We start from the raw sequence: 40,513 nt of genomic DNA on the forward strand, positions 1-40,513 counted from the left end.
GCGGTCTTGGTCAGGCTTGGGCCGCCCGGACTCGGGTAGTCCCCGGGGGCGTCGAAGGTGGGGTCGGTGAGGAAGCGCAGGCCGCCGTACTCGAACACCGCGGTGGGGCCGCCCAGGACACGGACGGGGAACGGCTCATGGGACGTCATGGCAGGGGTCATGAAGAAAGCACCTCACGGATGGAGACGGTTTATCCGTGAGAGACCGTAGCTGTTTCTCACGGATGCAGGCAAGCCTTAACATGAGACTCATGGATGCGACCGTGCCCGCCGACCCCGCCGCGCCGCCCGCTCCCGGCGAGGAGCGGTACCTGGCGCTCGCGTTCGCCAACAGCGCCATGGCGTTGCCCGGCGGTCGGTTCACCGACCTCCTCGGCACTCCGGCGCAGGCGAACCAGTGGCTGGCCGAACGGGAACTCGCCCCCTCGGACGCCGGGCTCCGGGAGATGTGCACGGCGCAGCTGCGTTCCCTGCGGGAGCAGATCAGGGCGTTGTTCGCCTCCCGCGTCGACGGGCTGCCGGCCCTGCCCACGGCCCTGTCCGCCGTCAACGACGCGATGAGCAGGGTGCCCACCGCCTCGCTGTTGCAGTGGGACGAGAAGAGCGGGCCGTACCGCGTCCCCCCGCACCCCACCACCGAGATCGTCGACCACGCTCTCGCGACGCTCGCCGCCGACGCGGCCGATCTGCTCACCGGCCCCGACGCCGAACGCCTCACCGCCTGCGGCTCCCCGCCCTGCAACCGCTACCTGCTCCGGCACGGCCGCCGGCACTGGTGCTCGACCCGCTGCGGCGACCGGGCACGCGCGGCCCGCGCCTACGCACGCCGCAGCCGGCCCGGGACGGACTGACGCACGAAGACCCTTCCGACCGGCGGCCGGAGGGCCTCGGCGGGAGGACGTCGCCGCGCTTGCGTCATCTGCCGCGGGCGACGGCCTTCCGTGTGCGGACCCCGCCCGCGGGAGGGGCCGGACCCACCGGCCCGGGGACCGGTCATCGGCCGTCCGGTCACGGGAGAACGGCAGCGGGGCACGGCACGGCCACGCCCGCGGCTGGCCGGGCCCCGGCGGGCCTTGGGAGGAGTACACGGGTTCGGTGCCCGCAGGCGGGGTCGGATCGTCGTAGCACTCGATCGACAAGTCGCCGCGCACGTCGTCGGGTTCGCACCGGGGCTGGCGCGGGAAGGCGGTGGTCCACGCTTCGGGAGACGAGTCCGCCGACCCCGCACCCGGGTACCCGGCTGAACTCCGGTCCGCCCAGCGCCCGACACCCGGCCCACGGCTCACCGGCGGTACGCCTGCACGGGCGGTACCGGTAGGGCGGGTGACACGGCTCCTTCGACGGACCTCTGCTCCCGACGTCACCCGACGAGGCCTCGTGCCCCGTTCTGCCACGGTCGGCGCGACCCCCTCGTCATTCTGCGGGCCACACGACCCACCGGACCGGCGGTCCGGTGCCATGTGAGGCGGGCGACGGCCGAAGCCGGCGCCGCCGTGCCCTGCTCAGCGCGGCAGCGCCCGGCCGTTCCCGCGGTCGTCGCTCCGGCGCAGGGCCACGAGATGCGCCATCCTCCCCGGTGGTTCACGCTTCAAGTGGGACGAACCTGCGCACCGGCACAGGAGTTGACCGACCCCGGCCGGCCGGATCACCCGAGCCGCTCTCTCCGGCACGCCCGGACCGAGGTCCTCCGCCGAGTGGCAGTCAGGTGCTGCCTGGCCCAGACTGGATGGTGCGGGCGGCACAAGATGCCTGACGCACCGGCCGAGCGGGAGGCGCTCCCCCACGCGTCTCCTGACGTGGACAGACGGCACTCCGACGACGTTCCGTCCGTCGGCACGGCACTCCAAGGCCACCTCCGGACCTCGGGGCCCCTCTGATCGGCGTCGCCCGCGGATGCCGTCCACGGCGAGGAAGTGGCCCGCTTTCCGCTCCCCGTCGGCCACGCGGTCGCCGAGGCTGCGGCGGCGGATGCCCCGAGCGGACGCCTCCTCACCGTCGGCCTGCGGGAGGAAGCCGAGCGCTGTGCCGACGACGCCCGAACGGCAACCTCCCGGCTGCCTGGCCTCGAGCCGACCAGCAGGGGTGCTTCAGGAAATACAGCAGCGGCTCCTCGAGCACTTCCGGGCCCCGCGCGGGGGCCCGCTCGGGAGACACCGCCACAGCATGATCGCGCGCCGAGGACGGGCTGCCGGAGCAGGCACCGGACGGTGTGCGCGGCAAGGAGGCGAACCGAGATGACCACCACGGCCCATCGACGCCGGACGGGCGGACTGCAGGAGCAGTTGGAGCGGGCCACCGCCCGCTACGAGGAGCGCGAGACCGCCCGTGAGCGGACCCGGCGCGTGCTCGACGCCCAGGGGGTGTTGCACGCGGACACGCCGGAACGGGTCACCACGCGGCTGGCACGTCTGGGAGCGGACTGGTCACAGGCCACCGCTCTGGAGGGCACACCGCGCCGTCCCACCACCGGGCGCAGCCTGTCCGGGCCGGCCCCGGAGAGCTTCGGGACCGACATGCTGGGTCTGGAACGGCTGATGGGTCGCAACGACCTGATCGATGTCCGGTTCCTCGAAAGCGGTCATCTGGCCGCGCGCTCCGTGGGCCGGGTCGTCGTCCGCGGCCCCGAGTCGCATGTCGGAACCGGTTTCCTGACGTCCCCGTCCCTGATGCTGACCAACAATCACGTCCTGGCCGACCTCCAGGAGGCCGAGCGCGGGGTCATCGAGTTCAACTTCCAGGCCGGCATCGACGGACGCGTGATGACACCCATCGTCGTCGACCTGGAGCCCCACCGTTTCTTCGTCACCGACCCGGACCTGGACTTCACGTTGGTCGCGGTCGCCGACCGGGGCCGCAACGGAGAGAACCTGAAGGACATCCCCTGGCTCCCGCTGGGCGAGGCGCAGGGCAAGGTGATCCTGGGCGAGACGGTCAACATCATCCAGCACCCCAACGGTGAGCCCAAACAACTCGCGCTGCGGGAGAACGAGGTGGTGGACCTCCTGGAGGACTTCGTCCACTACGCCACCGACACCGCGCCGGGTTCCTCCGGCTCCCCCGTCTTCAACGATCAGTGGGAGGTGGTGGCCCTGCACCATGCCGGCGTCCCGCTCAAGGACGCCGACGGCAACTTCCTCTCCGTGGACGGCAGTCGCTGGCGGCCCGACATGGGCGAGGGCCGGCTGGCGTGGAAGGCGAACGAGGGGGTGCGGATCAGCCGTGTGCTGCAAGCGGTGCGGCAGGCCCCCGTGACCGGCCTCGCCGGCGACCTGCGGTCCGGCCTCTTCGAGACCGTCGCCCCGGCTCCGGCGGCGGCCGACGCTCCGGCGCCCCGCGCCGACGCAGGGGTCGGCTCCGCCGCGGTCGTCGCAGCCGGCGCGGCGTCGCAGGTGACGGTGCCGCTCGACGTCGTCGTCACCGTCCAGCCCCGCACCGCCTCGTCGGGGCGTCCTCAGGTGCCGCCTTCGGCCGCCCCCGGGGGTGCCGGCGTCGCCCCCGGCGCTCCGCGGCCGACGGCCCTCACGGCCGTGAACGGTCATGTCTCTCCCGCCGAAGCGGACCTGAAGGCGGGACTGACCAGTCTGGACGTCGGTCGGGAGCGCCCGTACTTCGACGCCGACGCCGACCGCGCCGCCCGGGAGGCCTACTACGCGGGGCTCGACGGTGGTGACCGCGCCGGACTGGGGCCCGCCCTCACCGAGCTGCTCGAACGCACCCACGAGCGCCGGCCCGCCTACAAGCCGATGCGCATGCTGTATCCGTTCGTGGACCTGCACCCCGACCGGCAGTTGCACAGCATCTATTCCGGCCAGGTCTTCACTCCCGAGGAGTTCATACGAGCCGACGCCGCCGTGGAGACCGCCCGTATCCAGCGCTGGCAGGAACTGGCCTTCCGTGAGGCCTTCCTGGGCCCGGAGGCCCTCACCGCGGAGATGGACGCCCTGGAAGCGGCCCTGGCCTTCAACTGCGAGCACGTGGTGCCGCAGTCCTGGTTCGCCAGGCGTGAACCGATGCGGGGAGACCTGCACCACCTCTTCGCCTGCGAGACCACGTGCAACAGCTTCCGCAGCAACATCCCCTACTTCGACTTCACCGACACCGAAGAGATCAGACGAGGCTCCTGCGGACGCCGGGAGCACCGGGGTTTCGAGCCGTCGGCGGGCAAGGGCGCCGTCGCCCGGGCCACCCTGTACTTCATCCTGCGCTACCCGGGACGGGTCGGGGACGCCGGTGGCGAACTGCAGCCGGACCAGCTCGGCACCATGCTGGCCTGGCACGAGTCGGACCCCGTCGGCCTGTACGAACAGCACCGCAACTTCGCGATCGCGGAGATCCAGGGCAACCGCAACCCGCTCGTCGACCATCCCGAGTGGGCCCGCACCATCGACTTCGCCCACGCCTGGTCGTGAACGGCGCCGCACGGCCGGGTCCGGGCGCCGGACCCGGCCGTGCGGGCGGTACGGGGCCGCCCCCGATCCGGGCGGTGCCGGGGCGTCGTCGTGCTCGCGGCGGCGCCCCGGCGCCACGGTGCTCGCCGTCTTGGAGGACCGCTCCCGCCCGGAACGTCGGCAGCCGGTGTCAGGGGGCGGCGCGCCGCCCGGCGGCGCGGGGGCGCATGATCAGGGCGGCGACGTAGTAGGTGCACGGGGTTGCGCCGACGTTGGCGTAGCCGTGGGTGACGTCGGCGGCGAAGTACACCGAGTCCCCTGTACCGAGGTCCACGGCCCGCTGGGCGAGCGTGAGTCGCAGGGTTCCGGACGCGACCGCGACGAACTCGTGAGAGCCCGCTGCGTAGGCGGGGAACTCGCCTGCGTCGCAGCCCGGCGGCAGGGTCGTGCGGATCCACTCGAAGTTCACGCCGGGCACCACGGGCGTCAGGACGGTCCGCCGCCATCCCCCCGGCTCGTCGACGGTGTCCTGGTCGGCGGCGCGACGCACGATGACACGGGTGTCCTCGGGCTCTGCGAGCAGCTCGGCGAGAGGGACGCCGAGGCCGTCGGCGATGCGGTCCAGCACGACCACGGTGGGTGCCTTCTGGCCGCGCTCGACCGACGACAGCATGCTCACGCTCACCTCCGCCGCGTCCGCCAGCTGCTGCAGGGTCATGCCGGCGCCGTGCCGCAGCCCCTTCACGCGCCTGCCCAGCGTCACGAGATCCACCATTCCCCTATAATAGCGATGCTCTTCGCTATAGAGGAATGAGGCCCTGGTGACGACACCGAGGACGACCATCCGCCCGGCAACCCCCGCCGACCTCGCGGCCGTTTCCGACATCTTCACGCACTACGTCCGCCACACCGTGGCCACCTTCGAGGAGACCCCGCCGACCGTCGCCGACTGGCAGCGCCGGCTGCACGACCTCACCGAGCGGAAGCTGCCGTTCCTTGTCGCCGAGTCGGCCGGCGCGGTGGCCGGCTTCGCCTACGCGGCACCCTGGCGCCCCAAGCCGGCGTACCGGTACACGGTGGAGGACACCGTCTACCTCGCGCCCGGCGCCACCGGCCTGGGGCTGGGATCGGCCCTGCTCGACGCGGTCGTCACCGAGTCCGCGCGGGCGGGCATGCGGCGCATGATCGCCGTCATCGCCGACACCGGAAGCGACGCCTCCCTCTCGCTGCACCGCCGATTCGGCTTCACCGACGCCGGCCGTCTGCCCGAGTCCGGCTATAAGCACGGCCGTTGGATCGACACCTTCCTGCTGCAACGGGCCCTGACCCCGGGACGGCCGGAGTGAACTGATCAACCGGCCGGCACGACCTGTCCCCCGGAAGTCGACGGCGGCCACACGGTGTTGGGCCCCCAGACCCTTCGGCCGCCTTCTCGCGGTCACGACGGATCGGTGGGTCGAGCGGGACCGCCCGGTGGCGACGGACCGAACCGTGAGGTGAGGGAGAAGCGACGCCGAAACGCCCGGGACCACGTCGGGCGCCGAGCTCAGGGTGGGTCCGGCCTGCGCGCGCCGGTGCCAGGCCGCGTGAGTCACGGGGGCGCACCCTCCGCTGCAAACCCGGCCGGCTCACCGCGCGGGCGGCTGCGGCAACGGATGCCGGGCCGGTTCGAGGGCCTCGCGTCCGTGCGCGGATCCCTCGTACGCCAGCGGGTCAGGCGGCCTTGCTCGCGTGGGAACACCTGTCGTCGGCACCCGCTTCCGGGATGCGCATCCGGTGCAGCAGGTCACGTGTGACGCGATGGTCGTCGGTGGTGCGCCAGGTGAGGCCGGGATGCCGGGACCGCAGGTGCGACAGCGCCCTGGTGCCCAGCCCGCTGTCGCGCAGGGGTTCGTCGATGACCACATCGATGATCACGCCCCGGGCACACTCGTCGCAGGTCCGGTAGATCACCTGGCCGACCACTTTGCGGATGTGCACCAGCAGCAGACACTCCTCGCCTGCGGCACCGGGCGCGGGAGACTGCAGCAGGTCGACCGCACGGTAGGCCAGGATCCTGCGCCGCCACCGGCCCCTGCGCCGCCCGGGGCGCCGGTGCCTGCCCTCGGTCCGGTGTGCCGGCACGCCGGGCCGGGGGCCCGGCGGCCGGACCTGGGTGACGGTCTCGGCAGCCCTCTGGTCCTCATGCATGCGTGTGCCAGTGCCCCGTTGCGGGGCCGGCAATCCCCTGCCTCACCGATGTGTCCGGACCTCGGATCAGCGGATCTCGGTGATGTCCGCCCCCGGCGGGGGCCGTCGCGGACGCGGCACGCCCCGGCCGCCACCGCAGCGCGCCCCGCCCCCACCGCGGCCCGCCCCCGGCGTCACCGCAGCGCGCTCTTCTGCTTCCACTCGGGCCAGGACAGGTTCCACGCGCCGAAGCCGTTGCCCGGCGCGACGACCCCCTTGGTGTGCCTGCCCGTGATCTCGAACGGGTCTCCCGGCCGCACCTGCTCGTAGAACCATGCCGCGTCCGCGTCGCTCATCCCGATGCAGCCCGAACTGCGGTTGGCGTTGCCGAAGTGGCGGGCGTTCCACGGAGCGGCGTGCGCGTACATGCCGGACCAGGTCAGTCGCATCGAGTGGTCGACCATCTTGTCGTAGGCATCGCCGAGGCCGACGGTTTCGGAGTTCATGTTGATCGTGCCCTCCTTGGCCATGAGGACAGCGGTTCCGCGCCACGAACGCTTGTCGCCGCCGGGAGTGCCGCCGGAGACCGGTATGCGCCGGACGGCCTCGCCGTCGCGCACGAGCGTGAGGTGGTGGCTGTCGAGGTCGACCTTGACGATCTGCTGCGCGCCGATGCCGAAGGTGCTCGTGTAGTCGCGTACGAACCAGCCGCCGGTGCCCGAGTCGGTGCCGTTCAGGTCGGCGTTCAAGGTGACCTTCGTGCCGGGCTTCCAGTACGTCTTCGGACGCCAGTCCACCCGGTCGCGTCCCGACCAGTCGCGTATCCACCCCCATGAACCCTCGGTGCGGTTCGACGTGGTGATCCTGAGCTGCCTCTCGACCTCCGCCTTGTTCTGGACGGGGTTGTCGAAGACGAGCGAGATCGGCTGGGCGATGCCGACGGTGGTGCCGGTGCCCGGTCGCCAGTCGACCTTGTTGACCTTGTCGGCCGGAGCGGTGGCGAAGGAGGTGCTGCTCCGGCCCGCTTCACCGCCGTCGGTCCGGGTGACCGTCCTGACCGTGTACGCCGTGCCGGGTGCGGCCTTGCGGTCCGAGGTCCAGGTCCTGCCGTCGGAGGCGATCTTGCCGACGAGTGCGCGGCCCTTGGCGTCGGTGACGGTGACCGCGGTGAGCGTGCCGCTCTGCGCGGTGACCTTCACGGGCGCGCCGGCCGCGGCCTGGCGTCCCGTGGGGGTGACGGTGACGTTGACCGGGCGCTCATCGCCGCCCTTGGCCGCGCCGGTGTCGGCCGTGCCGGACGAGGAACCGGAGGAGCAGGCGGCGAGCGGCGTCAACAGGGCCGCCACCACGGCGGCGCGGACCCGAACGGGACGTACTCGTGTGCGGTGCAACAGGACCTCCGTGGCGGAAGGCGGAAAGGCAGGCCAACAAGGGGCCGACCGGACGACGTTGTGACTGTAGAGCCGGGAAACCGCTGGTCAGCGCCTTCAGGTCGATGTGACGGCGACTGGTGAGGAACGGTCATGGTCCGGTCACATTCGCAGCGCGGGACGGTCACGGGCGGCTGTGAGCATCCTCGGCGTCCCCGCGACAGCCCGGGGAGAAGGAGAGGCTCAGACCGTGTCAGCGCTGCTCGTGCCGCCCGGCCGCAATCGCGACGACCACCGGCGAAGCGTCAGGCTGGGTCCCGTGACCGCGGAGACCTACCGTGCCTTCCTCGCCTCCCCTGAGGGCGCGGCGCTCGGCGCCGGCTTCCTCCAGTGCCCGTCCTGGGCCGGCGTCAAGGAGGGCTGGCGTGCCCTATTGCTCGGCTGGGGGCCCGACCCGGCGGCGGGCGCCCTGACCGGGGTGGCCTTGGTGCTGCTGCGTCAGTTCCCCGGCACGCGCAAGTACTTCGCCTACCTTCCCGAGGGGCCCGTCGCCGACTGGGCGGACGCGGACCTCGACGGCTGGCTCGCCGCGCTGCTGGAGCATCTGCGCAGCGCCGGTGCCTTCGCCGTACGCATCGGCCCCTCGCCCGCGTACCGGCGCTGGGACGCCGCCGTGCTCAAGTCGTCCACCGGCCCCGGCAGACGGCTGGGCGACGTCCTCGACTGCGAGGTCGACCCGCTCGGCACCGCCGTCGCCGAGCGGCTGCGGGCGCGCGGATGGCGCCGCTGCGGCGGCGAGGGGGTGGCGGACGACGGGGACGCACAGCCCCGCCATGTCTTCCAGGTGGGGCTCACCGGACGCACCGCGGAGGATGTGTGGCGCGGGCTCAACCAGGAGTGGCGGCGCAATGTCCGCCGCGCCCAGAAGGAGGGCGTGGAGGTGGTGGTGGGCAGCGCGGCCGAACTGCCCGAGTTCTACCGGCTGCTCCGCGTCACGGAGGAGCGCGACGGTTTCCGGCTCGGCCGCTCGCTCTCCTACTACGAGCGTCAGTACGCGGCCCTCAACGCCGAGGAGCCGGGCCGGATGAAGCTGTACCTCGCCCGGCACGGCGGGGAGATCCTCGCCGCCCACACGATGATCACCGTGGGCCGCAGGGTCTGGTACCAGACCGGCGCCTCGGCCGACCACCTCCCTGAGGTCCGGCCCTCCAACGCCCTGCAGTGGCGCATGCTGTTGGACGCCCACGCAGTGGGCGCTGACGTCTACGACATGCGCGGGGTACCCTCCACTCTCGACCCTGACGAACGTGCGTACGGACTGCTGCGGTGGAAGCTGGGCACCGGCGGACAGGTCGTCGAGACGTTGGGGGAATGGGAGAGACCCTTGGGCGGCACCGCCAACCAGACGCTGTACCGCGCCTTCCAGGCGTACCTGGCCCGCCGATGAGGTCGACGACAGGACCGAGCACGGCCGATGGCGGCTCCAGCGCAGACACGGACGCGGGCACGGGCACGGGCGTAAGCGCAGACGCAGGCAGAGGCACAAGCACCGGCACCGGCACCGGCACCGGCGGGGACGCCGCTCATGACGGGGCGGGCGTCACCGTGCCCGCGGCTCGGCGCGGCCAAGACACCGCCGACCGGGACGAATGCCCCGACCAGGCCGACGGCAGCGGCAGCGGCAGCGGCAGCGGCAGCGGCAGCGGCAGCGGCAGCGGAATGAAGCCCGTGTCCGCGACGCGCAGCAGTGCCGTCATGGCCGCCGGGTCGCTCGTGTCCCGCGGCACCGGTTTCGCCCGCTCGGCCGTGGTCGCCGCCGCGCTGGGCACCATCGGGCCGACCGCGGACGGATACGCGGTCGGCAACTCCCTGCCCACCATCGTGTACATGTTGCTGCTCGGCGGGGCGTTGAACGCGGTCTTCGTCCCCGAGCTGGTCAAGGCCGCCAAGGAGCACGACGACGGCGGCGCCGCCTACACCGACCGGCTCGTCACCGTCTGCGTCGTCGCCCTGCTGGCGATCACCGCGACCGCGGTGTGGGCGGCGCCCGCGATCGTCGACGCGTACACCGACTACAGCGGCGCACAGGCGACCATGACGATCGCGTTCGCCCGTTACTGCCTGCCCCAGATCTTCTTCCTGGGGCTGTTCACCCTGCTCGGGCAGGTGCTCAACGCACGCGGCCGGTTCGGCGCGATGATGTGGGCGCCGGTTCTCAACAACGTCGTCGTCATGGCCGTCTTCGGCGTGTACCTGACCCTGGCCCTGGGCGGCGGGGAGACGCTGACCGCGACCGAGACCGCGGTGCTCGGCTGGGGCACGACCGCCGGGATCGCCGTCCAGGCGCTCGCCCTCGTCCCCGCCCTGCGCGCGGCCCGCTTCCGCTGGCGGCCCCGCTTCGACTGGCGCGGCAGCGGACTGTCCCGTCCGCTGCGGTCGGCGGGCTGGCTGGTGCTGCTGGTCCTGGCCAACCAGGCCGCCTACTGGGTCACGACCCGGCTGGCGACTACCGCGGGCCTGGACGGGGGCCCCGGCTTCAGCGCCTACAACAACGCCTACGTGCTGTGGGTGGTACCGCACGGCATCATCACGGTCTCCGTGATGACCGCGCTGATGCCGCGGATGAGCGCGGCCGCGGCCGACGCGGACCTCGCGGCCGTACGGTCCGACGTCTCCCACGGCCTGCGCACCGCCGCCGCAGCCGTCGTCCCCGCGGCCTGCGCGCTCCTCGCCCTGGCCCAGCCGGTGACGTCGCTGGTCTTCGGGTACGGCAGGACCAGCGCCCAGGACACGGCGGCGATGGCCTCGATCCTGATGGCCTTCGCGCCCGGACTGGTCGCCCTGTCGGGCCAGTACGTCCTCTCCCGCACTTTCTACGCGCTCTCCGACACCCGTACGCCCTTCCTGCTCAACCTGGTGATCGTGGCCCTGAACGCGGGGCTGTCCGTGGCCGCCGCCCAACTGCTGCCGGCCCGCTGGGCCGTGACCGGGATGGCCGCGGCCTACTCACTGGCGCTGTGCGCGGGCTGGGCGCTGACCGGCCGGGTGCTCGGTCGCCGGCTGGCCGTCGCCCGGCCACTGCGGTCGACCGCCGTCGCGGCGCACGCACGGCTGCTGCTCGCCGCCGTGCCCGCCACCGTGCTGGGCCACCTCGCGGCGTCCGGCGCCGAACCGGCGGGGGCGCCGGCCGCGGCGGTCTCCGGTGCGGCCGTCATCGTCCTCACCTTCGCCCTGCTCGCCCGCCCGCTGCGGCTGACCGAACTGGACGCGCTGATCTCCGGCGCACGTCGGCGAGCGGCTCGACGCCGACATCACTGAGGGAGACTGTTGATGCCCCGCGTACTCCTCATCGAGGACGACCCTTCCGTGCGCGAAGGAGTCGAACTCGGTCTGCGCCGTCGCGGCCATGAGGTGCGGTCGGCCGCGACCGGCGAGGCCGGGCTCGCCGCGCTGAGCGAGTTCCGGCCCGACCTGCTGCTGCTGGATCTGATGCTGCCCGGGATGAACGGCGTCCAGGTCTGCTCGCGGGTCCGCGAGAACAGCCAGCTGCCGATCATCATGCTCACCGCGCGCGGTGACGACTTCGACATGATCGTGGGTCTGGAGGCCGGCGCCGACGACTACATCGTCAAGCCCGCCCGGCCCGAGGTGATCGAGGCCCGGATCCGCGCCGTGCTGCGGCGCACCGAGGACACCGGCCCGGACCGGCCCGCCACCGAGGTGCACGGCGACCTCGTCGTCGACCGGTCCGGGCTGACCGTCACCAAGGCCGGCAGGCGGCTGGCGCTCGCTCCCTCCGAGTTGCGACTCCTGCTCCACCTCTGCGCCGCCCCGGAGCAGGTGTTCAGCCGGCAGCAACTGCTGGAGCACGTCTGGGAGCACAGCTACCACGCCGACGCGCGCCTGGTCGACGCATGCGTGCGCCGCCTCCGCAACAAGATCGAGGACGAGGCCGGCGCACCGCGTTACGTCCAGACGCTGCGGGGCTTCGGCTACCGCTTCGGGCCCCTGTGAGCACCGGGACGAACCCCGGCAGACTGCGCCGAGGCAGGGAACGGAACCGCGGCGGGGGGCTCCCGGGCGCGAGCCCGGCGGGCGGGGCACGGGAGCCTGCGGCCGAGATCGGCGGTGACCCGGCGCGCGGCCACAGGTCGGAGGACACCGTCGTGAAGCCCCCCGGCACCCGACGGGGACGCCGCAGCCGAGCTGCGGGCGTCGACCGCGATGCGGGCATCGACGCGCCGGACGCGCCGCGCCCTGCGCGCCGGGCACGCACCACGGCGTTCGGACTGCGCACCCGGCTGGTGCTGGCGTTCCTGCTGGTCGCCGTCGTCAGCGCCGGCACCACCGCCGCGCTGACCTACCGCGAGGCCCGCAACGCGCTGCTGGAGACGGCACAGAACACGGCGGTCTCGTCCTTCCGCGACGAGGTCCAGCGCATCGGGATCTCGCTGCCCGTGGAGACCAGGGGCCTGCAGGAGGTCCTGCGCGACATCGCCCGCAAGGGCAGGCCGCGCCCCTGGGTGGTCTTCGCCGAGTACGGTTCGATCAGGGCCTCCTCCGGCACCAGCCCTGTCTCCACCGTCATCACTCCCGAACTGCGCCGCGCCGCCCGGGCCGACCCCAACGGCAGCTTCGAACGCGTCGTCAAGGACGGCGTCCCCTACCTGACCATCGCGATGCCCACGGTCTTCAAGACCGGACCCGACGGCGTGCTCGCCACCGGTCTGGTCCTGTACGCCGTCATGCCGATGCGTGACGAGCAGGTCAACGTCGACGCGCTCCTGACGGCCGCCCGCGACGGGGCGCTGCCCGGCCTGGTGATCGCCCTGATCCCCGGCCTGCTCGCCGCGCGCAGCGTGCTGCGTCCGGTGCGCGAACTGCGCCGGGCGGCGCAGAGCATGGGCAGCGGACGGCTCGACGCCCGCATCCGGGTACGAGGCAGCGACGAGCTGGCCGAGCTGGCCCACACGTTCAACGAGTCCGCCGGCATGCTCGAGCACTCGGTGCAGGAGCTGCGCGACGCCGAGGCCCGTGCCCGCCGCTTCGCCTCCGACGTCAGTCACGAACTGCGCACACCGCTGGCCGGCATGCTCGCCGTGACCGAGGTCCTCGACGAGGACGCGGACCGACTGGACCCCGACACCGCCCGCGCCGTCCGGCTGATCAGCACCGAGACCGGAAAGCTCGCCGTACTGGTCGAGGACCTGATGGAGATCTCCCGGTTCGACGCCCGCGCGGCCGAGCTGAACGCCGACGAGGTCGACGTGGCGGAGGCCATCCGCAAGACCCTGCAGAACCGGCACTGGACCGACGGCCGGGTCCGCGCCGAGCTGCCCGACGGCATTCGCGCCCGCCTCGATCCGCGCCGCTTCGACGTCGTCGTCGCCAACCTCGTCGGCAACGCGCTGCGGCACGGCAGCGCGCCGGTCACCGTGCGCCTGCGCCGCGAGGCCCGCTCCCCCGGTGTGCCCGTCCTGGTCACCGAGATCGTCGACAGCGGACCCGGCATCCGGCCGGAGGTGCTCCCGCACATCTTCGACCGTTTCTACAAGGCCGAGGCGGCCCGTACCCGCTCGTCGGGCAGCGGGCTGGGACTGGCGATCACCCGGGAGAACGTCAGGCTGCACGGCGGAACCATCCGCGCGGGGAACCTGCCCACCGGCGGCGCCGTCTTCACCGTCGAGATACCCGTACACGCGGAGGAAGCCGGGGCATGAGACGTGGACGCCTGTGCCGCCGCGCGGCTGCTGCCGCCGGACCGGCGGCCGCCCTCCTGCTGGGTGGTTGCGGTGTCCACGAGACCGACGCCATCGCCGCGGGCGCTCCCGCCACCGTCCAGGCCTTCCCGGACCCCGGCTCCGAGGTGCTGCTCTTCTTCCGTTCCCCCGACGGCGCGGTGACGCCCGTGATCCGCGAGTCCGCGACCGGGGACGGATTCGGCGACGGATACGAGGAGGCCGCCGATGCCGAGGGTCGGCCCGGTCCGACGGCCAAGGCGATCTTCATGCTGCTGAACGGCCCGGACGCCCGGGACCGGGCCGCCGGACTCGGCACCTCGCTTCCCCCGGCCGCCCCCGGCGCGCCCGTGCGGGCCACGCCGCTCACGAGCGGGCAGGTCGTGGTCGGGCTCCCCCTCGCCCTGGGCGGCCTGGACCGGACCGCCCTGCGCCAGTTGGTCTGCACGATCGCCTACAACGCCAGCGCGGACGGCCGGGCCGCGGTGCGGATGACCGGACGGGACGGCGTGTCGACGTCGGGGACGTGCGGCCTCGACGTCTCCACCGGGGCCGGACCGCTGGACGTCACCACCGGGGCCGAACCATCGGACGTCGGCTCCGGGGGCGGGGCGACGCCGCCCGCCTAGACCGGCTCGGCGAAAAGCCGTTCACGGGAGCCGGCCCGGACCGGCTCGTCGGCCTCCCCGCCTCCGGCGAGGTCACCCCGGCGGCCCGGCCGGGTCCGATCGAGGCCCACCCCTTCGTCCCGCGCACCGCGGACCGGGGGAACCGGCTCCGCAAGGCGGCGCCGGGAACGTCCCACGAAAGGCGTGCCGTCGCTCCGCCCCGGTGACCGCGGACCTGCCCGGTCGGGGATGCGGTGGTGCCGAGACGTGCGGGGAACTCCCGGCCGGCGCAGCCGAGAGTCCGTGCGGAGGGCGGGACCCGCACCGTGGCCCGGCCCGGGCCGGTGCGGGGAGTGAGGAGGTGACTGCCGGGCAGTTGCTTCCACGGGCTCGTCCGCGGGCCCCAACGACCTGTCCTCATCCGTACGACGGGAGACTCGGCGTGATCCTCGACGGCATACCGGCATCCTCGGCTCGTGCCGCCGCCCCTGACGCGCAGGCCCGCGTAAAGCGCCTGCGCCGCCGCCTGGAGCGGCTGCTCGGAGTGGCCGCCACCGAAGGCAACGAGCTGGTGCCCCTGCGCAACGGTGACGAGATCTTCCCCGCGATGCTCACGGCGATCCGCTCGGCCCGGCACACCATCGACATGATGACGTTCGTGTACTGGCGCGGTCAGATCGCCCACGACTTCGCCGGCGCCCTCGCCGAACGGGCCCGCGCGGGCGTACGGGTGCGGCTGCTGCTCGACGGCTTCGGCGCCAGGGAGATCGAACAGCGGCTGCTGGACCTGATGGACGCGGCGGGCGTGCAGGTGGCCTGGTTCCGCAAGCCCGTATGGCTGTCGCCGTTCAAGCAGAACCACCGCTGCCACCGCAAGGCCCTCGTCGTCGACGAACACACCGCGTTCACCGGCGGAGTCGGGATCGCCGAGGAATGGTGCGGCGACGCCCGCGACCCGGGCGAGTGGCGGGACACCCACGTCCAGGTGCGGGGCCCGGCCGTGGACGGCATCGCGGCGGCGTTCGCGCAGAACTGGGCCGAGTGCCACGACGAACTCTTCGACGAGCGGGACCGCTTCACCGAGCACCGCCAGGCCGGCACCTCGATCGTCCAGGTGGTGCGCGGCTCCGCCGGCGTCGGCTGGCAGGACATGCAGACCCTCATCCGGGTCCTGCTCACCTCCGCCGAGGAGCGGTTCCGTCTCGCCACCGCCTACTTCGCCCCCGACACCTGCTTCGTCGACCTGTTGTGCCGGACCGCCCGTCGGGGCGTGCGCGTCGAGATCCTGCTTCCCGGGCCCCACACCGACCAGCGCGCGTGCCGGCTGGCCGGCCAGCACCACTACACACGCCTGCTGACGGCGGGCGTCCACATCCGGCAGTACCAGCCGACCATGATGCACGCCAAGGTCATCACCGTGGACTCGGTCGCATCCCTCATCGGATCCACCAACTTCAACCGCCGGTCCATGGAGCACGACGAGGAGGTCGTGCTCGCGGTCCTGGACGAGGCGTTCACCGCCGCACTCGACGGCGACTTCGAGGAAGACCTCGAGCGCAGTGTGGACATCGACCTGTCCCGGTGGAGACGACGAGCCGTGGTGCAGCGTGCCAAGGAGGCGGCCGTGACCCCGATCCGGCGCTTCCTGTGACCGGACCGGTGCCCTGAACATGTTCCTGGTGAAGCTCGGGCCATCCGGCCATCCGGCCATCCGGCCATGCGGCCCCCTCCGGCCCGTGCGATCCGTCGCAGCCGTCCGCGCCCCGCTGGCGCCGGTACGACCACTGCGCCCGGCGGGACGACCTGCGCCGCCGGCGGGCTCGTGGAGCGACTCGGCGGCGCTGCTGGACCTGATGGAGGCGTGTCGGCTCCGGGGGTCAGGCGGCCGCTGATCCTCTGCGGGGGGCGATGCCTCCGGTCACCGGGCGCCGGTGGTCGGGGCGCCAGGTGGCGATCAGGGCGGCGGCGACCAGGAGTTCGGCGATGTCACCGCCGTAGTACATGATCTGTGCGCCTCCCTGGACCTGGTCGACGGGCGCGTGGACGTCCACCCAGAAGCCGCCGTACATCAGCTGCGAGATCACCGCGTGCGTCGCGACGGCGACACCGAGGCAGACCAGCCGTGTGCGTACTCCGGGGCGGGCGGGGGCGGGGTCGGGGCCGGCGATGACGTGGGCGAACAGGCATCCGGACAGGAGGAAGTGGGCGTGCAGCGGCCAGTGTGCCGCGGGGTGGTTCGTGATCGCGTTGTAGAGGGGGGTGAAGTAGAGCACCGCCAGGCTGCCCGTGGACAGTGCGAGCGCCACCGGCGCACGGCCGGCCAGACGGGCGGGTGGGCTGTGCAGCACGGCGGTCAGTCGGCGTGCGCTCGCGACGGGCAGCGTGCGCAGGAGGAGGGTGACGGGAGCGGCGAGAACGAGCGCGAGCGGCGCGTACATGCCGATGAGCATGTGCTGGACCATGTGGCCGCGGAAGTCGTGGTGCGCGAACGGGGCCACGGGTGGCAGCAGCGCGACGCCGAGCAGCAGGGTGCCGGTGAGGAACCATGCCGTCCGCCAGGGGCTCCAACCCAGGGCGGGGTTTCGGCGGCGTGCCCGGCGAGCCAGCATCAGGTAGGCGGCAGCGGCAGCCAGCAGGGCGACGGTGGTCAGCAGCGCCGGCAGGACGTGGCCGGTGTGGGCGTGAGCGGGCAGGTCGTGGTCCATCAGGCCCTCCGGCCCGCATGTCGGCCGGCCGGGGCGTCGGGGTCGAAGGGCCGGCCGCTGCGCTGGAGCAGGTAGCCGCCGGCGACCAGCAGGGCGCCCAGTACGAGGAAGCCGATGTCCCACCCCAGCTGGTTCTCTCCGGCGTACACGTGGTGGATGGCGAGGATGTGGTGGTCCATGACGCCCTCGACGAGGTTGAACAGGCCCCAGCCGACGAGCATCCAGCCCCACAGCACCCGGGAGGTCCACACCCGGAGCCGGTCGTGGGTGACCCGCGAGTACAGGACGGCGAGTCCGAGCAGCACCGAGAGCCAGCACACCGTGTGGAAGACGCCGTCCCACAGGGTGTTCATCTCCAGACCGGAGACCGTGTCGGGGTCGTAGTACTTCACGCCGATGTGGTCCTGGTCGGTGCTGCTGAGCATGTGGTGCCACCGCAGCAGCTGGTGCAGCAGGATGCCGTCGGCGAACCCGCCCATCCCCACGCCGAGCACGACGCCCGGCAACTGGATGCTCCTCGGTCGTGCGATGCCGGACAGGGTCTCACCCGACGTACTGGCCATCACTCGTCTCCGCTCCCGCACCCGCGTGCCCAGGGGAATACCTCGACAGCAGGTTCCCCTCCCCCACGCCGCTCACCCCGCCTCACCGTTCATCGGCCGGTTCAACTGCCACTATCAGGTCATCCCCACCGCCACATGGCCGACCAACCGGCACATCCCCCTCAGCAGCAACCGACGAGCGGACAGGCCGCCTCACCGGAACCCGCCAAAGCCGGGCACTCCCACTCGACGGCGAAGCCGGACCGTCCGTCGACCGAGGCGCCGGAGCGGACGCGGAGGACCGCCGGCCGGGGCACCGGGCCCGGCGGACGACACCCGGCTCCGGGGCGGCGGACCAGGTGCCGTCCAGCGGGTCAGCCGGTACGGCGGGAAGGGTGGTCTGTGCGCCGGCGGCGTCACTGCTTGACGCCGCCGGTGGCCAGACCGCCGCGTCGGCTCGGCGTGCCGGTGGGCATCGGAGCGATAGAAGCCCCCCGCGCTCGACGACGCGATCCGGCCGACGGCCGCCGATGACGAATGGTTCGCCGCGTTCGGCCGGCACAACGGCTGGGCAAGGTCCAGGCCCGGCACCCGGGTGGAGCCCCTCCTCGAGGAGTTGCGCGGGCCCTTCGGTGCGCAGCGTGAGGGCTGGGCAGGACGCCCGGACACGTTCGAGGCCTTCACCGCGCTCCTCGGCGAACGGGCCCCGCGTGGCACGGGAGACGGCCCGCCGCGGCTGGGGCCTGGTGGGGGTGCCGTAGGCGACGCCGGGGTCAGCGCTGCGCCCCGTCGGTGTTCCCGGGGTGGTGGCCGGGGCGGTGGTCGTAGCCGGCCAACGGGGTGGGGGAAAGGTCGGTGGGTTCCTCACCGGCCTCCAGCAGGGTGTTCGCGGCGCCCACGATGAGCGGGTCGGGCTTGCCCACGGCCTCGTGGTCCTTGGCGGGATAGTCGCAGCGGTCCAGGAGACTGCGCATGGCCTCGAGCCGGCCGCGGCGTTTGTCGTTGTTCTTCACCACCGTCCAAGGGGCGTGCGGCGTGTCCGTGGCCCGGAACATGTCGACCTTGGCGGTGGTGTAGTCGTCCCACAGGTCGAGCGAGGCGAGGTCGGTGGGCGAGAGCTTCCAACGGCGCACGGGGTCCACCTGGCGGATGGCGAAGCGGGTGCGCTGTTCGGCCTGGGACACCGAGAACCAGAACTTCGCCATCAGGATGCCGTCCTTGGTCAGCATCTCCTCGAACAGCGGAGCCTGTTCCAGGAAGGTGCGGTACTCGACCTCGGTGCAGAAGCCCATGACACGTTCGACACCGGCCCGGTTGTACCAGGAACGGTCGAAGAAGACGATCTCACCGCGGGACGGCAGATGGGGCACATAGCGCTGGAAGTACCACTGGCCCATTTCCCGCTCCGTCGGTTTCTGCAGTGCCACGACCCGAGCGCCTCGCGGGTTGAGCCGCTCGGTGAACCGCTGAATCGTTCCGCCCTTGCCGGCCGCGTCGCGGCCCTCGCAGAGCACCACGATCCGCTGACCGGTCTCCTTCACCCAGCGCTGCATCTTCAGCAGCTCGATCTGCAGCACGCGCTTGGTCCGCTCGTACTCGGCCCGCTTGATCTTCCGGTCGTACGGATAGTTCTCCCGCCAGGTGTCCAGGGGACTTCCGTCGGCGTCGAGGAGGATCGGTTTCTCCGGCCGGCGTTCGTCCACGCTCATGCCGTCGAGCAGGTCCTCCTCGACTCTCGCTTCGTCGTCCTCGTACGAACGGACCTCATCGTCGTGCTGTGACATCACAAAACTCCTGGGTGTGCCTCGGTGCCGACAGGGTCGACGCCCTTCTGAGGCGCCGGCGACGCAGCGCGCGCCGGCCGTCGACCGCCCACCGCCGACCGCGGCGGACGGTGCTCAGAACGGCAGGCGGCCGCGGGCGCGACGCCCGGCGGAGCCACTGCGGCCGACCGCGCGGGAACTGGAGCTGAAGGGCTTGCTCAGCAGTCGCCCCAACCGTCCGGGAGCCTTGGCGCCGGCCCGTGAGCCGGCTCCGAGGCCGCGCTGGGCGCCGTTCTGCGGATGCCTGGACAGACGAGGCAGGAAGAAGGCCAGCACGGCCAGGACGACGCAGGCGGCAATGACAACGGCGATGACCATCACAAACTCCCTGGGGCTCACTTGTCGGTCGCTTCCGCTGCACCGCGTGCCCCTTCCCCTCACAATCACTCCCGGCCGAGCGATCCTGCCTGGCCCGACCGCACCGGCCGCACCCCACCGGGGCACCGCCCGCACCGCCCGCACCGCCCGCACCGGCTGCCCCAGGACGGGATCACCGGCAGGCGCCGCCGCGCGGACGTCGCCCTGTCCGGGAACTCACCCCCGACCACCCGTCCCGGCAGCCGTCGACCGTCGTTCCATGAGACCAGCCGGTCCCGCTGGTCCCACGGCGGGACGACCGTGAACCCGAACCGCTCGTACAGACCGATCGCGCCGGTCCGCCACTCCCACACCGACAGCCGCACGGCACTGACGCCGCTGCCCTCAGCATGCTCGATTGCCGCTCTGATCAGGCGGGACGCGACACCCTGACCCCGGAAGGCCGGGTCCGTCCAGAGTCGCTTGAGCTCGCACCGCCCGTCGACAGGCCTGGTCGCCACGAGACATCCCACCGCGCTGTCCCCGCTCCACGCGAGCAGCACGGCATCGTCGACGAACACGGCCTGCGGGTCCACGATCTCCATCCGGTAGCGGTCGGGCAACGCATCCACACCGCCGACGGCCTCACCCTTCTCGGCCTGCGTCTGTAGATGGTAGGCCGTCAGCAGCCGGCCCAGCGCGGAAGCGTCCTGACCGGGTCGGCGAGCGGTGACCAGCTCGGTTCGGTGCGTCATGACGTGAGCATCGCATGAGCGGTCGTCCGTGCTCCCATGCTGCGCCGGCGCGCGCCCTGCGAAGCCGTCCTGCTCACAGTCGGGTCAGTACCACCTCGACCGAACCGTCCGGCCCGACCCTGCGCCACGGGTACTCGCACACCAGACGGTCGACCGGCGCTGTCTCGATGACGGGGCGGTCGGGGAAGTCCCTGCAGGTGTGGTGGTCGGCGTACTTCGAGCACGTCCCGTCCGGCTTGCGGAACTGGTGGGACTCCCAGGCCATCGATCCCACGAGATGCTCCTGGGGCGCCGTGGGCAGGTACTGGTTGGTGAAGAACGAGCCGATCATGCCGCCGGCCAGAGCCATGGCGAGGAGCACTCCGGCGGCGGTGAACTGCCGGGGGGACGTGGTGGGCGCCGCCGCCCGTCGGACGAGCGGTGCCAGTTTCCTGGTCAGCAGGATGCACGACAGCACGGCGAGCGCCGTCAGCGTGACCTGGATCTGCATCATCGTGCGCGGGAAGAGCTGCACCTGCTGGTCCGCCTCCATGTGGCCGGCCAGCCAGAAGCGGATGAGCCACGCGCTGGCGAAACAGGCGAGCGGGGCGACGACGACGGCCTTGCGCAGGCCGAACGCGACGGCGATGCCGAGCCCGATCAGCATCACGACGGCGTACACGTGCAGCCCGGAGAAGTCGCCCATGCCCGGGTACTCCCCCGGCTCGTCCCACGCCCGGCTGCTCAGCGGGGGCGTGCCGATGTAGGCCGGTTCGGTCAGCGCGTACCCGGAGCACCACTGGTCGCGGGTGCCGGTGGCACCGAGCAGAACCTGCAGGTACACGCCGGCCACGAGCAGGAACGCGGCCAGGCAACTGCCGAGGAAGAGCAGGCCGCGCAAGGGGGCCGTCCGCCACGGGTAGAAGAAGAGGACGGCGATGATCACGCCGGGCAGCGACCAGAGGTGCCAGCCCGCGTAGATGAGGAAGAGCAGGCCGAGCAGGGCCCCGAGGAGGCCGCCGCGCAGCGCCGTGCCTCGGGTGGTGAAGCGGGGTGAGGCCTTCAGCCACAGCAGCAGCTTCGCGATCAGCGGCAGGAGCACCACGAGGACGAACGGGCTGTAGGGCTTGAGGGGCAGCGTCTGCTGGAGCGCGGGCAGCAGGCCGACGGCGAGCGCCGCCAGCGGCGTCAGGCACATGCGCCAGGCCAGGTAGGCGGCCGGGCCGGTCAGTGCGAGGAAGGCGATGAACAACCACTTCAGAGCGAAGGCGGGCTGCCCGTCGAAGAAGCCGGCCTTGGCCGTGTACCCGAGCAGGTACGGGACCGCCGGCGGATAGAAGGCGTCCATGGAGCCGGTGTGCAGCACCTGCTCCGCCCAGCCGAGAATGCGGTTGTTGTCGGCATAGGGTCCGTTCAGCGGCCAGGGTGTGCCCCGCAGGGCGAAGACCTGGCCGGCGCCGAGGTAACCGGTGCTCAGCCCGGCAACGGCCGCGGCGGCCAGCCGTACGGTCAGGGCGCGGACGCGTCCGCTCGCCCGCACGGTCGCCCAGACCACGACACCCACGATCACCAGCACGAGCAGCGCCAGGCGGAACTGAAGGTTCGACAGTCCGCTGACCTGGCCGATGCGGGTGATCGGGTTGTTGTCGATCGACCGCCCCCAGGCGGTGAACCCCAACGCCGCCACCACGGCGACCACGCTCTCACCGGCAGCGGGCCCCCAGCGGCGGGCGACGGTCCTGGCCGGACCCTTGCGAGCCGGCGGGGCGGGCACGCTCGTCCCGCCCGGGTCCGACGTGACGGGCTGAAGGGGTGGAGCTGTGGTCAACTGAGTCTCCAGGATGCACGGCGGGCCGGGTGGGGCCTGCCGCCGTGAGTGAGTGGTGAGCGGTGCTGGCGGACCCTGTGTGATGGTTGTGCACCCTGGTGACGACAGCATGGCGGACGGCTGCACACCGCGTGTCCATCAGCTCGCCCGTACCTGACATGTGCGGGTCCGACGGAGGTGCCCTGCGGCGTGTCAGGGGATGCGACAGGACTATGTGCGCCCGGGCCGTGCGGCTCAGGCGGACATAGTGCAAGGACCCCTGAGACTTTTGAACGAAAGGGGAGGCCGATCAGCTCGCGGCGTCCGGTGCGTCGCAAGGCAGGTGCAGCCTGACACGCAGGTCCGGTAGCGGGCTGCGCCGACGCTGAGGCACGATCGCCTGCATGGTTTCGGTGATACAGAACGTGGCGATTGACTGTTCGGACGCCTATGAGCTGGCTCGGTTCTGGAGTGAGGTGACCGGCTGTCCCCTGGACCCGCAGGCCAGAAGGGGCGACCGGGAGACTCAGGTGATGCTCGCGGAAGGCCCGGTGCTGTACTTCAACCAGGTGCCGGAGCCGAAGACGATCAAGAACCGGATCCATCTGTGCCTGCGTCCGACGACATCGCGCGAGGAGGAGATCGAGCGGCTGTTGAGTCTCGGAGCCACCCTGCTCACTGATCACCGGAAGCCCGACGGCGCGGGCTGGGCCGTCCTGGCCGATCCTGAAGGCAACGAATTCTGTGTCCTCCGTAGCGAGTCCGATCGCGCTGCGACGCCCTCCTGAGGCCCGGGCGCTCGGACCGGGAGTCCCATGACGGCGGGTCACCAGCACTCGTTGGGCGCGGCGACCAGCACGGTCGCCTCATCGCGACGACAGGCTCGTCGTGCCCTGCGGCGGCAACGGCTCCGGCCGGCCCGCGGTCTGTTCGAGTCGCTCGTCACGGCGATCGTCAGCCCGGTAACCGCTCGGCGCCTGCGCCGCCGTCCCCTCGCCTGAACGGTGTCCCTGCTGTCGGGGGACGATGTCTGTCGGAACACGCCTAGGATCTTGGGAAACCGCCGCGTTACGGGTGCGGAGACGCCCGGGGTCCCAAGAACCTCGGGCACACGGGGTGGAGCAGGGGGAACAGATGGCGCGATGGCAGCCTCCGGAGCCGTTGGCCCAGGGTGTCGAGTCGGCTGCGGAGGCCGGCGACGTGACTGCGATGCGACAACTCGGGACTTATCTGTACGAATCACGCCACCCGGACGAGGCCGAGAAGTGGCTCCTGGCCGCGGCTGAGGCGGGCGACCCCGAGGCGATGTACACCCTGTCGGGACTCCATCACGACCGAGCGTCGAGGGAGACACCGTACGGCAGGGCTCACGATGTCACAGCCGCGTCCTGGTGCAGGCGCGCCGCGGAAGCGGGCTCGGTCGCGGCGATCCGCAGCATGCGCGCGTGGGCGGACCCGGGTGAGTGCGAGTTCTGGACCCGCAAGGCCATCGACACCGGTGATCCGCACGCGCCCTCGGCACTTGCCCATCTGCTCGACGAAGAGGGACGTCCGTCCGAAGCCGAGCACTGGTACCGCCACGACCTTCATCGACCCGACTACCTCGGCTTCCACGCACGTGACGACCTGGCTGCCTTCCTCACGAGGCAGGGGCGCCCGGAGGAAGCGGTGCCGTACCTGGCGCAGAACGCGGAAGCGGGATCCTCGGCAGCCGCGCGCCGACTGGCCGACGTCCTGGAGAGGCTGGGCAGGCAGGAGGAGGCTCTCGTGTGGCGCCGGCAGGTCGACACGCTGCGCGCCCGCGAGCGCGAGGAAGAAGAGCCTCCGTGCTGAACCGGAGCCGGCCGGCATCCCTGACGTGCTGGAACTCGTCCGCCGTGCTGTAAGGGGTCCTGAGGCTCCCTCGGGTGCATCCGGCGATCTCGGGTGGCGGAACCGCTGCCCCTGACCGCTGGCGTCCCGACCTGAGAAGGCCGGTGACGGAGACGGTGAGGTTCCTCCCTGTCCCGTCCCGGCTTGTCCAGGGCAGCGGCGGTCAGGTGGCGGCCCGGATCCGGAAGTGCAGGTCGGCCGCCCGGCGAGGACGGGCTCGCCGTGCGGATCGGTGACCGCGGTCACGGCCGGCCCGGCGGTCGTGACCAGTTCCTCTCACCGGTCACGCGTGTACCAGTGCATGACCCAGGGGCGCTCCACCACGCTGCCGGGTCAAACCCCTGGCGGATTTCCGAGAACTCCCCACTCCGGGCACCCCTCGGAAACGGCAGGGCGGAAGACGTCGACGAGAACCGCACGCTCAGACGGCCCCCGATTCATCACTGGAAAGATGGCCGGCATCAAGAGGAAGTCGGGATCAACGCCATAGGCTCGTGCCCATGGATGCGCTCTTACCGTTCCTGATCTTGGTGGGATCCCTTGCCGCGGTCCTTGGCTTCTTCACCTGGCTGGCGGCGCGTATCCGCCGACGGGGTCTCGCCGGCGGCGCCATGAGTGCGGCCCTGGCCTCGTACGAGGAGGCGTTCCGCATCACGGCTCACGAAGCCCACATCGAGATTCGGGCCCAGGCGGAACGAAAGGCGCCGCTGCTCTCGCCTGACGACCACTGGGGCCCTGGCGGTGCGGGCCGTGCGAGGGCGGTAAAGCGTCGATCCCCGCAGTCGCGCCCACGCCGCTCACGACGAGGGCTCGGCCGCTGGACCGACCGGCTCAGGCGCGGTCGCTAGTCCTCTGAGTCAAGAATTCTTGTCACGCCGGCCGGCACCCGAAAGCTGCCGGTTCGGCTGCCCGGACCTGCGGGCGCGGGACGGCGCGCCGTTGGAGCCCGCATGACAAAGGCAAGGAGATCGGACTCCTTGCCACTCTCAACTTATAGCGCAATGGGGGGCTTGCGGCAAGGCCCCCGTCGTACCGCAGAATCGGCGGCCGAAAGCCAGAACCTGCCAAAAATGGGAGTGACGCAGTGCGAGTGTTATTGACGTCATGGGGATCGCGCGGAGATGTCGAACCGCTCGCGGGACTGGCGGTGGAGTTGCGGGAACTCGGTGCGGAGGCGCGGGTGTGCGCGCCTCCGGACGAGGAGTTCGCGGCGCTGCTGGCGCGGGTCGGCGTGCCGCTGGTGCCCCTCGGTCCGACGGTGCGCTCGGTGGTCGCCGGCCCGAAACCACCGACGGCGAGCGACGCGTTCCGGCTCGCCCCCGAGTTGGTCGCCGCGCGGTTCGACACGCTCACCACGGCGGCCGAGGGCTGTGACGCGGTGCTGGCGACCGGCCTGATGCCGGTCGGCGCACGGGACGTGGCCGAGAAACTGGGCCTTCCCTACGTGTTGGCGTGCTTCCACACCTTGGGACTGCCGTCGCGGCACTTCCCTCCGGGACCGCGGCCGGGCAAGCCGTCCCCGCGGGGCGAGACCGACAACCGGGTGCTATGGGAGCAGGACGCCCAGCGGGTGAACGCGTTGTACGGCGAGGCGCTCAACAGGCACCGGGCCGCGATCGGCCTGCCGCCGGTGGACAACGTCCGCGACCACGTCCTCACCGACCGGCCGTGGCTGGCGGCGGACGCGACGCTGTGGCCGTCGCAGGGGAGGACGGACCTCGACATCGTCCAGACCGGAGCGTGGATCCTCCCCGACGACCGTCCACTTCCCGAGGAGTTGGCGGTGTTCCTGGAGGCCGGCCCGCCGCCGGTGTACGTGGGCTTCGGCAGCATGGCCGCGCACGCCCCGAAGGACATCGCACGGGTGGCCATCGAAGCGTGCCGTGCGCAAGGCCGCCGCATGGTCCTCGCCCGTGGCTGGGCGGGCCTGGGCCCGATCGACGACGCCGGCGACTGCTTCGTGGTCGGCGAGGTCAACCAGCAGGAGCTGTTCCGCCGGGTGGCCGCCGTCGTGCACCACGGCGGCGCGGGCACCACGACGACGGCGGCCCGGGCCGGCGCGCCCCAGGTGGTGGTCCCCCGGATCGCGGACCAGCCGTACTGGGCCGCCCGAGTGCCCGAGCTGGGCATCGGAGCGGCTCACCTCGACCCGACGCCCACCGTCGAGTCCTTGTCCGCCGCGCTCGCCACAGCCCTGACTCCGGAAACCCGGGCGCGGGCGCGGGCCGTGGCTGGCACGATCCGCACCGACGGGGCGTCGGTGGCCGCGAAACTGCTGCTCGAGGCAGCCGGTCGACGAGGGTCGTCCGTGGCCGTGTGACCACACGGGCTCGTCAGGCCGAGCCACCGATCCCTCTCCCTGGATGAGGAGTTCGTGGCGGAGGGCCCCGCTGGCCGCGCCGTCGGGGCAACGGGGCCCTGCCCACGAGCGTTGTCGAGGAACAGCGGTCAGTCGGGCAGTCCTCGAACGAACCCCGCGACCAGTTGGGCCACCGCTTCCGGCGTCTCCAGGGTCATGGGGTGGGTGGCGTCGATCCGGTCGACGCTGATCGTCGGCCGGGTGCGGGAGAGCACGGCCAGTTCGTCGGCGACCTTTCGCGCGAACCGGGCGCTGACATCGTCGAACCACTCCATGCCGGGGGTGGACGGTAGGCGTCGGCCGGCCTGTACCAGCAACAGCGGGCAGTCGACGCCGTCCAGCCGGCCGGCGATGCCGAGCGCGCCGATCCTGAGGAGTTCGTCGTGGATCTCCAGCGCCTCCGCCCGCTCCGGCAGCGTCTGCCACCTGCCGTCGGGCAGCGGGCGCGCGGCCGCCCGGGTGGCGGCCTCCGCGCGATCGGCGGGAATTCCGAACCGGGCGGCGTTGACCACCCGCTCCTCGACGTACTCGGGTGGCGCGATGGCTCCGGCCGACGCCAGCAGCCCCGCCCCGACCCGTTCGGCGCCGGGGTAGTCGCGTCCCCACCAGAAGCCGTCGAGATTGACGGCGGCACGGGTGCGGTCCGGGTATGTGCGGGCGTACTCGACCGCGACCAGCCCGCCGAGGGAATGGCCCACGACCACGGCTTCCGGCACGTTGTGCGCGTCGAGCGTGTCCGCGATGTGCCGTACTGCCGCGGGGATGGTCCAAGGGGAGATGCCGGGTGAGCGGCCGTGCCCCGGAAGGGTGACGGCGAGGACCCGGTGCTCGGCGGTGAGCAGGGCGGCCGAGGCGTCCCAGTCGGCGAACGACCGTCCGAAGCCGTGAAGAAGAACGAGTTGCGGGCCATCGCCCCCGTAGTCATGAGCATGTAGGAGTGTCATCGGGCTTCACAGTACGGCGCACGCCATGGTCCGAACACCGAATTGGAGGACGTCTGCGCACGCACGGACGCGGGCCGTGGTGCGCCGGGTTCGTCACCCGGGCGGTCGCCGCGCAGTGCCCCGGGGCGGCCGCCGCCCGGGGCTGGGTGTGAGGCCGGAGGTGGGTGCCATCAGGTGCGGCCGGCCATGACACCGCCGCCGACGTCCCGGACGGCCGGTGACCCGCTCGGTCCGGGCCGGCAGCAGGAAGGCGACGGTGGCGGGCACGTCGTCGGGCGGGGCGGCCCCGCCCGTGTTCGCTGCGGCACCGCCGGTGGGCAGACATGCCACTGTCGACGAACGAACGGAGGAGCCGGGGTGACGAGGAGAACCGCTGACGCGGTGGAATCGATGGAGCAGCTCGCCATGGTCTGGCGTGCCATGGTGTCCGACCGGGATCCCGGCGCGGACGTGCGGGACCTGCCGGGCATCGCGGTGCGGTGGGCGGACTGCCGGTTCGCCTTTTGGAACTGCGTCACGCTGACCGACGTCGGGGCGGACGCGAGTCTCATGGAGGAGCGGCTGGGGCGGGCGGCGGACATCATGCGGTCGAAGGCGCACGCGGGCTTCTTATGGGTCTTCGAAGACCTCCTCGACCCCGAGGCGCGCGCGACTCTGACGGAGGCGGTCGGGCGTGCCGGTCTGGCGCACGCCTTCTCGGGCACCGGCATGGCCGGTGACCTGCTGCCCGTCCCGGAGCCGACACACCCCGACCTGACGTTCGTGCGGGTCGGCACGGACGAGCATCTGCGGGCCTACGCGGACCTCAACTCCCGCGCCTACGGCATGCCGCTGGAGGACGGCCGGGACGGTCTCGAAGGCTCAGCGCTGTGGAAGAAGGAGGTACACGCCTACCTGGGGATGCGCGGCGACGTCCCCGTGACGTGCGCCGGGACGGTGGAAGCGGACGGCCGCCTCTTCGTCGTCCTGGTGGCCACGGACCCACGGTGGGAGCGCAGGGGTTACGGGGAGGCGGTGACCCGCAAGGCACTGTACGAAGGGGGCCGGGCGACCGGTGCGACCCGGGCCACCCTGCACGCCACCGCCGCCGGCGCGCCCGTGTACCCACGGATCGGCTTCCGGCCCAACTCTCCTCTGCACTTCTTCACCCTGGGCAGTTGACACGCGCGAACCTGCCCGAGCCCGGGCGGGCCGCTGCCTCGCGGTGACGTCGGCCGAATGACGCGAGGAGTGCGGAGAGGCCGTCGGCAGGCCGTCCGGGCTGCTCGGGCCGGCCGACGACACCTGTCGTCGCAGAACGCGAGATGGCTCACAGCGCGCCCCGCAGGGCATCCCTCCGGGGCGCGCCTGCGTGCGCGGCATTAAGGTGCAGTGAGCAACGAAGTGCATACGGCACGTAAAGGGGCAGATCCCGCTATCGTCGCTGTCCTGGCCTGCCGCCGGCGCCGTCGAGCAGACCCGTTCCTGCCCCCGACGAAAGTAGGCGAGCGACGTTTTGCCCACTGCCACACCCACTACCCCCCGCACGACTCCCCCGGCCACCCCGGGGAACGCCACCGTCACCGACCCGGCACTCGTGAAGCGCGCCGTGAAGGCCGCGGCGCTGGGCAACGCGATGGAATGGTTCGACTTCGGCGTCTACAGCTACATCGCGGTCACCCTGGGCAAGGTCTTCTTCCCCTCCGGGAACCCGACCGCCCAGTTGCTCTCCACCTTCGGCGCCTTCGCCGCCGCCTTCCTGGTCCGCCCCCTCGGCGGCATGGTCTTCGGGCCGCTCGGCGACCGCGTCGGCCGCCAGAAGGTGCTGGCCCTCACCATGATCATGATGGCGGCGGGCACCTTCGCCATCGGCCTCATCCCGTCGTACGCCTCGATCGGCGTCGGCGCCCCGCTGCTCCTCCTGGCCGCCCGTCTGGTGCAGGGCTTCTCCACCGGCGGCGAGTACGCGGGGGCCTCCACCTTCATCGCCGAGTACGCGCCCGACAAGCGGCGCGGTTTCCTCGGCAGTTGGCTGGAGTTCGGCACGCTCGCCGGGTACATCGGCGGCGCCGGGCTGGTCACGGTGATGACCGCCCTGCTGTCCCCCGAGGACCTGCTGAGCTGGGGCTGGCGGATCCCGTTCCTGATCGCGGGCCCGATGGGCGTCATCGGCCTCTACCTGCGGATGCGCCTGGAGGAGACCCCTGCGTTCGCGGCCGAGGTCGAGAAGGCCGAGTCCAGCCGCCCCAAGGTCCCGCTGCGACGGATGATCACGGGCCAGTGGCGGGCGCTGCTGCTCTGCGTCGGCCTGGTGCTGGTGTTCAACGTCACCGACTACATGCTGCTGTCGTACATGCCGAGCTATCTGACCAGCGAGCTCGAGTACGACGATACGCACGGCCTGCTCGTCGTCCTCGGTGTGATGGCCCTGATGATGGTCGTCCAGCCCTTCGCGGGCGCCCTGACCGACCGTGTGGGCCGTCGGCCGGTGATCGCCGTGGGCTGTGCGGGCTTCCTGCTGCTGTCCGTCCCGGCCCTGCTGCTGATCCGCCAGGGCGGTCTGTTCGCGATCGCGCTCGGCATGGGCGCCCTGGGCCTGCTGCTGGTCTGCTTCACGGCGGCGATGCCCGCCGCGTTGCCGGCGCTGTTCCCGACGAACGTCCGCTACGGATCGCTGTCGATCGGCTTCAACGTCTCCGTCTCGCTCTTCGGCGGCACCACCCCGCTGGTGGTGACGGCCCTGATCGGCGCGACGGGGAACATGATGATGCCCGCGTACTACATGATGGCCGCCGCCGTGATCGGCGGTGTGGCCGTGTGGTTCATGGCGGAGTCGGCGGGGCGCCCGCTGCCGGGCTCGGCACCTTCGCTGGAAGGCTGAGACGTCCCGGACGAGGGGGCGGCCGCAGGCACGGGCGAGGGGGCGGCCGCAGGCACGGGCCGCAAGGCGCAGGGGCGCGAACCCGCAGGGCACGGGGCAGGAGCCACGGAGCGCGGGGCCGGAGCCCGCGGGGCGCGGGCCCACGGGTCACGAGGCGCAGGGCGCGAACCCGCAGGGGCCGTGACAGTCCGCCCCTCGGCGGGTTCGCCCGCCTCGCCTCAGGCGCGAGCCTGGCTTCCGCCCTCGGCAGCGGATCCCCGTCTCGGGCCCGGCCCGGAAGCCGTCGTCGAGGGCGGCGCGGGCCGGTCGGGCCGGGGCCGGTGGAAGCGGGCCAGTTCCCAGGGGTCGTGGGCGGAGAAGACCGTGACCCGGTCGCCGTGGTCGCGGACCAGCTCGCGCAGCCTCGCCTGGGTGCCCAGCCGGAGGTCGCGGTGGACCTGCGAGGTGGTCTGGACGACGTCCAGCAGCGGATGCGGTTCCTTCAGGTCCTCGACCTCGCGGTGGTAGTAGTACGCGTCGCCGCAGTGCAGCAGCCACCGGTCGTCCTGCAGCACGGCGACCCCGCTGTGGCCCGCGGTGTGCCCACCGAGCGGAACGAGCAGGATCTCCGGCGGCAGCACCTTCGGCCGCAGCGCTGTGAAACCGAACCAGTCCTCGCCCGGCTCGTCGTGGGCGACCCAGCGGGGGCCGTGGGCCCAGCGGGCCGGGCGGTAGCGGCCGCTCGGGGCTCCGGTGAGGGCCGCGTCGAGTTCGGCGGCCGTCACATGGACCTGTGCGTCCGGGAAGTCGGGCAGGCCGCCGCAGTGGTCCACGTCCAGGTGGGTCACGACGACGTGCCGCACGTCGGACGGCGCGTGGCCGAGCCGCTCGATCTGCCGGACGGCCGTCTCCTCCTCGTCGAGCACGGGCTCGGCCATCGCCACCCACTCCGCGCCGAGCGCGCCGTCCGGGTCCCGGACGTCACCGAGACCCAGCCCGGTCTCGACCAGGACCAATCCGTCGGCATCGGTCTCCAGCAGCAGGCAGTGGTTGACCGCCGGGGCGGGCGGCGGGCCGTCGTAGGTGGCCTCGATCGTGCGGACGGAGCCGCAGTTCAGGTGATGGATCTTCATGGCGACTAGGCTGCGACTTCAACCGCGGTTCAAGTCAAGGTGGTGCGATGGGCGAGGAACTGGTCGACATCGGTGAGGTCGCGCGGCTGTCCGGGCTAACTCCCTCGGCGCTGCGCTTCTACGAGCGCAAGGGCCTGATCGCCCCCGCCGGACGTAACGGCCTGCGCCGCACCTACGCGCCGGACGTGTTGGACCGCCTGGCACTGATCACCTGCGCGCGCGGCGCCGGCCTCTCGGTCGCCGAGATCAGCCGGTTCCTGGCGGCGCGGCCGTCAGACGCGGAGCTGCGGGTGCGCATGGACGCCAGGGCCCGCGACCTCGACGCCCAGATCGGGCGGCTGACGCGGCTGCGCGACAGCCTCCGGCACGCCGTCGTCTGCGACCACGAGCCGATCGTCGACTGCCCCGACTTCAAGCGGGCCGTCGGCGGGGTGGCCGCCGCGGAACAGGGCTGAGGCAGGCCCCGGGGCCCTGGAGGCATGCCACGTCGGTGACCCCGAGGACTGCGACCCGCCGTGCGGGCACCGGTGCCCGCACGGCTGTCCCGAGGGAGAACTCGGTGGCCGGCCGCCTCGTTCCGTGCGCCGTCCGCGTCCGGGGCTGCCACGACGGCCAGGCCTCGGCCGGCGGCACCGGAGCAGCCATGTCCGCCCGGCCGGTGACGTCGGAGTCAGGGCAGGGGCGGAGTGTCCGCCGGTCCGGGCCGGTCGGCAACAGCAGCAGCGCCCCGAGCGGCGCGCGCGTCTCCTCGTGCGTCCGCGGGTTCAGAAGGGGAGCACGGGGCGGCGGAGATCTCCCGGAGCCGTGTGGAGGCCTCCGGGAGGTCCGGGGCGGCGGCGGTCCCGCTGCCCCCGCCACCCCGGCCGATCACCCGCCCCGCGTCACCCACTCGTCGCCCCGGCCGATCGCCCGCCCCGCGTCGCCCTCTCCCGGCGTGCGTCATCTCCCGGTGGCCGGCAGCCCGTGGCCGCCCCGGCCGGCGTAGACGCTGTCGTAGACCGGCCGTTCGACTCGTTCGGGTCGGAGAGCGCGTTCTTGACCTGGCCGTCGACGACGAACGGGGTGGAGCCGCTCCCGGGCGCCGAAGGCGCCGACCGTGATCCCTCGACGACCGGTTCGGAGTGGCGGCGGAGCGCTATCTCAAGTACGCGGCGAGCGGGAGGTTCTGACGGCGTACGTCCCCGGCGACGAGGCCCGCGATCCGCTGCGCGCCGTAGGTGTCGAAGTGGGTGCGGTCGTCGCAGAAGAACGCTCCCACGGGGCCCGACCCCCAGTCGCCGTTGTGCGGGCAGAAGCGCAGGCTGTTGTAGAGCGAGACGCTCAATGTCTGGAGGTCCACGACCGGCGCCCCGGTGGCGCTCCCCGCAGCGAAGGTCTGGGTGACGAAACCGCGGTTCTTGGTCGCCGTGGCGCCGGAGCAGGTGAGCGCGGCCACCGGGGTCAGCAGCACCGGGTGCGCGCCGCGGGCCAGGGCCGCCCGCGCCATCATGGTCAGCAGTTGCTGGTACCGGGTCGGGCCGACGTGGCGCGGGCAGGTGGAGGAGGAGTCGTTGATGCCGAACTGGATGAACAGGTAGTCGCCGGCCTTCATCCCGGTGCTCGCGTTCAGCATCGCCTGCCAGCGTGACGAGTACGCGGCGGACGTGAGACGGCACTCGCCGTCGGCGCCCATGGTTGCGCTCACGTTCGACTCGTACAGCCAGGTCTGGACGCTGCGGCCTCCCACGGCATGGTTCCTGACGGTCACGTCGCTGTTGAACAGGGCGTCGAACTGGCTGCCCCAGCCGACCGGGCAGCGCGCGCCGGGATTGGCCATGGTGGAGTCACCGGCCAGCCAGACGGTGACCGGGGCGGCCGCCGTACGTGCGGCCGGGGTCGCGGCGCGGGAGGCGCCGGCGCACTGCGCCGAGGTCCTCTCGGCCGCCGTGGCGGGGTGACCGCCGAGGCTCGACAGGGCGATCACCAGCGCGGCCGTGATCAGTACGCGGAGGTTCTTCATCGGGTCCCTTCCGTAGGCGGGCGCCGTCGCGCCTCGTCAGCGCAGATGGGTGGCCAGGGGCAGGCGCTGCTCCCGGATGCTCTGCAGGACCAGCCCGCCGATCTGGGTGGCGCCGTACTGCGAGAAGTGGGTGTTGTCCGTGACGCCGTCGACGGAGGAGCGCAGGAAGAGCTGCGCGGAGGCGGACGGGCCGAGTGACTCGACCAGCGCCTTGCTCTTGGCGGTCAGATCGATGACCGGAACTTTCTGCGCCGCACCGACCGCGCGCATCTCGGCGGGCAGGTTCGCACCGACGCCGTTGACGTGCAGCGCCGTGGACGTGAGCCTGGTGCCGTCGAACAGCCGGCGGACGGGCGGGGTCACCAGGACCGGGACACCGCCCTTGGCGCGGACCCGCGTGATCATGGAGGTGAGGTTGTTCCGGTAGGCGGAGGCGCTGGTCTGCTTGTCGTTGTGGCCGAACTGGATGAACACCGCGTCGTTCGCCCTGACCCTCGACAGCAGTGCCGGGAAGAGCGCCGAGTTGGCCAGGAAGCTGCTCGAACTCTCCCCGGAGTCGCCGTAGTTGGCGATGACGGCGCCCGCCTTCACCGAGGGGGTGATCATTTGCCCCCACCCGGTGTAGGGAGCGGCCGGCTGGTCGCAGACCGTCGAGTCACCGGCCAGGTAGGCGACCAGCGGGCGGGTGGCCGGCTGCACCGACACGGCGGAGACGTGCGGGAGGGGCCCGGCGAACCGGAGGTTGAGGCCCGGGGTCCCGGTGCCGCCCTGACCCGTCGGCTGCCCTTCCGGCTGCCGTACGTCGATCGTGAAGGAATAGGTGGCGGTGGCACCGGCCGCCGTCGTCGTCACCGGCAGCATCAGCCGTCGGGCCTCCGCCCAGATGTCGGTCTGCCCGGCGGCCGTGCCACCGAGGGAGACGGTCACGTCGTAGGCGCCCGGCGCGACGGCGTAGTGGCAGGTGATCGGCGAGGTGCCGGAGCAGCCGGCCGGCAGCGCCCGCACGGTGACCGCACCGGCCTGCGCCACACCGCTGCCGGCCAGCGCCCCGAGGGTCAGCACACCGGCCGTTCCCATGCGAAGAAGCCGCCCCCGGCGGCCCATTGAAGTCATGCCCATTACAACTCCTGTTCCGAAGCGGGTGCCGCTCAGGCCTGCGTGAAGCCGTTCATGATGACGGTGGGCCGCCGGGTGGAGGAGTCCCAGGCACCCATGGCGTAGCCGGTGAACGGGGACATGCACTCCGGCTCCCAGTAGAAGATGCCCTGCCCTCCGTTGGCCTTCAGCGCCTTGGTGTAGGCGACCAGCGCGGCCTGGGTGGAGGAGGCCCGGTCCACCCGGCCGCCGAACTCGCTCTGCAGGAACGGCTTGCCGTGGGCGGCGGAGATCCTCTGCATGTTCGCCACGATGCCCGGGGCGACGTCGGCGCTGCCGTAGGAGGAGAACACCGACATATCCCATTTGCCGCCGTTGGCCGCGAAGCGGCTGAAGAAGGTCGTCATGACGTCGTACTTCTGCGGCTGGGCCAGGTGGATGCACACCGTCGAGTTCGGCGACACCGCCTTGACCTGGGTGTACGCCGCGTTGAGCAGGCCGGTCATCTGCGCCGGGTTGGACACACTGCCGACGGGGCGGCATATCCCGCCGTTGATCTCGTTGCCGATCTGGACCCAGGTGGGAAGCACGTCGTTGTTCTTCATGACGGTCATCGTCTGGTGGACGTACGCGCCCATCGCGGTGAGCATCTGGCTGTAGGTCATGTTCTTCCACGCGGCGGGCGGGTTCTGCACCCCGACGGAGTTCCAGGTGTCACCGAACATGTAGTCGAGCATGATCGACATTCCGGCGGCCTTGACCCGCTTGGCGAAGGCGGCGACCTCGTTGATGGCGCAGTGCCCGTTGGCCGGGTCGCCGGAGGGGTTGACGAAGGTGCGCAGCCGGACCGCGGTGATGCCGTAGCCCTTGAGGATGGCCAGCAGGTCCTGGGGCTGCCCGTTCGCGTTCCTCCAGGAGTAGCCGTGCGCCTCCATCTGCGGCACCCAGCTGATGTCGACGCCCTTGACGAAACCCGCCGCGGCGGCGGCAGGCGTCTCGAGTTCGGCGAACGCGGCAGCGGTGGCGATCGCCCCGGCGGTCGCGGTGGTGGCCTTGAGCAGGGTACGGCGGCTGATCCGCGGGGAGCCGGATGGACGGGTCGGGGTCATGGTCGCTCCTCTCCGTCCCGCCGACCGCGGGTGGGACCGGCGGCCGGCCGACGGATGGTCGTGGGGGGTGGGTACGTCGAGGCGTGGCGAGCGCAGTGAACCCCCTTCGGTGCGACAACAACCGACACGGGAGCACCGGGTCGGCGATGCGCGCTCCAGGAGCGCGTGCCGCGACCCCGCTCCATCGACGTGTGAGCGTTCCCAGCACAAGTGGGGTTGTGCACAGGCATCCGTAGGTTTTCACTGGCGTGCTTGGCAGTTCGGTGGTCAGCCGACTGTGATCGATCCCAGTCAACGCCTGAGGGGCATCACGCAGTTTCTCGGGCGGGCACGTGACTGTCAATCAGCTGTGAAGGAGAAAGTCACGAGTCCCAACAGGGCCGAACACCAAAGTCCGACAGAATCCTTGACGGGGTATCAGCCTCTTCTTACGCTCGCACTGCATGGGAGCGTTCCCACATCTCGCGGGTGCCCCATCGCCCTCGCGCCCCACCGCAGGAACACTGCTCATCCTCCTCCCCCACGCCCCGGAGGTCATCGTGACCGACGCACCCTGGCGTCCCCGCACCGCACCACGGCCCCGGCGGCTTCGGCGCCGGCCGAGCAGTCGGCTCATCGCCGGCACGACCGCCGCCGCCGCACTGGCCGTCAGCGCACTCACCGGGCTGCCGCAGACCGCGCACGCCGCGACCGCGCGACAGGTGGAGCGCCTCGACCGAGGACTGACCAGCACCCACACCAGCAGCGGGAACCTGGTGTCGTGGCGGTGGCTGGCCACCGACCCGAACGACGTGGCGTTCAACGTCTACCGGGACGGAACCAAGCTCAACCCCTCGCCCCTCACCGCCTCCACCAGCTACTTCGACTCCGGCGCCGCAGACTCGGCCGCCTACACGGTCCGCGCGGTGGTGAACGGCGCCGAGCAGGCCTCCTCCGAGCCCGCGCGCCAGTTCAGGTCCGGATATCTGAACGTGCCGATCTCGCCGCCGGCCGGCGGCACGACCCCGGACGGGGTGGCCTACACCTACGAGGCGAACGACGCCTCGGTCGGGGACCTGGACGGGGACGGCGCGCTCGACTTCGTCCTGAAGTGGCAGCCCACCAACGCCAAGGACAACTCGCAGTCGGGATACACCGGCAACACGATCGTCGACGGCATACGGCTGGACGGCACCCGTCTGTGGCGGATCGACCTGGGCCGCAACATCCGCTCGGGCGCGCACTACACCCAGTTCCAGGTGTACGACTACGACGGTGACGGCAGGGCCGAGGTCGCGATGAAGACGGCCGACGGCACTCGGGACGGCACCGGCGCGGTCATCGGCAGCGCGTCCGCCGACCACCGCAACTCCTCCGGCTACGTGCTGTCCGGCCCGGAGTACCTGACGATGTTCAACGGCCAGACGGGCAAGGCGATGCAGAGCGTCGACTACGCCCCGGGCCGCGGCACCGTCTCCTCCTGGGGGGACTCCTACGGCAACCGCGTGGACCGCTTCCTCGCGGGCACCGCCTACCTCGACGGCGCCCGCCCCTCGCTGATCATGGCGCGCGGCTACTACACGCGCACGGTCATCGCCGCCTGGGACTGGCGCAACGGACAGTTCACCCGCCGCTGGACGTTCGACACCACCTCCTCCTCCAACGCCGGCAAGGGCTACGACGGCCAGGGCAACCACAGCCTGTCGGTCGCCGACGTCGACGCCGACGGCAAGGACGAGATCGTCTACGGCGCGATGACCGTCGACGACAACGGCAGCGGGCTGTGGACGACCAGGATGGGCCACGGCGACGCGGGTCACGTCGGCGACCTCAACCCCTCACGGGCGGGCCTGGAGTACTTCAAGGTGTCCGAGGACTCCAGCAAGCCCGGCTCGTGGCTGGCTGACGCGCGCACCGGCCAGATCCTGTGGCGGACCGCCTCCGGCACCGACAACGGCCGCGGCGTGGCCGCCGACGTCTGGGCGGGCAGCCCGGGAGCGGAGGCCTGGTCCGCCGCCGACACCACACTGCGCTCCGCCACCGGAGCCTCCCTGGGCCGCGAACCGTCCAGCGTCAACTTCCTCAGCTGGTGGGACGGCGACCCCGTCCGCGAACTCCTCGACGGCACCCGCATCGACAAGTACGGCACCTCCGGCGACACCCGCCTGCTCACCGCCTCCGGCGTGCACTCCAACAACGGCACCAAGTCCACCCCGTCCCTCTCCGGGGACATCCTCGGCGACTGGCGCGAGGAAGTCGTCTGGCCCACCACCGACAACCGCGCCCTGCGCATCTACAGCACGCCGTACCAGAGCAACCTCCGCATCACCACGCTGCTGCACGACACGCAGTACCGCACGGCGCTGGCCTGGCAGAACACCGCCTACAACCAGCCCCCGCACCCGAGCTTCTTCCTCGGCAACGGCATGCCCACGGCCCCGCGGCCGGCCGTCTACACCCCCTGAGAACTCCGACGTGCGACCGCCCGTGCCCGCCGATGCGTCGGTGAGCACGGGCGACGCGCAGCGGGTGCCTCCGGGCCGTTTCGCGACCGCCCGTCTACTGCGCACGCAGCAGGAGCAAGTGTCTGCGAACGGCCAATGACGAGAGACCAGCGGAATGCGAGCGTCAGAGTGGGCCGCAACGTCGGCCCGGCCGCTTCACGTTCCACTGGAAAGGCTCGTCGATGTCCCCTCTCGCCCACTGGTGCCACCGGCACCGGCTCGCCGTCGTCCTGGCCTGGGTGGGCTTGTTGCTCGCTCTCGGCGCCGGTGTCGGCGCGGCCGGCAACGCCTTCGGCAACAGCCCGACCTCGCAGAACACCGACTCCGCCAAGGCGACGGCCCTGCTGCAGCACGCCTCGAACAGCGCGGCGGGCAGGAGCGGCAGGATCGTCTGGCAGGTGAACGGCGGCAGGGTCACCGAGCCCGCCGCGCGGCGGGCGATGACCGATGCGCTCGAGCGCATCGCCGACGCGCCGGGGGTCGCCTCGGTGACCGGCCCCTACACGCCGGACGGGCGGGCGCAGGTGAGCCGGGACGGCGCGACGGCCTACGCCACCGTCGCGTTCGAGAGTGAGGTGGCGGACGCCCAGGTCGACCACGTCGAGGAACTCGCCACCGCCCAGGAGACGGCGAGCCTGCACATCGCGCTCAACGGACAGGCGTTCACCGTCGATCCGAAGCCGAACGCGGTCGCCGACGCCATGGGCATCGTCCTCGCCTTCGTCGTGCTGCTCTTCGTCTTCCGGGCGGTGTGGGTGGCGGCGCTGCCCATCATCACGGCCGTCGTCGGCGTCGGCACCTCCGCGGTCGCGGTGATGCTGCTCAGCCATGTCATCACGCTCTCCGACACCACACTGACCCTCGGTTCGCTCATCGGTCTGGGCGTGGGCATCGACTACGCCCTGTTCATCGTCAACCGGCACCGCGCCCACCTGATGGCGGGCCTGGGCGTCGCCGATTCGACGGCCAAGGCCCTCAACACCTCCGGCCGGGCCGTGGTCTTCGCCGGGCTGACCGTCGTCGTCGCGCTGCTCGGCATGCTCACCCTCGATGTCGGCATCATCAACGGCATGGCCGTCGGTGCGGCCGTCACCGTCGTCCTGACCGTGCTGGCCGCCGTCACCCTGCTGCCCGCGCTGCTCGGCATGATCGGCCCGCGGATCCTCAGCCGCAAGGAGCGCCGGAAGCTCGCCGGCCAGGCCGGGCGGTCGTCGCACGCCACCGGTCCGTGGGGTCGGTGGGCCACGCGGGTCCAGGCCAGGCCCAAGCTCTTCGGCGTGGCCGCCCTGGCCGTGCTGGTGGCGCTCGCGTTCCCGACGCTGTCGCTGCGCCTGGGCGCGTCCGACGACGGCAACCTGCCCGCCACCTCGACGAACCGCCAGGCCTACGACATGATCGCGGAAGGGTTCGGCCCCGGGTTCAACGGCCCGCTCGTCCTCGCCGTCCAGGCCCCCACCGCCGCCGACAGGGCGGCCGAGGCCAAGCTCGTCACCTCGCTCCAGCAGGTCGACGGCGTGGCCAGTGCCACCGCCGCGCCCATGAAGGCGGGACAGACCGTCGGGGTGATCTCCGTCGTCCCGACCACCTCCCCGCAGTCGGCCGCCACCTCCGACCTGATCCACCACCTGCGGGACGACGTGATCCCGCCGGCGGAGCGCGGCACGTCCATGAAGGTGTACGTCGGCGGTGTCACCGCCAGCAACGACGACTTCGCGTCGGTCCTGATGAGCAAGCTCCCGGTGTTCGTCCTCGTGATCGCCGCGCTCGGCTTCCTGCTGCTGACCATCGCCTTCCGCAGCCTGCTCATCCCGGCCGTGGGCGCGGTGCTGAACATCCTCAGCATCGGGGTGGCCTTCGGCGCTATCGTCGTCGTCTTCCAGTACGGCTTCGGGGCAGGAGCCCTCGGCCTCGGCGCGGCCGGCCCGATCGAGTCGTTCGTGCCGATCCTGGTCGTCGGCATCATGTTCGGCCTGTCCATGGACTACCAGGTCTTCCTGGTCAGCCGGATGCGCGAGGAATGGGCCCACACCGGGGACAGCCGCCGTGCCGTGCGGGTCGGCCAGGCCGAGACCGGCAAGGTGATCGCCGTCGCCGCCGCCATCATGGTCTGCGTCTTCGGCTCCTTCGTCTTCGGCGGCATGCGGGTCATCTCCGAGTTCGGCGTCAGCCTCGCGGTGGCCGTCGCCCTCGACGCCCTGTTGATCCGCATGGTCGTCGTCCCCGCCGTCATGCACCTGTGCGGACGGGCGAACTGGTGGCTGCCCCGGCGGCTGGACAAGGCGCTGCCCCGGGTGTCCGTGGAAGGCCCCGCGGACGAGCCCGGACAGCCGCACCACCCGGCGCGGCAGCCGCAGACCGTCGGTGTATCCGACTGACGGCTCCGACCCCGCGCGGGGGGGGGGGGGGGGGGGTTCCCCCCCCCCGGACGGCCCCCGCCCTCCACCGAGGGGGGGCAGGGGGGAGGGGGGGGGGGGGGGGGGGTGTTTCTCCCCTAACCGAA

32 protein-coding genes (1 of these 32 cut by a window edge) are annotated in these 40,513 nt (G+C 72.0%); 17 read left to right on the forward strand and 15 right to left on the reverse strand.

The features are described from left to right. Positions 1–161 carry the 5' portion of an MBL fold metallo-hydrolase gene (locus tag ACZ4YY_RS13110; protein ID WP_468287973.1) on the reverse strand. It extends 631 nt beyond the left edge of the window, so 161 of the gene's 792 nt are visible here — the first part of the coding sequence; it begins with the start codon at positions 159–161; the stop codon falls past the left edge of the window. Positions 162–250: 89 nt separating this feature from the next. Between ACZ4YY_RS13110 and ACZ4YY_RS13115 the strand changes: the two genes are divergently transcribed. Together ACZ4YY_RS13115 and ACZ4YY_RS13120 are read left to right on the forward strand one after the other, a co-directional pair. Next, positions 251–850 carry a CGNR zinc finger domain-containing protein gene (locus ACZ4YY_RS13115; RefSeq protein WP_468287976.1) on the forward strand — a complete coding sequence of 200 codons (600 nt, stop codon included), beginning with the start codon at positions 251–253 and terminating at the stop codon, positions 848–850. Positions 851–2,233: 1,383 nt separating this feature from the next. Further along, on the forward strand, positions 2,234–4,408 hold the full coding sequence (locus ACZ4YY_RS13120) for an endonuclease (RefSeq protein ID WP_468287979.1): 2,175 nt from the start codon (positions 2,234–2,236) through the stop codon (positions 4,406–4,408). Between the two features lie 169 nt (positions 4,409–4,577). Here ACZ4YY_RS13120 and ACZ4YY_RS13125 read toward each other — a convergent pair whose 3' ends face one another. Beyond that, complete coding sequence (locus ACZ4YY_RS13125; RefSeq protein WP_468287981.1) at positions 4,578–5,162, reverse strand: helix-turn-helix domain-containing protein; 585 nt, start codon at positions 5,160–5,162, stop codon at positions 4,578–4,580. A 46-nt stretch (positions 5,163–5,208) separates the two neighbouring features. Here ACZ4YY_RS13125 and ACZ4YY_RS13130 point away from each other — a divergent pair, with 46 nt between their 5' ends. Further along, complete coding sequence (locus tag ACZ4YY_RS13130) at positions 5,209–5,733, forward strand: GNAT family N-acetyltransferase (RefSeq protein WP_468287984.1); 525 nt, start codon at positions 5,209–5,211, stop codon at positions 5,731–5,733. A gap of 367 nt (positions 5,734–6,100) precedes the next feature. Here ACZ4YY_RS13130 and ACZ4YY_RS13135 read toward each other — a convergent pair whose 3' ends face one another. Both ACZ4YY_RS13135 and ACZ4YY_RS13140 read right to left on the reverse strand, forming a co-directional pair. Continuing rightward, positions 6,101–6,577 (reverse strand): hypothetical protein, encoded by a 477-nt coding sequence (locus tag ACZ4YY_RS13135; RefSeq protein ID WP_468287987.1) that lies wholly within the window; start codon positions 6,575–6,577, stop codon positions 6,101–6,103. Between the two features lie 173 nt (positions 6,578–6,750). Then, positions 6,751–7,947: a L,D-transpeptidase gene (locus ACZ4YY_RS13140; protein ID WP_468287989.1), complete on the reverse strand. Its 1,197-nt coding sequence runs from the start codon at positions 7,945–7,947 to the stop codon at positions 6,751–6,753. 229 nt (positions 7,948–8,176) lie between these two features. Here ACZ4YY_RS13140 and ACZ4YY_RS13145 point away from each other — a divergent pair, with 229 nt between their 5' ends. The 6 genes from ACZ4YY_RS13145 (at position 8,177) to ACZ4YY_RS13170 (ending at position 15,923) form a co-directional block, all read left to right on the forward strand. Then, complete coding sequence (locus tag ACZ4YY_RS13145; RefSeq protein WP_468287991.1) at positions 8,177–9,373, forward strand: lipid II:glycine glycyltransferase FemX; 1,197 nt, start codon at positions 8,177–8,179, stop codon at positions 9,371–9,373. Positions 9,374–9,645: 272 nt separating this feature from the next. Further along, positions 9,646–11,244, forward strand: a complete 1,599-nt coding sequence (gene murJ, locus ACZ4YY_RS13150; protein WP_468288548.1) for a murein biosynthesis integral membrane protein MurJ — start codon at positions 9,646–9,648, stop codon at positions 11,242–11,244. A gap of 12 nt (positions 11,245–11,256) precedes the next feature. Continuing rightward, positions 11,257–11,940: a response regulator gene (locus ACZ4YY_RS13155; RefSeq protein WP_468287994.1), complete on the forward strand. Its 684-nt coding sequence runs from the start codon at positions 11,257–11,259 to the stop codon at positions 11,938–11,940. Positions 11,941–12,092: 152 nt separating this feature from the next. Further along, positions 12,093–13,646, forward strand: coding sequence for an ATP-binding protein (locus tag ACZ4YY_RS13160; protein ID WP_468287997.1), 1,554 nt, complete (start codon positions 12,093–12,095; stop codon positions 13,644–13,646). Continuing rightward, on the forward strand, positions 13,643–14,293 hold the full coding sequence (locus tag ACZ4YY_RS13165; protein ID WP_468288000.1) for a hypothetical protein: 651 nt from the start codon (positions 13,643–13,645) through the stop codon (positions 14,291–14,293). The genes ACZ4YY_RS13160 and ACZ4YY_RS13165 overlap by 4 nt, the downstream gene beginning before the upstream one ends. A 421-nt stretch (positions 14,294–14,714) precedes the next feature. After that, positions 14,715–15,923 (forward strand): phospholipase D-like domain-containing protein, encoded by a 1,209-nt coding sequence (locus ACZ4YY_RS13170; protein ID WP_468288003.1) that lies wholly within the window; start codon positions 14,715–14,717, stop codon positions 15,921–15,923. A gap of 226 nt (positions 15,924–16,149) precedes the next feature. Here the strand turns inward: ACZ4YY_RS13170 and ACZ4YY_RS13175 are convergent, their stop codons facing one another. The 6 genes from ACZ4YY_RS13175 to ACZ4YY_RS13200 all read right to left on the reverse strand — a co-directional run bounded on the left by ACZ4YY_RS13175 (position 16,150) and on the right by ACZ4YY_RS13200 (position 22,201). Further along, a complete protein-coding gene (locus ACZ4YY_RS13175; RefSeq protein ID WP_468288005.1) occupies positions 16,150–16,977 on the reverse strand; it encodes a cytochrome c oxidase assembly protein in 828 nt (275 codons plus the stop codon). Then, positions 16,977–17,540, reverse strand: a complete 564-nt coding sequence (locus tag ACZ4YY_RS13180; protein ID WP_468288008.1) for a DUF2243 domain-containing protein — start codon at positions 17,538–17,540, stop codon at positions 16,977–16,979. Before ACZ4YY_RS13180 ends, ACZ4YY_RS13175 begins: the two co-directional genes overlap by 1 nt. A gap of 752 nt (positions 17,541–18,292) precedes the next feature. Next, the gene (gene ppk2, locus ACZ4YY_RS13185; protein WP_468288011.1) at positions 18,293–19,303 is read right to left on the reverse strand and encodes a polyphosphate kinase 2; all 1,011 of its coding nucleotides are present in this window, start codon (positions 19,301–19,303) and stop codon (positions 18,293–18,295) included. 114 nt (positions 19,304–19,417) lie between these two features. Continuing rightward, positions 19,418–19,660, reverse strand: coding sequence for a DUF6411 family protein (locus ACZ4YY_RS13190; RefSeq protein WP_468288014.1), 243 nt, complete (start codon positions 19,658–19,660; stop codon positions 19,418–19,420). A gap of 65 nt (positions 19,661–19,725) precedes the next feature. Beyond that, positions 19,726–20,394, reverse strand: a complete 669-nt coding sequence (locus ACZ4YY_RS13195) for a GNAT family N-acetyltransferase (RefSeq protein WP_468288017.1) — start codon at positions 20,392–20,394, stop codon at positions 19,726–19,728. A 73-nt stretch (positions 20,395–20,467) separates the two neighbouring features. Further along, positions 20,468–22,201 carry a hypothetical protein gene (locus tag ACZ4YY_RS13200; RefSeq protein WP_468288020.1) on the reverse strand — a complete coding sequence of 578 codons (1,734 nt, stop codon included), beginning with the start codon at positions 22,199–22,201 and terminating at the stop codon, positions 20,468–20,470. A gap of 383 nt (positions 22,202–22,584) precedes the next feature. On the opposite strand from ACZ4YY_RS13200, the gene ACZ4YY_RS13205 reads away from it, so the two are divergent. The 3 genes from ACZ4YY_RS13205 (at position 22,585) to ACZ4YY_RS13215 (ending at position 26,372) form a co-directional block, all read left to right on the forward strand. Next, positions 22,585–22,968: a VOC family protein gene (locus ACZ4YY_RS13205; RefSeq protein WP_468288023.1), complete on the forward strand. Its 384-nt coding sequence runs from the start codon at positions 22,585–22,587 to the stop codon at positions 22,966–22,968. Between the two features lie 328 nt (positions 22,969–23,296). Further along, positions 23,297–24,013: a tetratricopeptide repeat protein gene (locus tag ACZ4YY_RS13210; RefSeq protein ID WP_468288026.1), complete on the forward strand. Its 717-nt coding sequence runs from the start codon at positions 23,297–23,299 to the stop codon at positions 24,011–24,013. A 1,123-nt stretch (positions 24,014–25,136) separates the two neighbouring features. Continuing rightward, the gene (locus ACZ4YY_RS13215) at positions 25,137–26,372 is read left to right on the forward strand and encodes a glycosyltransferase (RefSeq protein WP_468288028.1); all 1,236 of its coding nucleotides are present in this window, start codon (positions 25,137–25,139) and stop codon (positions 26,370–26,372) included. A 128-nt stretch (positions 26,373–26,500) separates the two neighbouring features. Here ACZ4YY_RS13215 and ACZ4YY_RS13220 read toward each other — a convergent pair whose 3' ends face one another. Continuing rightward, entirely contained in the window at positions 26,501–27,355 is an 855-nt protein-coding gene (locus ACZ4YY_RS13220; RefSeq protein WP_468288031.1) for an alpha/beta hydrolase, read from the reverse strand. Between the two features lie 390 nt (positions 27,356–27,745). Here ACZ4YY_RS13220 and ACZ4YY_RS13225 point away from each other — a divergent pair, with 390 nt between their 5' ends. Both ACZ4YY_RS13225 and proP read left to right on the forward strand, forming a co-directional pair. Next, on the forward strand, positions 27,746–28,516 hold the full coding sequence (locus ACZ4YY_RS13225) for a GNAT family N-acetyltransferase (RefSeq protein ID WP_468288551.1): 771 nt from the start codon (positions 27,746–27,748) through the stop codon (positions 28,514–28,516). 334 nt (positions 28,517–28,850) lie between these two features. Continuing rightward, positions 28,851–30,215: a glycine betaine/L-proline transporter ProP gene (gene proP / locus ACZ4YY_RS13230; protein WP_468288034.1), complete on the forward strand. Its 1,365-nt coding sequence runs from the start codon at positions 28,851–28,853 to the stop codon at positions 30,213–30,215. A 218-nt stretch (positions 30,216–30,433) separates the two neighbouring features. Here the strand turns inward: proP and ACZ4YY_RS13235 are convergent, their stop codons facing one another. Beyond that, on the reverse strand, positions 30,434–31,327 hold the full coding sequence (locus ACZ4YY_RS13235) for an MBL fold metallo-hydrolase (RefSeq protein WP_468288037.1): 894 nt from the start codon (positions 31,325–31,327) through the stop codon (positions 30,434–30,436). Between the two features lie 47 nt (positions 31,328–31,374). Here ACZ4YY_RS13235 and ACZ4YY_RS13240 point away from each other — a divergent pair, with 47 nt between their 5' ends. Beyond that, complete coding sequence (locus ACZ4YY_RS13240; RefSeq protein ID WP_468288039.1) at positions 31,375–31,782, forward strand: MerR family transcriptional regulator; 408 nt, start codon at positions 31,375–31,377, stop codon at positions 31,780–31,782. A gap of 680 nt (positions 31,783–32,462) precedes the next feature. Here the strand turns inward: ACZ4YY_RS13240 and ACZ4YY_RS13245 are convergent. Genes ACZ4YY_RS13245 through ACZ4YY_RS13255 form a run of 3 tightly spaced genes read right to left on the reverse strand, consistent with a single transcriptional unit; the run spans position 32,463 to position 35,530 of the window. Continuing rightward, positions 32,463–33,326 carry a GDSL-type esterase/lipase family protein gene (locus ACZ4YY_RS13245; protein WP_468288042.1) on the reverse strand — a complete coding sequence of 288 codons (864 nt, stop codon included), beginning with the start codon at positions 33,324–33,326 and terminating at the stop codon, positions 32,463–32,465. A gap of 36 nt (positions 33,327–33,362) precedes the next feature. Then, positions 33,363–34,445 carry a rhamnogalacturonan acetylesterase gene (locus tag ACZ4YY_RS13250; protein ID WP_468288044.1) on the reverse strand — a complete coding sequence of 361 codons (1,083 nt, stop codon included), beginning with the start codon at positions 34,443–34,445 and terminating at the stop codon, positions 33,363–33,365. Positions 34,446–34,474: 29 nt separating this feature from the next. Further along, complete coding sequence (locus tag ACZ4YY_RS13255; protein ID WP_468288047.1) at positions 34,475–35,530, reverse strand: glycosyl hydrolase 53 family protein; 1,056 nt, start codon at positions 35,528–35,530, stop codon at positions 34,475–34,477. Positions 35,531–36,069: 539 nt separating this feature from the next. Here ACZ4YY_RS13255 and ACZ4YY_RS13260 point away from each other — a divergent pair. Together ACZ4YY_RS13260 and ACZ4YY_RS13265 are read left to right on the forward strand one after the other, a co-directional pair. Continuing rightward, positions 36,070–37,974: a rhamnogalacturonan lyase gene (locus ACZ4YY_RS13260; protein ID WP_468288049.1), complete on the forward strand. Its 1,905-nt coding sequence runs from the start codon at positions 36,070–36,072 to the stop codon at positions 37,972–37,974. 221 nt (positions 37,975–38,195) lie between these two features. After that, positions 38,196–40,388, forward strand: a complete 2,193-nt coding sequence (locus tag ACZ4YY_RS13265; RefSeq protein WP_468288052.1) for an MMPL family transporter — start codon at positions 38,196–38,198, stop codon at positions 40,386–40,388. Positions 40,389–40,513 lie beyond the last annotated feature (125 nt).

The sequence above is a fragment of the Streptomyces sp. NPDC030143 genome, assembly GCF_055573695.1.

Excerpts from the sequence above, each read along its gene's own strand:
- ACZ4YY_RS13115 (WP_468287976.1), top strand. The coding sequence starts at position 251 with ATGGATGCGACCGTGCCCGCCGACCCCGCCGCGCCGCCCGCTCCCGGC.
- ACZ4YY_RS13120 (WP_468287979.1), top strand. The coding sequence starts at position 2,234 with ATGACCACCACGGCCCATCGACGCCGGACGGGCGGACTGCAGGAGCAG.
- ACZ4YY_RS13125 (WP_468287981.1), bottom strand. The coding sequence starts at position 5,162 with ATGGTGGATCTCGTGACGCTGGGCAGGCGCGTGAAGGGGCTGCGGCAC.
- ACZ4YY_RS13135 (WP_468287987.1), bottom strand. The coding sequence starts at position 6,577 with ATGCATGAGGACCAGAGGGCTGCCGAGACCGTCACCCAGGTCCGGCCG.
- murJ (WP_468288548.1), top strand. The coding sequence starts at position 9,646 with ATGAAGCCCGTGTCCGCGACGCGCAGCAGTGCCGTCATGGCCGCCGGG.
- ACZ4YY_RS13155 (WP_468287994.1), top strand. The coding sequence starts at position 11,257 with ATGCCCCGCGTACTCCTCATCGAGGACGACCCTTCCGTGCGCGAAGGA.
- ACZ4YY_RS13165 (WP_468288000.1), top strand. The coding sequence starts at position 13,643 with ATGAGACGTGGACGCCTGTGCCGCCGCGCGGCTGCTGCCGCCGGACCG.
- ACZ4YY_RS13175 (WP_468288005.1), bottom strand. The coding sequence starts at position 16,977 with ATGGACCACGACCTGCCCGCTCACGCCCACACCGGCCACGTCCTGCCG.
- ACZ4YY_RS13180 (WP_468288008.1), bottom strand. The coding sequence starts at position 17,540 with ATGGCCAGTACGTCGGGTGAGACCCTGTCCGGCATCGCACGACCGAGG.
- ppk2 (WP_468288011.1), bottom strand. The coding sequence starts at position 19,303 with ATGTCACAGCACGACGATGAGGTCCGTTCGTACGAGGACGACGAAGCG.
- ACZ4YY_RS13190 (WP_468288014.1), bottom strand. The coding sequence starts at position 19,660 with ATGGTCATCGCCGTTGTCATTGCCGCCTGCGTCGTCCTGGCCGTGCTG.
- ACZ4YY_RS13195 (WP_468288017.1), bottom strand. The coding sequence starts at position 20,394 with ATGACGCACCGAACCGAGCTGGTCACCGCTCGCCGACCCGGTCAGGAC.
- ACZ4YY_RS13205 (WP_468288023.1), top strand. The coding sequence starts at position 22,585 with ATGGTTTCGGTGATACAGAACGTGGCGATTGACTGTTCGGACGCCTAT.
- ACZ4YY_RS13220 (WP_468288031.1), bottom strand. The coding sequence starts at position 27,355 with ATGACACTCCTACATGCTCATGACTACGGGGGCGATGGCCCGCAACTC.
- ACZ4YY_RS13225 (WP_468288551.1), top strand. The coding sequence starts at position 27,746 with ATGGAGCAGCTCGCCATGGTCTGGCGTGCCATGGTGTCCGACCGGGAT.
- ACZ4YY_RS13235 (WP_468288037.1), bottom strand. The coding sequence starts at position 31,327 with ATGAAGATCCATCACCTGAACTGCGGCTCCGTCCGCACGATCGAGGCC.
- ACZ4YY_RS13240 (WP_468288039.1), top strand. The coding sequence starts at position 31,375 with ATGGGCGAGGAACTGGTCGACATCGGTGAGGTCGCGCGGCTGTCCGGG.
- ACZ4YY_RS13245 (WP_468288042.1), bottom strand. The coding sequence starts at position 33,326 with ATGAAGAACCTCCGCGTACTGATCACGGCCGCGCTGGTGATCGCCCTG.
- ACZ4YY_RS13250 (WP_468288044.1), bottom strand. The coding sequence starts at position 34,445 with ATGGGCATGACTTCAATGGGCCGCCGGGGGCGGCTTCTTCGCATGGGA.
- ACZ4YY_RS13255 (WP_468288047.1), bottom strand. The coding sequence starts at position 35,530 with ATGACCCCGACCCGTCCATCCGGCTCCCCGCGGATCAGCCGCCGTACC.
- ACZ4YY_RS13265 (WP_468288052.1), top strand. The coding sequence starts at position 38,196 with ATGTCCCCTCTCGCCCACTGGTGCCACCGGCACCGGCTCGCCGTCGTC.